The sequence below is a fragment of the Sorangium sp. So ce887 genome (genome assembly GCF_051521455.1).
GTDB lineage: Bacteria > Myxococcota_A > Polyangia > Polyangiales > Polyangiaceae > Sorangium.
Genome location: NZ_CP150354.1, coordinates 4,726,092 through 4,783,762 on the forward strand (window position 1 = coordinate 4,726,092; position 57,671 = coordinate 4,783,762).

Sequence of the window (57,671 nt, forward strand, 5' to 3'; positions counted from 1 at the left end):
TCAGGTGCGGGTTGAATGGGTCGCGCCGCCACGCATCGATCTGCCGCGCGAGCTCCTCGGATTGCGGGTTGCCCCCCTCGATCTCGAGGAGCAGCGTCTCGATCGAGTTCGCCTGCATGGCCTCGTAGAACGGGCGGAGCTTCCAGAACCGCGCTGGCACCGGATCCGTCGACCCGGTGGTCGGGTCGAAGATGGTGTGGAACCAGCGCTGCGCCTCCTCGAAGCGCTGATTCTCGCTCAGGCGATCGGCGATGAGCAGCGGCGCGTGGAAGAAGAGCTCCCAGTTGTATGCCGAGTAAGCGCCGTCCGAAGAGAAGTCGAAACGGTCAGTGGGTATGGGGCCAACGACCGCATCGGTCGGGCTGTACGTGGCGTTGAAGAAATTACGACTCTTGAGCTGCAGCGGCGGCGAGCTCCGCGACCAGTTGAGCAGGCCATCCAGGACCCCGTGGCGGCGCACCTCGCTGATCATCTCGCAGACGTAAGGGTGCTGGAACGTCTCGAAGCGCAGGGTGTAGCGCGGAGCGATCTGGGGGATCAGCGTGCGTTCGTAGTTGCTATTCGCCCAGCCCTCGGCCTCGATGCGCTCGGCTGAGGCGATGTCCGAGGTGTCGGACCACATCATCGCGCTCATGCCGATGTAGGTGGCATGGGTCTGCTGCAGTGGCGGCGAGCTCCTGGGCCCGGGCGTGACGAAGAAGCTGCGGGTGCCGTCCTCGTAGAAGAACGGGGCGTTGGCGAGGAAGTCCTCGTAGGCGTGCGGCACGACGAGCCGGAAGGTGCCCGGGGTCTTCCGGAGCACCGTGAGCACCTCGCTGTCCGCGGTGAGCGTCTTGGTCGTCCCCGACGCGATCCTCCCGGCGGGCACGTACAGCCGGCCGTCGTTCCCGACCCTGGGCGACTCGACGAGCGCCATGCGATTCTGCATCGCCTGGCCGGGCCGCCGCCGGTGGACCGTGAGGTACCGGGAGGAGAAGTCGCCCAGCCGCCACGTGCCGTTGCAGCCGGTGGTCACGAACTCGCCGAGCCGGAAGCTCTCGGTCCAGGTGGGCTCCATCTCGACCATATCGCCCAGCGAGTCGAAGCACTCCACGACGATGTAGCTGGACTGCTGGCTCAGGCTCTGCTCGGAGGAGGCCCGGAAGTAGATCGACGCGCCGAAGCCCAGCGGCGACTTCAAGTTGTCCACGCGGAGCGGGGGCGCGTCCACGACGCGTCGCGCGGTCCACCTCCCGTCCTCGTACTCGCTGTACGCGAGCGTGATCTGGACATCGGTGCTGGGCGGAGCGCCGTTCTTGCTGATGCCCTGATTGTCCCTAGGGACCTCCTCGAGCATGGCCCAGAAGAGAAGCAGTCGGTTCTCGTGGACCACCGGGAACAGGTGCTCGCTCTGGATGTCGAGCTCGATCTTCTCCCACGGCGTCCAGGTCGTGCCGCGGATGCGGCGTCGATAGAAATGGATGTGCGGCGTGCCGCGGGTGCGGGCGAAGACGTGCACGGTGGCGGTGGAGGAGGCCCCCAGGATCTCCGGCTTCTTCTGCTCGGGCAAGAGCGCCATCACCTCGAGCCGCGCGACCTGATCGAGCTTCTCCAGGTAGCCCCGGAACGCGCGCTCGGCGCTGCGCTCGTCGAGGTCGCTCTGCAAGAGCTCGTTCTCGAGCGCCTTGAAGAACGGCGTCTTGTCGTCGCGCAGCTCGGGCTCGATCCAGTTCTCTGGATACAGGAAGACCTTCCGGTTGGCCTCCCACACCCGGTAGCTCTTGAGCCACTTCCACTCATGGGCCGCCTCGTCGTCGAGGACGACGTCGCGCTCCAGGCGGAGGAAGGCGCGCTGAATGAAGAGCTGGACCGAGCCGATCGCCTGCTTGATGCGCGAGGTGAGCTGGCACGGGCTCATCTCGACGTCGACGAGGAGCTCGGCGAAGAGCTCGTTCGAGCTCGCGTAGCCCTGCTCGGAAACCAGGGCATCGACGAGCGCGCCGCGCTGGCGCTCGCGCAGCACGTCCCGCAGCGGCCGCGCGACGGCGGACCACGCCTCCTCGCTGTACTTGGCCTTGACCGCATTGCGGATGCGGGCGGCCGTCGCCCGCGCGTCGGCGGGCGTGGCGTCGGCCACGGCCCAGGGCAGCACCTCCGCGGCGGACATGCCGAGGCGCTTGAGGAGGGCGCTCGCGTCGGCGAGCCGCACCAGCCGCTGATCGAGGCCGAGCACCGCGAACGAGGCGGTGAACCACCCTCCCGTCCCCGCGAGCGAGGACAGGTCCTCCAGCGGCCAGCCTGTCCGCCCGGCGATCTCGGCCAGCAGGGCCAGCGAATCGACCGGCTGTCCCTCCGCGTTCACGCCCGTCGCGTGCATGCGGAAGAGCTCGGCCAGGGCAGCTTTGCCGGCGGGCAGCGCGTCGCGCACACGCAGGAGGTCGGTGAGCCGCAGCCAGCCATCCAGCAGCGACGGCGGCGCCAGAGCGGGCTCGACAGGCACGTCGTTCAGGTCGAACCACGATGGGTCGAGCACCCACTGGATCTCGTCCGCGGTGAGCTTCAGCCGATGGATGAGGTCGGCGATCTTCCCGAGGCGCACGAAGGCGCGGCGCCGCTGCGCGTCGGACGCGGCGGCGCCGCCGTCTAGCCCGCCGAGGAAGTCGGCGATCGCCTTGCGATTCGTCGGATCGACCTCGGCGCGGAGCGTCTCCGTGACGAGCCGCTCGATCGTCGGCGCGTCCAGGTCGAGCTCCTCTCCGAGCCACTGCCGCACGAAGGGCTGCGCCGAGAGCGGCTCGCCGGCGCCCTCGGGCGGCTCCGCCCCGCTCGCGATCCGGGTGAGGCCGGCGGTGAGATCCGCGAGCGCGGCGTCGATGCGGGCCGGCTCGGGGGCCAGACCGCTCGCGGGCTGCGCCACGTGGCGCAGGAGGTAATTGAGCCGGGCCACGTCGAAGCGCGTCGCGCGCACCGCGAGCGCCGCCTCGACAAACCGCCGGGTCACGTCCGGATCGGTCGTAGTGAATACGGTGCTCCCCGACAACGCGTGCAGGGCGAGGAGATCCCGCAGGGGCAGCTTGAGCGCGCGGGCGAGGGAGGCGGCGCGGAAGAGCTTCGACAGGTTGGCGAGGTTCAGCGCGCCGTCGCCCACGAGCGGCGGAGCGCCGAGCGCCGCCTGGCTCGCGACCTCGTCGGTGAGCAGCGCCAGCTCGGCCGCGCTCAGGCGGAGCGCGGCGAGGATGGCGGGCGCGTGGGCCGCGATCGTCGAGCTCGTGTCCGCGAGCTCCGAGCCGCTGCTGCTCAGCTGGAACGCTGGATCGATCGGGTTGACCACGGCCCTGTTCAGGAAGAGCCGCTCGTACAGCGAGCGATCCTTCGGTGTGGGTCCCGTGTGCGTCTGGATCCGCCCCCACCAGGCGAGCGCCTCGATGACGGGCACGCGCAGCTCGGTGTGCAGCCAGACGGCGCCCGAGAGCCTGATCAGCAGCTGGTCGAGCGTGATGGCGGCCGGCAAGAGCGCCCGATCCAGCTCGGCCGCGGACCAGCCGAGCGCGCGGCGCAGCCGGGTGAAGCGGTTCATCCGGTGCAGCGCCTGCTCTTCCAGCGCCGGAATGCGCAGCTCCGACGTCTTGCTGGTCAGCGGGTCGGCCCCCGCCGCCGCGCTGATCTGGAGCACCCCGGTCAGGTTGACGAAGCGCGTGTGGAGCATCTCCGTGAGCTCGTCGTAGGTGATCCCGAGGCGGTGCATGAGCACCGCGACGTGGCGCAGCACCTGCTCCCAGCTGCCCTGGATCGGGCTCTGCGACGCGCCGGTGGGATCAGGGATGGAGTTGCCGTTCTCCGAGAGCCCCCAGTGCGTCCACGGGAAGAAGACGGGGAGGCGTCCCGCGGGCGGCTCGCCGGCGAGGAGCCTTCGATCCTCCTCGGAGAGGCGGAGCCGCTCGAGCGCGAGCTGGACGCGGTAATTGGCGGGGTCGAAGCTGGAGCCCCGGCGGAACACCTCCATGAGGTGGGCGCGGGGCACGCCCAGATGATCGAGGTAGATGCGCGCCTCCTCCTGCCCCAAGCTGAAGGGGAGCCGCCACGGGTAGCGCGTCGCGGCGAGGAGCTCGTACGCCTTGTCATAGACGACCTGCTGCGACGGCGGGGGCGGCTGGGGGTGGGCGGCTAGCTCGGACGCCACGCCGGTCGTCGCGATGTGATCGGGGAAGGCGACGTCGGGTGAGAGCGCGGTGTTCGCGACGGCGTACTCCAGGATCTCGTTCACGAGGTCCACGTACGGGACGGTCGTGTCCGTGTTCTCGCACGAGAGCTCCAGACGGGCGATGTCCGGCCGCCGGTCGAGCAGCACGTCACGGACCGACTTGTGGCCGCCCGGGATCGTGGTGTCCTGCTGCTCGAAGAGGTTGTACCTCGTCTTCGGCGTGGTGGACTCCACCGTGGAGAGCTGGCGCTCGAGGAACTGCAGAAGATCCACGAGGTACGCGGCAGGGCTGTAAACCGAGCGGCAGTGGTCGCAGGTAGCGAAATCCAGCGAACCGAAGAGGGTTTGCCAGTCCGGGATGAGCTCGGCGTCGTCCTGTGAGAGCGGTCGATGTTCCTGCAGCGCATAGGCCGTCGGCCCGCTGAACGAGGCGTGGTTGCGCGCGAGGAGGGCGTGGGACGCGGCCGTGACCTTGCGCGCGCTCGCGTAGACGGCGCTCGCCCGCTCCGACCCGAGCGCGGGCCCGGCGAGCTGGGTGAAGCGGACGCGCCCCATGCGGACGATGCTCTGGGCGGAGTCGAGCCCGTAGCCCATCAGGGTCTTGATCTCGGAGGCAGCGGGGGTGATCTTGTGCAGCCTCTCCATGCCGGCGAGCTGCGCGGCCACGACAGCGGGTTGCGCGGCGAAGGCGAGGGCCGTCGAATGGCCGGTGAGGTAAGCCCGGAGCCGGGTCTTCCCGAGCTCGAAGCCCTGTTGCTCATTGAGAAAGCGAACGGCGTCGGTGAGCACCGGAACGGCTGTGGCGAGGCGACCGGCGAGGGCGGCGCTGGGGAAGGCGTTCTCGAGGGTCGAGGTGAGGACCGAGGCATAGTTCTGCTTCTTCTCCTGCGCCGTGGCCCCTGGCACGCTGGCGGGAACGCCGATGGGCGAGCCGTCGACCGTCTGGTCGAACACGGCGAGCCAATCGCTCTCGTCGCGTCGCGCCAGATCGCTCAGCGATTGCACCGCGCCGGACGCAAACTGCTCGTTCAGCTTCTTGATCAGCGGCAGGTGGTCGCGCGTCACCGCCCCGAGCTGAAGAGTTCGCTGGGTGTTGCTGATGACGCTCGGCGTGAAGAGCGGCACCGGAGACTGGAGCCCGCTCCAGAAGGTGGCCATGTTCCCCTCGAACCCCACGTAATGGTCGAGCAGCAGCTGCCGGTCGCTCGACGCGGGCATCGCGCTCGCGAGCAGCTGGTCCAGCGATCCCGCGCCGGGGGTCCGCGCCTCGGACGCGCTCGCCACCACGAGGGGCTTGAGCTGCGTCAGCGCCGCGTCGATCGCGGCCGCGGACATCCGCGGAATGACGCTCTCCTCGACCGCCCAGGTGATGGCTTCACGCAGCGTCGGGAGGCCGCGCGAGAGCAGCTCCGCGCGGGCGGTGGGAAGGCCCCACCGGAGCAGGCCATAGAAGATCTCGGGGGCGATGGCGGTCCCGTTGGCCATCCTGGACGCGTCAGCGACCTTGGCGAGCTTCTCTCGATTCACGCCGGAGCTGCAGGCCACCAGGGCGAGGCTGTCCTCGTCGAGGTTCGCGAGGCCGAGCGAGCCGAGGGCGGGCAAGGCAGCGGCCGTGGCGCGCTCGTACTCGGACGGCGCGCGGACCTGCCCATCCTCGATCACCACGTCGATGACGGCGGTCGCCGGCGCGCGGCAGAGGTGGCCGGCGGCCTGCTGTATCTCGCTGTCATAGACGTGCACCTCGAGGTCCGCGAGCTGCTTTCCGGCGCGTCCGAGCTCGCTCCGGGTGTAGCCGACCTGGTAGAAGCCGCCGGCGTCCGTATGGGCCTCTCCGAGCTGTGTCAACGTTATTCCCGAAGCGGTGACATTCCGATCGAACACGTAGATGATCATCCACTCGCGCGGCGCGCCGTTCGGGTCGGTGACCCGCCCGCGCACGGTAAAGTGCGCTGGAGACCCTGTGCCCTCCGGCTTCGCCGGGTTGACCGGGATGCGCAGCGCCACGTCGGTCGAGCGCTCGCCCCACGGCAGGGAGTCTCTCGTATCGACGAGCATCTGGCTACCCTGATAGACACGGAAGAACCCCGACACAGGGCGGGTGCCGAGGAGCGGGCGGAGCGCCGCCACGTCGAGCTCGAAGGTGAACGCACCGACGTGATCGGTCGTGGCAGCGGCGACGATCTGAGGCGGCGTGGAGCTCACCCATGCCTCGATCGTCGCGTTGTTCAGGCCGGCTGTCTCCTCGCTCCCGGTGAGATTGTTGATATCGACGACGCGACCCATGATGGTGAGCTTCTGCTCGAGCTGCTTCATTGCCATGCCATGACCTCTGCAGGTGGATTGCTGGATTGAACCGACAAGCTCACCGTCCGCTCGTGCGGGTATTGAGCAATTCGAGGTAGCATATACGGCCGGTGACCGTTTGCCATGTTGAATGGTGGGCGCGATACCGGGACGATGGCATCTTCGTCACGTCTATGTTCGTGCGATCCGGTCGCGGCATCTGGACCCCTGAAGCCGGTCGTGCCCGCCGCGTGTCGGTGTGAGGTCGGAATAAGGATGCCCGCTGCTGTCGTTGGCTATCGCAAGGAGCCGTCCTGTCTGCTCGCGTCGGCGGCCGGCGCCGGCAAGACCCACCGTGTCAGAGAAGCGCCGGAACCACGCGCATCAGCCGCCCTCTGGGCGAGCCCGAGAGGGGGGCGCGCGCTGACGCGGAGCGCGATCACGGCAGTCCGCCGCCACGCACCCCGCGGCCGCCCAGCGATGCGTGGCATTTCGACTCCGCCGCGTACCAGCTCCTCGGCCAGCGCTTCGCCGAGGCGTACCTCGCGCTGGCCCGCGCGGAGGGCTCGCCGAGCGTGTCGTCGGCGAGCAGCGCCGGGAGCGCGGGGGCAGGGGGGGCGTGGGAGGGGGGGACGCCACGGCCGGATCGAGCGGGAGCACGGCGGCCACGGACAGCGCCGGGAGCGCGGCTGGATCGAGCGGGGCCGCGCCCGGGGGCGCCGGCGGGAGCAGCGGCTGCAGCTGCGGGACGGCGGGGGGCCCGGGTCATGGGCCGACGGCGGCAGCGCTCGCGCTGATCGCGCTCGCGGGCCTGCGCCGCCGCCAGGACGGGCGCGAGCTCAGCTGAAGAGGCTCATCGCCTCAGGGAGAGGGCCGCAGAGGCCCGTCGTCCTATCGGACGGGCCGTCTGCGGGGCGCTCACCGTCGCTGGGTCACTCCAACGGAAAGCACATGCCCGTCCAGCACTCATAGCCCTCGCGGCAGTCGCTGTCCGCCCCGCACCCAGTGTAGCAGAAGCCGTCCTCGGCGCAGACGTCGCCATCGTCGCAGGGAGTGCCGGTCTCCGGGTAGCAATCGCTGACGCAGTAGCCGCCCGGCCAGTCGTAATCGGCCTCGTCGATGCAGTAGAGGCCGGCGCAGTCGGCGTTGGCGGTGCAAGCGTCACCGTCGGCGGTCTCGCCCGCCGGCGGCGCGCAGCGACCCGAGTCAGTGCAGGTGTAGCCCGCCAGCGTGCAGTCAGCGTCGCTGGTGCAGGCCGGCCAGCAGGTGCCGTCCGTGCCGCACGCATAGCCCGCGCGGCAGTCCTCCGAGGTATCGCACAGCATGTCGCAGTAGCCGCCGCCGCCCGACGGGATGCAGGCGCCGCCGCCGGCGCATTCGCCGATCTCCGGATCGCAGATGCCCAGGCAGTAGCCGCCAGGAAAGCCGCTGATGGCCTCGGAACGGCACCGGCCGCCGGCGCAGTCGCTGTCGACCGTGCAAGGGGCGGCGTCCGGGCTCCCCGGCTCGCCGCAGTAGCCCGAGCTCTCGTCGCACGCGCCCACCTCCGAGCACTGCGCGTCGCTTGTGCAGTCCGGCTGACAGAACCCGTTGAAGCACCCATAGCTGTCGCGGCACTCGCTCGACTCCGTGCACGCGGCCAGGCAGAAGCCGCCCGCCGAGTTGAACCCGCAGGCGCCGCCGCCGGGACAGTCGCTGTCCGCCTCGCAGATGCCTGAACAGGCGCCGCCAGGATAGCCGTAGGTCTCGGGCAGGCAGAGGTCGCCCGCGCACATGGCATCCGCCGAGCAGGGAGCGCCGTCGGCGCCGAGCTCGCCGCCGCCGGTGGTGGCGGAGGTCGTCGAGGTGACGCTGCCGCCGCCGGCGCCGCCGGTGCCGGTGGTGGCGGAGGTCGTCGAGGTGACGCTGCCGCCGCCGGCGCCGCCGGTGCCGGTGGTGGCGGAGGTCGTCGAGGAGACGCTGCCGCCGCCCTCGCCGCCGGTGCCGGTGGTGACGGAGGTCGTCGAGGAGACGCTGCCGCCGCCCTCGCCGCCGGTGCCGGTGGTGGTGGAGCTCGTCGAGGAGACGCTGCCGCCGCCCTCGCCGCCGGTGCCGGTGGTGGCGGAGCTCGTCGAGGAGACGCTGCCGCCGCCCTCGCCGCCGGTGCCGGTGGTGGCGGAGCTCGTCGAGGTGACGCTGCCTCCGCCCTCGCCGCCGGTGCCCGTGCTCGCCGAGCTCGACGTGGCGCCGCCACCGTCGCCGCCGCCGCCCTCGCCACCGCCGGTGCCACCGGTGCCGCCGCCGGTGCCGCCGCCAGTGCCGCCGGTGCCGCCGTCGCCGCCGCCGGTGCCGCCGCCGCCGCCGGTGTTGCCGTCGCCGCCGGTGCCGCCGCCCTCGCCGCCGGTGCCGCTGGTCGCCGAGGTGCCGCCGTCGCCTCCGCTGCCGCCGCTCCCGGGGGTCGATGGGTCGTCATCGCCGCACGCTGCGGTCATCAAACCAAGTGCAAATAGACACACCAAAGATCGCATCTTCATCCGCTGCTCTCCAGCCGGTAGGGGTCCAGTGACGCGGTGCCGGCCGTCGGAGGCGAGGCGCCGCAGCGCGATGGGCGCACGCGCATCTTCTGTCGAAACGGCACGGATGCCAACGGCTCTTTTCACTCCGTCTCCACTCTTCCGCGCCGAGTGCACCCGGGGACTCCGCCTCCACCTCCGCGGCGCCGAGCCTGGTTCCGCGGCGGCACCACCAAGAGCAGCTTTTCGACGGGCGACCGCGCGGGATTGTCGCGTCCGCTCCAGGGCTCACGGAGCACGCATTGCCGGCAGCAGGATCGTTTTCTTCCTCTGCCGCGCGAGCCTCCCTCACGGCCTGCGCGCCTCTCCTCTTCTGCTTCTGCGCCTTCGCGCACGTCCTTATCCTCTCCTGCGCCCGCGCGCATCGCCTTGCTTCCTCAGGGGTTCTCCCGCTCCGAGCCGCTCGCCTCGATCCCCGCCGCCGCCGCGCCCGTCTCCCGACCGCGCCCTCCTCCAGCCGACCTCGCCCCGCCTCGAGCGCACCGCGCGCCTCCCATGCCACACGTCGCCGCGCGATCGCTGGGCTGCGCGCTCCCGTTGCGCCTCTCCCCGGCCCGAGCTCAGCGCGGGCGCGCGCACTCGCGCACTCGCGCACTTGGCCGCTGCCCCGCGCGTCGCCTCGGTGATTGACCGGTCGCCTTCTGAGCTGGTATAGGTAGCCGTTTTCCTTTGGCAGAATTTTACAGTCACATTCGAAGCGAGAGGCGGATCGAGCGCGGTGTGCGCAGGTGAAGGTGACCTGGAGCTTCCAGCGCCAGCCGTGTCGTATGCCCTCGCCGGCTTTGCGGCGGCGCTCTGTGCCCCGGCGGGACGACCCCTCGCTTCAGAAGATGATGAGGAGACCCCATGCGTGTCAGACACGTGATGATCACAGCAGCTCTCGTCAGCAGTTTCGCCGCCTGCGCCATCTCGGATCGCGGCGAAGGCGAGCGGCCAGCCTACGCGACGGTCTGCGAGGCGCGCTGCGCCTGCGAGGACTGCTCCGGGGACAGCGAAGGGCTGTGCGAGGCCGAGCAGGAGGCCGTCGAGGAGCGGGCCAAGAAGCGCTGCCAGGACGAGCACACGGCGTACGTCGATTGTGTCCGCCTGGAGGGCCGGTGTGTGGATGGTCATCACCTGGCCGAGGTCTGCAACGCCCATGCGGCGGCCCTCCTCGGCTGTCTCAAGCCGAGCAATCGCGATCACTGTCCCAGCGCGGGCGACGGTATCTGCGACGAGCCCCAGGGCACCGACACATGTCCGGTCGGGACCGACCCCGCCGACTGCCTCTCCTTCTGTCCATACACCGGCAACGGCATCTGCGATGAGCCCGAGAACACCGGGCGGTGCCCGGCGGGCACGGACGTCGACGACTGCAAGCTCGTGCCGTGCAAGTCGGTGCAGGACGGGACCTGCGACGAGCCCGAGGGCACCGGGCGCTGCGACGAGGGCATGGACGTCATCGACTGCACGGTCATGACCTGCGCCGAGGCGAGCAACGGCGTCTGCGACGAGCCGGAGGGCACCGGGCTCTGCGACGAGGGCACCGATCGCGCCGACTGTCCGGTAGGCGAGCCGTGCCTCACCACGAACAACGACGTGTGCGACGAGCCCGAGGGCACCGGCTCCTGCGATGAGGGCACCGACCTCGTCGACTGCACGATCCCCTCCGTCGCCTGCGACGACCTCGCCGTCTGTGGCAACGACACGAGCGGGTGCATCGCGTGCGCGAACCAGGAGAGCTGCGCCGACGAGCTCGAGGCGTGCACCATCAGCGACGACTGCTTCTACCTCGCCCAGTGCATGGTGACCTGCGCGGACGACTCCTGCGTCAGTGAATGCCTGGACGCGTACCCGGACGGGCGGGATTCTTACTACAACTACGACACCTGCTTGCACTGCGAACAGTGTTACTACTCGTGCGGCGCGAGCAGCGCATTCGAGTGCTGAACCGTGGCTTACCCTCAGCGCTGCGGAGGAGATGAACATGCTTGATCGACGAGACGTCCTTGCGCTTTCGGCCCGCGCCGCCCTCCTGGCTTCTCTGGCCGGCGTCGCCTCCTGCGGCGGCCTCTCGGCGGGCGACTACGCGGTGTACCGCGTCGCCCTCGAGGCGTCCGAGGAGTCGCCTGGCTGCTTCCCCGACGACAGGCCGCTCCTCGCGGAGAAGTACGACGCCACGACGTTCCGGGACGGCCAGACCTTGCTCCTCTACCTCCCGAGCGACGAGGAGGCGGTGCTCGACATCGGCGGGCTCGCGCTGAAGGGCTCCACGGACGACGATCCCTACCTCTTCGAGGGCCGCTCCGAAGACGTCGAGTTTCCCTTCCGCAAGAAGGTCACCGACGCCGACCAGGACGGCATCGCGGATGACATCGACCCGTTCGTCGACGCCGACAAGGACGGCGACGACGACTTGGACGCGACGAGCGACGGCGAGGTCGACACCGACGGCGACAAGCACGACGATCGCGACGAGCCGGAGGATCCGTTCGTCGACGCCGACAACGACGGGGAGGACGACCGGTTCCGGGAGATCGTGGGCGACACGAGGAGGATCTCCAGCCTCCGGGTGCAGATCTCCCTGAAGGTCGACGGGTCGACGGTCAGCGGCGTCGTGACGCGGACGACCGAGGAGACGTGCGACGGCGACCTGTGCCCGCCCCACGTCGACGTGCCGTGCGTCGACGTGCAGCGGTTCCGCGGCGTCGAGGTCGACGAGGCGGATCTGACCTTCGGCGTCAGCGCGCAGCCGACCCCCTGAGCCGCGCTTTCCGGCGGCGCGCCGCGCGGCGCGTGCCGGGCTGCCCGTTCTGGTAGCATCGCCCCGCTTGCCGGAGCTGCCTCTCTCCCCCGCCGATCTCCACGCGGTGCTCGCGCCGCTCCCCGCCGCTCGCCCGCTGCCCGCGCGCGCCTACTGGGACGAGGGCGTGCTCGCCTTCGAGCAGGCCGAGATCTTCGGGCGCTCCTGGGTCTGCGTCGGGCGCGAGGACGAGATCGCCCGCCCCGGAGAGTGGTTGCTCGCGCCGCTCACGCCGGCGGGGGTCGTCGTCCTCCGCGGCGCGGATCTGGAGATCCGCGCGTTCCACAACGTCTGCCGCCACCGCGCGGCGACGCTGCTCGACGGCGCGTGCGGCCGGCTCTCTCAGCTCGCGTGCCCGTACCACGGCTGGACCTACGAGCTCTCCGGCGCCCTGCGCGCGGCGCCCCACGCGCCCCCCGGCTTCGACCGCGGCGCGCACGGGCTCCTGCCCGCGCGGGCGGGCGTCCTCTTCGGCTTCCTCTTCGTGACGCTCGACCCCGGGGCGCCCTCGCTCGAGAGCGCGCTCGGCGACGCGCCGCCGTGGCTCACGCGCCCCGAGCTGCGCTCGCTCCGGCGAGGCAGGCGGGTGGAGCACGAGGTCGCCGCGAACTGGAAGCTCTGCGTGGAGAACTTCCAGGAGTCGCACCACTTTCCGCGCGTTCACCCCGCGCTGGAGCGGCTCACCCCGTGCGGCGACGCCGTGTCCTGGGGCCGGGGCGGCCCGTGGCTCGGCGGGATCATGGACCTCGCCCCCGGCGCCGAGACGGTCTCGACGAGCGCGGGGCGCGGGACGCGGCCGCTCATCGTCCCCGAGGCGGAGCGGTGGCGCGTGCGCGACGCCATGCTCTTCCCGGGCCTGCTCACGAGCCTGCAGCCCGACTACCTGCTCACGTACCGGCTCACCCCGCGCGCGCCGGACCGGACCCTCGTGGTCGCCGACACCTACTTCCATCCGGCGGCGTTCACCCCCGGCTTCGATCCGGCCGACGTGTTCGCCTTCTGGGACGCCGTGAACCGCGAGGACCGCGCCATCTGCGAGCGCCAGCAGCGCGGGCTCCGCGCGCCGGGCTACGCGCCGTCGACCTACGCCATGGTGGAGGACGGCGTCCACGCCTTCGATCGCATGGTCGCGCGGAGGTACCTGTCGGCGCTCGGCGCGAGGACGGCATGAGCAAGCTCTGCGGCCTGTGGGGTCGCCCGTACATCGACCTGTCGCCGCTGCTCGACACGTCCTGCTTCCCGGAGCTCGATCGCGAGATCGTGCTCGGGCTCTGCCGCGTCGAGCCCTCGTACACCGGCGGGAGCCTGAAGTGGATGGGCGTGGTCGCGCCGTGGGTGCACGAGGACCCTTATGTGGACTACGGGCAGGTCATCGCCGGCTTCTCGCGCGAGGAGCTCCGCGACTTCGTGGCGCTCGCCGACGACCCGTCCGCGTTCGATCTCGACCGGCGCGGCGAGTACACGTTCGGAGACGAGACCGATCACCCGCTCACGCGGGCGCAGATGCTGTATCTGAAGTACCGCTACGGCGTCTATTTCCCCTGGAAGGTCTGCTATCACCTGCTCGAGAACGACCGCTGGGAGGACAAGCACTCCGGCGCCGGCAAGGACTTCTCGGCGGAGGCGAGGGCGGTGTTCCCGCGCACGGTCGATTTCATCCGGAGCCTGCCGTTCGCCGAGATCGGGCGGTGCGTGATCTTCGGCCTCGAGGCGAACGATCACGCGCCCGCGCACCGCGACACCGAGCCGGGGAGCGCGCTCGGGCCGGCGCAGTCGATCTCGTTCGATCCGCGCGGCGACAAGCGGTTCTATGTCTGCGACAGGGAAGGGGAGGAGCGCACGATCGTGCGCGCGCCCGTCTACTGGTTCAACGACATGGATTACCACGGGGTCGAGCCGGACCCGGTCTTCCGGTACTCGATCCGGGTGGACGGCGTGTTCACGCCGGATTTCGTGAAGCGGCTCCAGCGGCTCTACCGGCGGTAGGCGCGGGCAACCGCTCGGTCGGCGGCGAGGCACGCTCGGACAGGCCGGGTGGTCCGCTCCCCCCGATTCCGGCGCCCATGCCGGGCCGGCGCGATGGTACAAGACGAGGTCACACGCGCCATGAGCACCGTCCTCCCCGCCTCCATCACCGAGCTCCCGCTCCTTCAGGGCCGCAACCCGCTCGCCCGCCGCATCCAGACCCGGCATGGCTTCCCCATCCTCCCCGGCCGCTTCCCGGTCGTGGGCCACATGCCGGCGATCGCCGTCGACGAGCTCGGCCTGCTCCGCGAGGGCCAGCGCCGCTTCGGCTCCCTCTTCTTCTGGAGCCATGGCTTCGAGGCCTGGCAGCTCATCTACGCATCGAACGAGTCCTTCTCGCTCTTCAAGAGCAAGGCCCTCGACTCCTCGTATCTGACCGAGGGCGGCGTCGGCCACCTCTTCGGTCAGACGCTGATGGCCCACGACGGCGCCTCGCACCGCCGCCTCCGCACCGCGATGAACGGGCCCTTCTCGCCCAAGGGCCTCGACGCCGCGGAGGTCGGCGCGATCGTCGCGATCAGCGTCGAGCGCAAGGTCCGCTCCTGGGTCGGCCGGCGCGACGTCCAGTTGCTGCGCGAGACCCGCGAGCTCGCCCTGGAGGTGATGTTCAAGATCACCGGCGTCGAGGACGACGAGCTCTCCGAGTGGCGCCACCACTACGAGGATCTGATGCTCGTGATCCTCAACCTGCCCTTCGACGTGCCGGGCTCGCCGCGACGCCGCGGCCTCCGCGCCCGCGCCTGGCTCGACGCGCGCATCGGCCGGATCCTCGCCGACGTGCGCGCCCGCGGCGAGGCGAAGGGCCTCCTGCCCGCGCTGCTCCAGGCCCGCGACGAGGACGGCGAGCCGCTCTCCGAGCAGGATCTGGTGGGCAACCTCCGCCTGCTCCTCCTCGCCGGCCATGAGACCTCGGCCTCGACCATGGCCTGGTGCGTCGCCCACCTCGCCGAGAGCCCCGCGATCTGGCGTGCGCTCCGCGAGGAGGCGTCGAGCGCGCCGGATCTCCCGCGCTCGCCCGCGGATCTCCGCCGCTTCCCCTTCGCCGAGGCCGTGTTCCGCGAGGCGCTCCGCCTCCACCCGCCGGTGCCTCACGACGCCCGCCGCGCCGTCGCCGACTTCGAGCTCGAAGGCCGCACCGTCCCCGCCGGGACCATCGTGGGCATCCCGCTGGTCCTGCTCTCGCGCGATCCCGAGCTCTACCCGGATCCGGACAGCTACCGCCCCGAGCGCTGGCTCGGCCGCAAGGAGGCGATCTCGCCGCTCGAGATCGCCCAGTTCGGCGGCGGCGCGCACTTCTGCCTCGGCTATCACCTCGCCTGGATGGAGATCGTCCAGTTCCTCGTCGCGCTCGGGCGGATCCTCCCGGCCTCGGGCCCCAGGCTCCAGAACGGATTCCCCGCCTCGCGCTACCTCCCGGTGCTCCGCCCCGCGGCGGGCACGCGCGTCCGCTTCGACGGCTGACTCGAGCACCGGTTCGCGGAGGGGCTGAGGGACGCCCTGTAGTCCCGGGGCCCAGGATAGGTGATGCGGAGCCCGGCGAGATCGGGCGAGAGGGTCTTCGTCTCGCCCGACGCCAGCGTGCCGCCGGCCGGCACCCAGTACTGCGTGCACGAATCCGTCTGCCCGGCGGTGTGCGTCTGGGCGAGCGCGCAGGCGTCTCCGCCATTCACGGAGAGCACGGTGGCATCAAGGCAGAGGCCGGCATCAGCACACGCAAGCTCGGACGAATTCTTGGTCCATGATGCTCGCCGTCAGCATGCGCAGCCCACGCTCGTCACTGCGCGACGCAGCTCGTCTTCATCGCTTCCCAAACTGCATCTCCGGTGGCGATGCTACCGGCAGAGGTGGGGTGGATTCCGTCCTGCGTATAGTCGTTGTGTCCGTCCCATACCGGACGAAGGTCCAACCAGTAACACTTCGGCGACGTGAGCCCGTCGCACAGTTCCTTCATCTTCGGTCGGAGCGTATCGAGACAGGACTTGAGCGATGAGAACTGGCTTCCGATGGGGTCTGGATAGAAGAAATAGACCACCTTTTCGACGTTGTCCTCCGCCATGGTCTCGAACAACGACTCCGCCGCCGCGAGGGCTCCGTCGCCGTCCCCTCTCAACAAGCAGTCGTTCCCGCCCCCATCCATCAGCACGTACTTGATCATGCCGTTCTCCGCAGCTTTGCGGTACTGGCTGGGAATTTGGTCGTTGGCCAGCGTCGTGCCGCTGACCGAGTTGTCGATATAGCGCTCGCCCTCGGCGAGGGAGCCGTTGGCCTTGGCCTGCTTCTCGATCTGTTGCGTGATGCCGTGAGTCGCGGCGATGAACGATTCACCGATGACCGCGACTTGATTTCCCTTGGTTTGGCCCTTGACGCACTCGCCCGTCGCTCCGCCTGTGCCGCCCGTCTCTCCGCCTGTGCCGCCCGTCTCTCCGCCGCCGGCCGTGCTGCTGGCCTGCCCGGTGCTTGCGCCACCGCTGCCCGAGGTGCTCCCGGTTGCTGAGCCTCCGGTGCCGCCAGGGCCCATACCGCCCGTGCCGACCGTAGCCGTCGTCCCCGCGCCGCTGGTGGCCCCGTCAGGGGAGCCTCCGCCGGTCGAGGGCGTACCCTCGTCATTCGCCTCACCACAGGCCCAAAGGCCGATGCTCAAGAGACCGAGAACGCTCAGATTTTTGGCAAAGTAGCAACGAATTGACCGCATTTTATTTCTCCAGTGTCCGCTCGGCGCCGAGGTTTCAAGGTGCGAAAGAATCTCATCCGCCTTATGTCAACAATTTATCCATGCATCGAAGGGACCGCGTTCACTCCATAGCCTGCGGGGCATCGAAGGGACCGCGTTCGCTCCACCCCCGACGAGCCACCCGTCGCCGACGAGCCGCCCGTGGCACCGGAGCCGCCGGTGCCGGTCCCGGCGAGCCCTCCGGCGCTGCCGCTGCCGGGCGGTGCCTCGGTCGTCACGTCTCCCTGGCTGGAGCAGGCCAGCGCCGCGAGCGCAGCTACCCCTGGAGCGGTCGTGTAGAAATTGCGAAGCGTCTCCATTCGCCCTCGCCCCTCTGTTCCAAGATCTCCGTCCGTCCTCGCATCGCCCGATGCAGGTGACTGCCACGACGTCGTACCCGAGCCACCTGGCTCCAGGTATAGGCATACTCGCCTATGCCTCGATGCGAGACGTCACGCCCACGTTGGTGGACTGAATAATTCGGGTGAGAGTCGAATTCGGCGTTTTTTCCGAAAAATTTGAGGGGATTCCTCAGGTCGTGGATGGCTCGTAGCGCGTCACCCACACATCGAAGTGCAGCTCGCCGAAGATCAAACGAGGCGCGATGAAGCAGCCCCGAGATCGCGCACGACGTGAAGGCGCTCGACGTGTTTCACATGCTGCCGGGGTATGCCGCGCCCACGGTCGCGCGCAGCGAGACGAGGGGAGGCCGGATGCGGCTCGCCCCTTCCTCGCTCTACGTCGGCTGCGCCCTGGCGAAGCTCGCCGTCCTCGAGGACATCGACACCGTGAACAGCCTCACGGCACGGGACGACTACAACATCGGCGTCAGCAGCGCGTTCTCGACCCGGTTCACGTCGCTCGGGGGCACGCTCCTCCCGTCGGTGACGTTCGCGTCGGGCGAGCAGACGTACACGAACCAGATCAAGGCTGCGTTCTCGTCACACGCCGAACGCACGCTCCTGGCCGCCTACCCCGCCACCGCCTCGACCATCGTGACCGAATGGGCCGTCTCCGGACGCCCGGGCACCTGGTTCCTCGGTCCTGCGCTGCGCACCGAGGTGCTCATCGCCAACATCCCCAAGGGCTCTCTCGATGGATTCTTGGGGGTATCGCCGTCGCTCAGCCTGCGCAGCGAGTGCCATGTCGCGGGCGAAGCCGAGGAGACGGTCGACTGCACGACCGGGAACGCCGCCGCCTTCATCGGGCACTTCTCGCGCCGGTGGGACGGCGAGGCGCCGCTGCCCGCGGCTCACTTCTACTACGACGGCGTCGTCCTCCTCGCGATGGGCCTCGTGTACGCCCAGGCGACGACCGGGGCGATCCCGTCCTCCGGATACGAGCTGCAGAAGATCATCCGCGAGCTCAACAGCCCCGACCACGACGCGGCCTCCTGGCGGGACATGAAGGCGGCGATGGCCAAGCTCCGCGCGGGGATCCCGCTGCGGTACGCCGGGGCAGCGGCCGAATACGAATTCGACGACTACGGGGCGAGCAAGCATGATTTCATGCAGCGGTGGACCATTGACGGTGACGCCTTCGTCGACCTCACCCCCGTTCCCGTGGAATGCGCCTTCCGCCAATGATCTCGCTGCGAGCTTGATCATCACTGAGGCGAGGCGCTCACGCAGGGGCTCCGCGAGCGATTGAAGCCATGAAGGAAGAGGAGGGATCGATGACGAGGACCGGACGATGCTGGATGACGGCGCTGGGGCTCATGCTGACGACGGCGGCGTGCGGATCGAGCGACACACCCGGAGATGACGAGAAGGCCGAGCCCATCAAGCGGGCGCCGACGGTCGAGAACGAATTCACCCCGGTGGAGCTCGAGGCGACGATCGACGACCTCGTCGCCAAGATCAACGAGAGCTCGCTCGAGCCGATGCAGATGACGGTCCTGGTGAAGTCCATCGACGGCTTCTTCGCGCCGGTCGCCACCGGCGCGGGCCGAGCCATGGGCGAGCTCGGGGCCACGGGGAACGTGGTCGCGGGCCTCGGCCGGATGGGCGAGCTGGAAGAGAGGGTGGAGCACCAGAACGAACAGATCCGACAGGCGGTGGCGGGCCGCACCGAGGGGATCGGCATCGCGCCGTTCGGCGACGGCAACGCCGCCGTCATCGATGAGGCCGTCGAGAAGGGGATCCACGTGGTGACGCTCGACACCGACCTGAAGGACTCGAGGCGCTCGATCTACGTTGGGACCAGCAACACCTCTGCCGGAGCCACGGCAGGGAAAACCTTGATCGAGCAGCTGCCCGAGGGGCCGGGGACGGTGATCATCCACGGCAGCACCGATCAGACCTGGGTCGACGGGGTGGCTCGAACGCAGCACGCCAAGGACGTGCTCGAGGAAGCCGGTTACACCGTGGTGGTGAGCTCGATCATCTGGTCCAACGAGAAAGAGCTCGAGGACGTCGAGTCGATGAAGACCGCGATCGAGGCCGCGGACCCGCCCGTCGTGGGAATGCTCGGCCTGTTCAGCGTCTCGTATCGCTGCGCGATGGCCGCGGAGGCCGCGGCCAAGCCGGACCTCCCCATCGTGGCCTTCGACTTCGATCCGAAGACCGTCGGCTACCTGCGCGAGGGGCGCATCAAGGCCACGCACGTCCAGCGGCAGTACTACGAGGGGTACATCGTGCCGTACATCCTCTACGGCATGAAGAGCATCGGCCTCGAGGCGACCAAGGACATCCTCGCTTCGCACATGGTCGACGAGAGCCGGTTCAACCTCGGCCTCGACGTGGTGCCGGGCAACAAGGTCGACGACTACAACGCCTTCCTCGACTCGATCGGCGCGAATCAATAGCGGCGTCGTGGCTGGAGCATCCAGAACGGATACGGCCGCCTCGGCGCGGACGGCGTGTTCACGCCGGATTTCATGAAGCGGCTCCAGCGGCTCTACCGCCGGTAGGCGAGGGCGGGCGGGCGGCCGGCCGGCGAGGTGCGCTCGGACAGGCCGGGTGGGCGCTGCCGGCGACCCCGGTGTCGCGCCGCGTCACGACGGAGCGACGACGCCGGAGTCACCGTGACTCACGACGTGTGAGCTGTGTCACGTCTGGCAGCGTGTCTGTTGGCGAGCGCTCATCGGACACGTGTGCAGAGCGGCGTCACCTTCGCACAAGAGAGCTCGTTTCGTCTTGACACGCCGTGTCCGCGCGGCGTGAGCCCCGGTGGAACCAGCATGCATGTCGGGACAAACCTGGCTAGCTGCCGAGCTGGAGAACGCGTTATCATGAAGGTCTCGATCTTTTGTCGCCGGGCAGCTCTGGCGAGGAGACATCATCCATGAGAACGACGTTATTTCTCGTGTCCTGCGTGGCGGTCCTGGCGTGTCTCGGCGCGCCGGACGTCGCTCACGGCCTTGTCTCTCAGCCCTCGAGCGGCGCGTGGCCGCGTCGCCTTCAGCCTGCGGAGCCGGAGTCCGTGAGCATGAGCCGCGCCGGGCTGCGCGGCGCGACGCTGGCGCTGGAGGAGGCCATCGCGGGCGGCGACATCAAGGGCGCAGTCCTCCTCGTCGCCCGCCGCGGGCGGATCGTGCTCCACGAGGCGCTGGGCGTGCGGGACGGCTTCAACGCGAGCTGGCCGGACATGCCCTCTCCGCCGATGCCGCGCGACGGGATCTTCGATCTCGAGTCGATGACGAAGCCGTTCACCGTCTTCCTGGCGATGAGGATGCAGGAGTCCGGCCGGTTCCCCGGCTTCAAGATCGACAACCCGGTCGTCTCGTACTTCCCCGAGTTCGCCGACGCCTCGAACCCGGACAAGCGCCTCGTGACGATCAGGGACCTGATGCGCTACGTATCGGGCGAGGACATGGACGCGAGCGGCGTCCTGGGCGCCAGCGATCGCTGGCACACGATGCTCACGGCGCCCTTGCTCTACACGCCGAGCCGGAAGGTCCTCTACAGCGATCTCGGGTTTCGCCTTCTCGGTCACGTCCTGGAGAAGGCCGGCGGCAGCTCGCTGCAGAGCCTGATGAAGGCGTACATCTTCGATCCGCTCGAGATGTCGAGCACCTCGTACCGGCCGAAGCTCTACATGCCGGCGAAGAGCGATCGTTTCGTCGGGACGGCCTGGTCGAGCGTGCGCGGGCGTTACCTGCGGGGCGAGGTCCAGGACGAGACCGACTACGACGTCGAGGAGAACACGGGCACCTCGCAGCACGGCCACCTCACCGGGTGCGACGGCCTGTTCTCGACGGCGCTCGATCTCGCGAAGTTCGCGCAGATGCTCCTGAACCGGGGCGTCCACGTCCGGGGCCTCGACGCGCTCTGCAACCCGATGCTCCTCGTCTGTCCGGGGGAGCGGGTGACGTCGCGGTCCTCGGTGGAGCGCATGACGACGCTGCAGACGGGCGACCTCGGGCTCCCCACGCCGGCGGTCACGTTCGCCCAGAACCTGTTCTATTCGGGCAAGGGGCTCGGATGGGAAATGGTCGATCCGGGCGCGTGGCCCGGCGGCGATCACACCTCGACCGTCGCCTACAGCAAGACAGGCGGCGCCGGGACGCTCCTGGTGATTGACCCGGATCCGGCGCGGGACCTCATGATCGTCCTGCTCACGAACCACGGGCTCCCGGGCTACGATCACCTCGGGGTCGACGCGGACCAGATGTGGTACTGGGACGAATTCGACGCGATGATCGAGCACATCCGCGCGGAGGAGGTCAGCGACGCGGTCAGCCTGTCGATGATCGATGTCCCGTAGGGGTCTGAATCCATCGTTCGCCCTGGCAGAAGCGACGTTGTGCCCTCGCAGCGCTCGCGCCCATCCAGCACATCACACCGCCGCTGCCGGAGGCGCCTTTCGCCTCCGGTGATCGACAGCGAGGAGGGTGTCCCCAGGGCGCGCGCCCGCGATCGCCCGGGTGGCCACGCGCGGCGCGGCGGACACGGCCGTACGTCTGGGCGTGCGCCGGATGCTGCGGCGGACCGCATGACGCTTGCCGTCGTGGGCGCGCGCGCTCAAAGGAAGGTGTCCCCGCCGCGAGATCCCTCCCGAATGAACGACGACCTCCGCATCACCCCATCCCACGCCGCGACCCGCACCGAGAAGGCGAGCGCCGAGGCGGAGCTCGGTCCGCTCGCCCCGCTCGCCGCCGAGCAGCGCCTCGCCTCGTTCTACGCCGGGTGCCCGGTCGCGCTCTTCACGACCACGCCCGAGGGGCGCTTCATCGACGCGAACCGCGCGTTCGCGCTCCTCCTCGGCTACGCGGACCCCACGCACTTCCTCGACCTGCCCGTCCCGACCTTCTACAGCGATCCGAGGAAGCGGCAGGAGATCATGGGCATCCTCGACCGCGAGGGCGCCGTCCACGGCCACGAGATCGAGTTCGTCCGCCTCGACGGCACGCGCGTGTGGGTCAGCATCACCGCGCGCGCCATCCGCGACACGACCGGGCGCGTCGTGCGCTACGAGGGCGCGCTCGAGGACGTGACGCCGCGCCGGAGGGCGCAGGACCTGCTGAGCCTCAGCGATCAGCGCTTCCACCTCCTCGCCAGGGCCACGAACGACACCCTCTGGGACTGGGACTTCGCCGCCGAGACGGTCTGGTGGAGCGAGAACTTCGAGCGCACCTTCGGCTACCGGCTCGACGAGCTCGAGCCGGGACCCGAGAGCTGGATGGGCCGCATCCACCCGGACGACCTCGATCGCGTCTACCGCAGCATTCACGATGCGATCGAGGGCACCGCGACGACGTGGAGCGAGGAGTACCGCTTCCGCCGCGCCGACGGCGAGCACGCGATCATCTACGACCGCGGCCTCGTGCTGCGCGACGGGGCAGGGAAGGCCATCCGCATGATCGGCTCGATGATGGACGCCACCCTGCAGCGCCGGCAGCAGATCCTCCTCGCGTGGCAGCGCAAGGTGCTCGAGATGATCGCCCTCCACCACGGCCTGGAGGAGACGCTCGAGGCGCTGTGCCGCGACGCCGAGGAGCTCGCGGCCGGCCGCCGCTTCACCGTCCTGCTCGCGAGCGACGACGGCCTCCGCCTCCTCCACGGCGCGGCGCCGAGCCTGCCGGCGTCCTACAACACGGCGGTGCACGGGCTCCTCATCGGCCCGCGCGCGGGCTCGTGCGGCACCGCCGCCCACCGCCGCGCGCCGGTCGTCGTGGAGGACATCGCGACCGATCCGCTCTGGGCCGACTTCCGCCACCTCGCCCTCCCGCTCGGGCTGTGCGCCTGCTGGTCCACGCCTATCCTCTCCTCGAAGGGCGAGGTGCTGGGCACCTGGGCCGTGTACAGGCCTTCGCCCGGCGCGCCGACCGCCGCCGACGAGGAGGTCGTCCGCGTCGCGACGCGCCTCGCCGCCATCGCCATCGAGCGCGCCCGCGCGGACCTCGCGCTGCGCCAGCGCGCGGAAGAGCTGGCGAGGCTCACCGAGGCGCTGCAGCGCTCGAACCGCGAGCTCGACCAGTTCGCCTACGTCACGTCGCACGATCTCAAGGCGCCGCTCCGGGGCATCGCGAACCTCTCGCAGTGGATCGAGGACGACGAGCACGAGCACCTGAGCGAGGTATCGAAGCGGAACCTGGAGCTCCTGCGCAACCGCGTGCAGCGCATGGACGCGCTCATCGACGCCATCCTCGAGTACTCGCGCGTCGGGCGCATCCGGGTGCCCACCGAGGTGGTCGCGGTGGGCCCGCTCATCGAGGAGGTCGTGGATCTCCTGTCGCCGCCGGGCGGCTTCCGCGTCGAGGTCGCCGGCCTCCTGCCCAGCGTCGTGGCGGAGCGCACGCTGCTCCAGCAGGTCTTCATGAACCTCATCGGCAATGCCATCAAGCACCACCGCGACAGGGCGAGCGGCCGCGCCGTCGTCTCCTGCGCGGACGCCGGCTCGCACTGGCGCTTCACGGTGGCGGACAACGGCCCTGGCATCTCGCCGCGCTTCCACGACAAGGTGTTCGTCATCTTCCAGACGCTGGAGGCGCGGGACACGTCGGAGGGCACGGGCGTCGGGCTCGCGCTCGTGAAGAAGATCGTCGAGGGCAGCGGCGGCGCCGTCGTGCTCGACTCGGACGTCGGGCGCGGCGCCGCTTTCTCGTTCACCTGGCCTAAGGGGCTGGGGTAGCGGCGGGCTGGATAGCGGCGGGCGCCGGGGCGGGGGCTCCGTTCACCACGAGGTGGATGAACTGCAGCTTCGCCACGGCGGGGCGCGGCAGCACGAACGGGTAGAAGTCGTGCTGGCCCATGCTGCGCGACATCTCGTTGAGGACGCCCGTCAGCTCCACCCAGGCGTTCAGGAAGCCGAGGAAGCCTTCGGCCCCTGGCGCGTCCGGTCGCCACAGCGCGTCGGTGCCCCAGGGCTCGGCGTCGAGCTCCACGTCGTCGGCGTCGATGCCGAAGCTGAGGGCCGTGTCCACGGTGTCGACCATGTGGAGATAGTGGGCCCAGGTCTCGGCCCAGTCTTCCCACGGGTGCATGCTGGCGTAGGCGCTGACGAAGCGCTGCGGCCAGTCGGCCGGCGGGCCTTGCTCGTAGTTGGTCTTCAGCGCTGCGGCGTAGTCCTGCCGCTCGTCGCCGAACAGCTCCCGGAACGTCGCCAGCCATGCGGTGTCGCGCACCAGGCGGTCCCAGTAGTAATGGCCGACCTCGTGCCGGAAGTGCCCGAGCAGCGTGCGGTAGGGCTCGCGCATCGCGGCGCGGATGCGTTCGCGCGTGGCGTCGTCCGCCTCCTCGACGTTCAGGGTGATCACGCCGTCGGCGTGGCCGGTCATCACCCTGGGCCCGTCGGGCGGCGACGCGAGGAAATCGAAGCAGAGGCCGCGCTCCGGGTCGTCGCCGATCTTGGACTTCACCGGCAGGTTCAGCGCGAGGAGCTGCGACACGAGCCGTCGCTTGGCCGTCTCGATGCGGCGCCATCGCGCCTCGTGATCGGCGATGGAGAGGTCCGGAATGGTGCGGTTGAGCCGGCAGGCGTCGCAGAGCGCGGGCGTCTCGGCGGCCGCCGGGACGAGCCAGTTACAGCCCGACGCCGAGTCGAAGTTGCCGCAGCGTCGATAGAGGCGGGGCGGGTCCGCCGTATCGTGCCAGAGCTGCAAGTCGCCCTCGGTCGGGCCGGGCTTCAGCGGCAGCACCTGGGCGCGCTCGGGCTCATAGCCGAGCGGCGTCTTGCAGGCGAGGCACTCGCTGTTGCGGAAGAACACCGGCCTTTTGCACTGGCAACGGTAGGCGCGCGGGGCGGTGGGTTGCTTGGTCGGCTTCCATACGCTGCGCAGGCGCGCGATCAGACTGTCAAAACGGGTGGGCATGATGGCGGATGGGTCTCTAGGGTGAGCGATCGCCTTCTTGCTGGCAAGCTATGTGCCAGGCACGGGGCGCGATGTTCCCGTCGTGCGCCTGACGCCGCTCGACGCTCCATCGCGCGCGCGGACGTCGCGGAGTGTCTCAGTGTGGCAAAAGAGATGCTCCCGGAAGCCAGCAGCGACACCGAGCAACTCGCGGTGTCCGGTGGTTCGTTCCAGGGCAAGCGAGCCGGAGCTCGGCACGGGGATCCCGTGCCGCTCCGCGCTCGCGCCTCGCTACGGCTTCGCGCGGTAGCTCTCCGGCGGCCCGAGGTAGCTCGGCTTGAGCCCACCCGTGTCCACCACGAGCTTCTGCACCACCACGGTCGGGTCGACCATCCAGAACTTCAGCACGTGCTCGCCAGGCTGAGCGATGGTGTGCGTGGTCGACGTGAGATTCACGTTGTCCGACGTGTTCCTCTCCCACGACTTGTTCATCGGGATGCCGTTGAGCGCGGTGGTGACGTTGACGACCTGCGGCTGCCCGTCGTCGATGGACACGGCGTACTTCAGCCCATCGGAGTGCAGCACGTTGTTCCTCGGCGACAGGTATGCCCAGACCGTCACCTTCCCGGACGTGAAGGTGTTGATCTTGTACTCGAGGTGCGGGCTCTCTCCGCCGGGCGTCTGCCTGGCCGCGGTGACCGGGAAGGGCGTCATGCCCCCTGCCGTCCGGCCGATGTCCGGGATGAGCTGCCACGAGAGCGGGGCCGCGCTCACGGCACGCGTGAAGTGCTCGGCCTCGATCGAGACGTACCCGTTGCTCTCCACGAACCCCTCGAGCGCGTCGCGGTTCACGTCCGGGTTCTTGACGATGGCCTGGACGACCACCGAGCTGCCGTTCGGCCCCGTCACCGTGATCGGCACCTCCGTGGTCCCCTTGGGCGCAGCCTCCCAGTCGACGGTCACCGTGGCGCGCACTTCCTTCTCGATCGCGCCGTTGTTCGGCCAGACCTTCACCCAGGGCACGGACGGCTCGATCTTGTAATCGAACGGCGCCTGACCGCGGTTGAAGACCTCGATGTACTGGGCCGGCTGGGTCTGGAACGGGGTGAGCTCGGGCAGCACCGCGGCCGTGCCCTGTGCGGGCCAGACCCTGTCGGACCCGTCGATGGCCACGCCCATTTCGGCCCCGCTCGGCAGGCTGATCTGCCGGAGCTCCGGCCAGATGAAGTCCTCGATGGCGACGTTGTTCCTCTCGGGCTGTTGCCAGCCCGAGTTCGGATAGTTCCCGCCGTAGCCGATCTTGGGCTGCGTCTGGAAGCCCTTCCACTTCCCGCCGGCCAGCGTGTTGTTGTAATAGCTCGACATCGCCTTGTCGTCGGCGAGCCGGGCCTCGGCGGTCGTGGCCATGTCCTTCGTGGCGGCGCGCTTCTGGGCGGCGTAGAGGATGTTCTTGAACCCGGCCAGGCGGAGCTCGTACAGGTTGGCGCTCGCCTTCACCTGGTAGAGCACCAGCTGGTAGTAGGCGTCCCGGTACTCTGCCGGCAGCGCCTCGTTGAGCCGCTCCGCCTCGGCCGCGAGCGCCTGCCACTCCGCGACGACCCGCTCCGCCTCCCCGTAATGGATCAGGCTGAAGGGGCTGCCGTCGGCGTAGACCACGGCGCTGTCGGGGTTCGTGGCGATGTTGGCGTTCGCGTTCAGGGTGATGACCCGGTTGAGCAGCTCCGGCTTCCGGCGCGACTGGAGCCTGGAGTACATGGTCAGGACCTCGGCGATCTCGGGCGCGTGCTCCGGCCCGAACTGCTGCGCCGCCCACTGCCGCTCCCATACCGGGATGCGCTCGATCGGCCACCGATCGGGGTTCCACGCGTAGTCCAGGAAGAACTCGAGCGGGTGCTCCTCGTTCTTCATGTCGCCCACGTTCACCACCCACAGCCGATCGACGCCGTATCGATAGGACAGGTGGAGCTGCTCCCAGACGCTGGGGAGGAGGGTCGTGTCGACCCACTTGTAGTTCCGGCCGCCGCCCACGTAGTCGAAGTGGTAGTAGAGCCCGTAGCCGCCCGACCGCTCCGGCGCCGACAGATCGGGCAGCTCGCGCATGTTGCCCCAGTTGTCGTCGCACCAGTTGATGATCACGTCGTCCGGCGCCCGCATGCCGTCGTCCCAGAAGGCCTGGACCTCCTTGTAGAGCGTCCAGACCTGCGGGATGGTGGTGACGTCCTTGCCCGTGACCTCGCCCAGGATCTCCCGCTGCGCCGCCACGATCCGCTGCATCAGATCGATGTTGCCGCCGTTGTCGATGGGCAGGTCGCCGTTGCCGCGCATCCCGACGGTCACCACGCTCTCGTAGTCCTTCATCCGCGTGATGCTGTCGGTCCAGTACTTCTTCAGCGCCTCCGTGTTCCTGTCGAAGTTCCACTGCCCGTTGCCGCCGTACCGACCTCCGGATTGCCCGAAGCGATCCCACTCGTCCTGCGCCCGCATCATCGGCGCCTCGTGCGAGGTCCCCATCACGATGCCGTACTCGGCGGCCAGCGCCTGGCTCTCGGGGTCGTCGTCGAAGAGCGACCTGCCCCACACGGCCGGCCACAGATAATTGGCCTTGAGGCGGAGCATGACCTCGTACACGTGGGCGTAGAGCTCGTGGTTGAAGCCGTCCGGGCGGCTCGAGTTGGGCGCGGGGCCGAAGGTGTTGCGCGCCCAGGTGCCCAGCGCCGGGTTCTCGTCGTTGATGAAGAAGCCGCGGTATTTCACCTTCGGCTCCCCCTGCGAGTAGCGCCCGGGCAGGATGTACAGCTCGCCGTGCTTGTGCGCCGGGACGTCGTCCCAGTAGTGCCAGGGCGACACGCCGATGTTCCTCGAGACGTCGTACGCGCCGAAGATCGTCCCGCGCTGGTCGCTGCCGGCGATCACGAACGCGCGGCGAACGCCCGGCGCCGGATTGTCCACCACCTGCAGGAGGGACGTCTCCCACCGGCCTGCGATGTCGGTGACGTCGAGCTTGTTCTCGCTCACCAGCTGGTCCACGAGCGGGCTCTTGCCCAGGGTCCCGATGATCACCACGTCGTCCGCCGCCGGGATCTCGTCGAGCGAGATCTCGGGCTCGACCTGGGTGACCCGGCCGATGTCGGTCTTGAGGTCGCTCACGACCCGGACAACGCCCGCGTAGTCGCTCGAGCTCACGACGAGCGGCGCGGCCTTGCCGGCGGCGACCATGGGGAAGCGCTCGGGCCCGGGCTCGAACGCGACGTACTTCTCCGGATCCTCGGGGTGCGGCGGGTCCGGATCTCCCGTCGGTTCGCCCGCGCCTCCTCCTGTCGGCGAGCCTGCGCCACCTCCTCCCGTCGGCGAGCCTGCGCCACCTCCTCCCGTCGGCGCGCCTGCACCTCCTCCCGTCGGCGTGTCCGGATCGCCGGGCTTCGGCGATGCGCCGTCCGATCCCGAACAACCGCCCCCCAGCACCGACAAGGAGAGGGGCAGCACCCCGCAGAGGATCCCCATCCGCACCATCGGCCTCCAGGTGGTCCACAGCGCGCCGAGCGCTCGCCTGCCTGGGCCGGCACACGGACGACCGGCGCGCCGCGCGCGGGCCGTCTCCAGGCTGGATTGCGTCAACTCGTCGGCTCTGCAATCTTCTTCCATGGTGGTCATGTGCGGCCTTCCCGGCTGTTCACTCGAATGGACGCCCCCGGCGCACGCGCGAGGTGCGCTTGCGCAACCAGAGACACAAAGAGACACAAAGAGACCCAAAGAGATACAAGCACGCAGCTCCCCCGCGGCTCATGGCCGTCAAACCGGCCGGGCGCGCCGCTCGAGGCGCCGCCGGAGCAGGCAGGGCGAGGTAGCGCAAACGCCTATGCCCACAGGCTGGCGCGGTCACGCGATGAGGCGCGCGGGCTCGTCGAGCGCGCGGGTGAGCCTAGTCCAGAGTGGGAATGTCCCCATACTGCCACTTGCCGGCGTCGAATGTGAAGCTCTCCGTGAACAGGTCCTCCGTGCTCACGGATTCTCCTTTGAGGAACCGGTTGACGAATTCGCTGAAGTACTCCGTCGCGAAGGTCCCCGCCTGCGCGCAGTGACCATGGTTCGGGTGGGGGAAGCCCAGGTGGTCCTTCGAGCCGAGCGCCTCGTAGATCAGCTGGGTGTACTTCATCGTCGTGTAGACGCACTTCGGGCAGTTCCACCCGTCGTTCGTGCCCTCCATGATGATGAGGGGCCTCGGCCAGGCCAGCGCGAGCACCTCGTGCTGGTCGATGGGCAACCTGGTGACGTTGGTGTTCCCGAACGCCTCGAAGGCGTCTCCCATCCAGTTCTCTTCACCGTAGATCTGGGAGGCGGTCTGGACGTTCGCCCCGGCGCTCTTCTCCGCCTCTGCGGGGCGCCAGCCGCTCGCCAACCCGGAGCCGGGCGACTGCGCGGCGACGAGGGCGATCCGCTCGTCGAACAGGCCGATGACGCCGGCTTCCTTGCCGTTCCGAGAGCAGCCGAGCGCCGAGAGCTTCGTCGTATCGATGTTGTGCCCCGTCGTCATTTCCAGCGCATCGATGACGCGGCTGGCTCCCCAGGCCCATGCCATGAGCGAGCCGGTCGACTTGTAATCGGGGTAGAGATCGTAGAACAACCCCGAAGGCGCGCGGCGTCCCTGGCTCCCGGTCGACTTTGCGAGCCTCTCACCGACGCTCCCATAGTCGATGGTCGCCACCCCGGCGGGCGCCGACGCGCCGATGCTGAAGATCGCCGGCGTGGGCCCGCCGCCTCCACCGCTGGCCGCTCGGATGGTCACCGAGAACTCGATCGTTTTCCCGCCGTTCGTGACGGTGATATCCAGTTTTCCACCGCTGTAGGTGGCCTCGACGGACTCCGGTTTCCCAGGGTTCTTGCCATAGATGAACTCCTGGGCGAGCAGGCTGATCTCCTTCCTGCGGCAAGCCCAGTCGGCTTTCGAGGTCACCTTCGAGCCGTCCAGGAAGGTGAACGGATCCGGCATTTTTGGATTCGACTTCAGCTCGGCCAGGGTCGGGATCTCGATGCTCGTCGAGCAGCCCTCCCCGGGCGAACCGCCGGTTCCCGCGGAGCCGCCGCCGCTGCCCGTCGCACCGGCGCCTCCGCCCGAGCCACTGTTGCTCGAAGGGCCGCTACCGGCGGTCGTGGAAACACCGCTCGCCGTGGAGCCAGCAGACGAGGCGCTGGCTCCGCTCCAGCCCCCTCCCTGCCCGGAGGCGCCAGCGCCGTCGGTGTCGTCCGGCCCCCCGGAGGCCGAGCTCGAACACGCGGCGAGGGGGACGAGGAGCAGACAAACGACGAGCGCGGGGAGGGTCATGGTTCAATCATCTCTCCGGGAAAGAGCCGGGACGTTTGACCCGATGAATTCCCGCGAGCGGCGAGGCTGATCTCACGGGAAGACAAAACTCTCCAGGCGGCGAGATCCTCGGCCGAGGGGACTTCCGGTGGCGCGCGCGAATTTGTCAACCTCACGGCCCTTCACGCTCGAGACGGCAGGCCCACGGATGTCAGCGCAGAGCTCGTCCGAGCGGTTCGAGTCGTCATGGCTTCACATCACCTCGCATCCGTGAGCACTCCGAGGCTGTACTCGTGCAAATTGTACTCGGCCCCGGCCCTGGTCCGGCCCTGAAAGAGATACCGCATGTTGCAGGTGTCGATCGTCATGGTCTCGTCGGGGTTATCGCGGAGCATCTCACCGTGGCTGATCCCGTCGTTCGACCAGCCGGCGCCCGTGACGTTGCTCTTCCCCGCGAAGGGGTTTGCCTGCGTGTCCGCCAGCGGCGTCCAGGCACCGTCGAGCTTGTCCGCGGTCCAGGAGCGGAAATACCGACCGTCGCCGATGCTCTCGTGGATCAGAAGATACTTGTCCGTGCCCTTGATCTTGTAGACGTTGGCTGCCTCGAACAGGTCGAACCTCTCGTCGCTCATGACGATGACCGGCGTGCCGAAGCCAGCCGGGAAGCTGGCCTTGCTGGTCTGGCTTCGATAGAGGTGCCCGTTGTCATCGGAGAAGAACAGGTGGCAATTTGCGTCGTCGCAGATCACCCAGAAGTCGATCCACGTCCCTGAACCCTTGTTCTGGGTGACGATCGCGGGCTCGTTCTCGATGAATTTTCGAGGCGCTGACCAGGATCTGACGTCGCTCGGATCCCTGGTGGTCGAGTAGGTGGGCGGCTGGCTCTGATAGACGAGGTACCACAGGTCCTGCGGCGAGAAGTAGAAGAGCTGCGGGGCGCACTTGTACCCGGTCAGGTTGGGGTTCGTGCTCAGGAGCGTCTTCGGCGCCGCCCCGGCCTTATCCCAGTCGGTGAAGCTCAGATACGTCATGTTGTAGCTGTTGGAATAGTGCGTCGCATACACGTGCCACTTGCCGTCATGGAACAGGACGGTCGGGTCCTTGATGGACACAGAGCCGCTCGGCGGGGTGATCAGCGCGGGAGACGACTCCCATTTGAAGCTCGTGGGCACGCCGCAGCCAGGGCTCATGCTGCCGCCCGTGGACGAGGCATCGCCGCCCGCCGCGCCGCCGGCGCCGCCGGCGCCGCCACCGCCGGCATTCGGAGAACCGCCCTCGTTTTGCGTCCCGCCCCCGCTCGCGGAGCCGCTTCCGCTCGTGGAGCCGCCCCCGCTACCGGTTCCGGTTCCGGTTCCGGTTCCGGTTCCAGCTCCAGAGCCACCCTGCCCCACGGAGCTCCCCGCGGTCGCCCCGGACGAGGTGCTCGACGCCTCCGGGGTGGGCTCTGTGTCGGACGAGGCGCAACCCACCATGATCAATCCAACGAAGGTGACAAATCCTGCTGCCCATGAACGCATGGTGACCTCCAAGCTACTTGTCGTGAAACTATGAATTCCCGCGGGACTCCAGAACGATCATCGCACAAGCACAAAGGCCTGTTGGCGCAACACGTGCTCGAACGGCGCTCTCTTCATCCCGATCGAGTCATGCCGGCCGGGCGCGCCGCTCGAAGAGCCGCTGGAGCAGGCAGGAGACGAGGAGGAGCAGACCGATGACGATCTTGGTCCACCAGGAGCTGAGCGTGCCCTCGAACATGATGAGGGTCTGGATGGTGCCGTGGATGAGCACGCCGAACAGGGTCCCGACGACCGTGCCGAAGCCGCCGGTCAGCAGCGTGCCGCCGATGACGACGGCGGCGATGGCATCCAGCTCCATGCCGCCGGCGTGCAGCGCGTAGCCGGACACCATGTAAAAGGTGAAGGCGACGCCCGCCAGCGCCGAGCAGAACCCGCTCAAGGTGTAGATGAGCACCTTGGTCCTCGGCACCGGGAGGCCCATGAGCAGGGCGGACTGCTCGCTCCCGCCGATCGCGTAGACCGTGCGGCCGAAGCGCGTGTAGTGCGCGAGGTAGACGGCCGCGGCGAACAACACAAGCGCGATGACCACGTTCCAGGTGATCGACGTGTCGAACAGGAAAGGGATGCGGCGCGACGAGACGTCGACGTAGAAGCCGTGGGTGATGGTGATGGATTCGATGCTGATGAGGTAACAGAGCCCGCGAGCCAGGAACATGCCCGCCAGGGTGACGATGAAGGCCTGGACCTCGAAGTACTGGATGATCAACCCCATCACGAGGCCGATGCCCGCGCCCATGGCCAGGACGAGCGGGATGACCACGGCCGGGCTGAGGCCGTGGTGCTCGACGAGCGACGCCGAGACCATCGTGGTCAGCGCGATGACCGAGCCGACCGAGAGATCGATCCCGCCGGAGAGGATGACGAAGGTCATCCCGATGGCGGCGATCGCCAGGAACGCGTTGTCGATGAAGAAGTTGAGGAACACCTGCAGCGAGAAGAACCCCTCGAACAGGCACGACCCGGCCCCGAACAGGAGCGCGAAGAGGCCGATGGTGACGACGAGCGGCAGGTGCCTCGTGGGGATCCGGACGGACGGCCTGGCCGCGGCTGCGGTGTTGCTCATGGAACGGCCACTCTCCCTGCGCGCTGCTTTCCGATGAGATCCCTGACCTTCTGCGATTGCAGGATGCTGACCAGGAAGACGACGAGGGCCTTCACCACCAGGTTGACCTCGGGCGGCACGCCGACGGAGTAGATCGTGGTGGTGAGCGTCTGGAGGATGAGCGCGCCGATGACGCTCCCCGCCAGCGTGAACCTGCCCCCGGAGAGCGACGTCCCGCCCAGGACCACGGCCAGGATGGCGTCCAGCTCGAAGAGCAGCCCCGCGTTGTTGCCGTCGGCGCTCTTGACGTTCGAGCTCACGATGAGCCCGGCGATGCCGGCGCACAGCCCGCACATCGCATAGCAGGCGAAGGTGATCGAGCGCGCGCGGATCCCGGCCAGCCGCGAGGCGACCGGGTTCACGCCGATCGCCTCGACGAACATGCCGAGCGCGGTCTTGCGGGTCAGCAGCCAGAGGGCGGCGCCCACGCCCGCCACGATGAACAGCGAGACAGGGATGCCCAGCAGGAAGCCGTTCCCGATGACATGGTAAGGACTGTAATAGATCGTGAGGATCTGGCCGTTCGTGATGAGCTGGGCGACGCCCCGGCCCATGACGAGCAGGATCAGGGTCGCGATGATCGGCTGCAGGCCGAGCAGCGACACAAGCGCTCCGTTCCACATGCCGAAGACCAGCGCCACGCCGAGCGCGCCGCCGATGACGATCGGCAGCGGGAACTGCGTCACGTCCTCCATGCCGGTCCCGCCGCGCAGGGCCAGCTCGCCGCCGATCAGCGCCGCCGCGACCGCGCCCGAGATGGCGACGACCGCGCCCACCGAGATGTCGATGCCGTGGGTGGCGATCACCAGGGTGAGACCCATGGCGATGATCATGAGCGGCGCCGCGCGGTTCAGGATGTCGATGACGCTGCCGTACAGGTGGCCATCCTTGACCGTGATCGCGAAGAGCTGCGGGTTGGTGACGAGGTTGAAGAGGAGCAGCAGGCCGAGCATCGCCATCGGCCAGAAGGCGCTCCTCCGGGTGAGCCGGCGCAGGGAGGCGGCCGCCGCGCTCACGCCGGACCTCCCGCGATGATCTGGTACACCGCCTGCTCGTCGGTCTCGCCGGTGGCCAGGTCGGCCACCTTGCGCCTGTCGCGCAGGACGACGACCCGGTCCGAGTAGCGCAGCGCCTCGGCCATCTCGGACGAGACGAACACCACCGCCATGCCCCGGTCGCAGAGATCCATGACCTGGCCCATGATCTCGCCCTTGGCCGCCACGTCGATGCCGCGGGTCGGCTCGTCGAGGATGAGCATGCGCGGGTCGGTCGCCAGCCAGCGGGCCAGGAGCGCCTTCTGCTGGTTGCCGCCGCTCAGCTTGGAGATGGGCACCTCCGCGTCGGCCGCCACGATGCCGAGCCGCTGGATGTACGTGCGGGCGATCTCGTCCTGTCGTGCGCGGGACAGGTTGCGGAAGATGCCGCGCTTGGCCTGGAGGGCCACGACGATGTTCTCGCGCAGCGAGAGGTCGCCGAGGATGCCCTCGAGCTTCCGGTCCTCGGGGCAGAAGCCGAGCCCGCGCGCGATCGCGTCGAGCGGCGAGCCGATGCGCGCCTCTGCGCCGTCGATCTCGATGGTGCCCTGGTCCGCCCTGTCGATCCCGAACAGGAGCCGCACCGTCTCGGACTTTCCGGCGCCCAGGAGACCGGCGATGCCGAGCTCTTCCCCCGGCCACACCTCGAGGTCGATGTCCCTGACCGAGCCTTTCTTGCCGAGTCCGCGTGCCCGCAGGAAGGGCGCCTCCCCGCCCGCCGGCATCGCCGTCCGGGCGCGCTCGGCCCGGGTCGGGCCCTCGTCCGCGACGTCGCGCCCGACCATCTGCGTGACGAGCTTCATGCGCGAGAGCTCCGCGGCCAGGTACTCGCCGACCAGCTGGCCGTTCCTCAGCACCGTGATCCGGTCGGAGATCTCGAACACCTGGTCGAGGAAGTGCGTGATGAACAGGACCGCCATCCCTTGCCCCGTGAGGCGCCGGATGACCGAGAACAGCGTCTTGACCTCGTCCTCGGCCAGGCTCGATGTCGGCTCGTCGAGGATGAGGATCTTGGCCCTGGCGCTGAGCGCGCGCGCGATCGCGACGATCTGCTGGACGGCCAGGGAGAAGGTCGAGAGCGGCGCGGCGACGTCGATGTGGACGTTGAGGTCCGACAGCAGGGCGGCGGCCTTCCGGCGCATCTCCCCCCACCGGATGGCGAAGGGGCTCTCGCCTTCACGCCCGAGGTAGATGTTCTCGGCGACCGACAGGTTGGTGCACAGATTCACCTCCTGGAACACGGCGCTGATGCCCGCCCGCTGTGCGCCCTGCGGGCTTGACGGCCTGATCTCCCGGCCATCGAGGAGGATCTGCCCGCCGTCCGGGGGGTGGACGCCGGTGATGACCTTGACGAGGGTCGACTTGCCGGCGCCGTTCTGCCCCATGAGCGTGTGCACTTCCCCCGGCAGCAGGCGGAAGTCGACGGACAGGAGCGCCTGCACGCCCGGGAACCTCTTGGAGATCCGCTTCATCTCGAGCACGGGCACGACGTCGCTCCCCATGGCCCCCATCCTCCCGGCGCGGAGATCGCCGCCGCGCGCGCCCGGACAGCGCTGTCAACCGAACTGAGGCCAAGGAGGGAAGAAGCTCCCCCCCGGTCCCCCGATCTTCCTGTGAAATCTCGATGGGCAGATGAGCGCGTGCCCGGCGCTCAGTACTTGCGCTTCGGGAGCTCCTGGGCGGCGGTCTCCATCGGGAAGACGCCCTCCTCGGTCACGATGCGCTTGGGCAGCGTCTTGCCTGCCACGACGTCGTTGACCGCGCTCATGAGCTGCGGCCCGAGCAGGGGGCTGCACTCGACGGTCACGTTGAGCTTGCCGGCCATCATCGCCTCGAACGCGCCCTTCACCGCGTCGATGGAGATGACGAGGATGTCCTTGCCCGGGCGGAGGCCGGCCTCCTCGATCGCCTGGATCGCGCCGATCGCCATGTCGTCGTTGTGGGCGTAGAGGACGTGGATGTTCTTGCCCTCCGCCTTGAGGAACGCCTCCATGACCTCCTTGCCCTTGGCGCGGGTGAAGTCGCCCGTCTGCGAGCGGATGATCTTGAGCTCGGGCCTGTCCTTGATGATCTCCTCGAACCCCTTCTTGCGGTCGATCGCGGGGGCCGACCCGACGGTGCCCTGCAGCTCGACGATGTTGACGGGGTCCTTCTGATCCTTCGTCTTCTCGACCAGCCACTTGGCCGCGCGGCGGCCTTCCTCGACGAAGTCCGAGCCGATGAAGGTGACCCAGAGGCTGTCGTCCTTCACGTCCACGGCGCGATCGGTCAGGATGACCGGGATCTTGGCCGCCTTGGCCTCGCGCAGGACGGGCTCCCAGCCGGTCTCGACCACGGGCGAGAAGGCGATGACGTCGACCTTCTGGGCGATGAACGACCGGATGGCCTTGATCTGGTTCTCCTGCTTCTGCTGCGCGTCGGAGAGCTTGAGGTCGAACCCGGCCGTCTTGGCGGCCTCCTCGATCGATTTTGTGTTCGCGGTCCGCCACTCGCTCTCCGCGCCGATCTGGGAGAACCCGAGCGTGATCTGCTTCTTTTCCTTTTGACAGCCCAGCCCGGCCAGGATCAGCGCCAGCCCGGCCAGCGCCACCATCGTCGCGGCGACAAAATTGCTCCTCTTCAAGGCGCAGCTCCTTTCATCGTGTCCATCGCCCCGTCCCGCGGGGCATCTTGGTCGTCCTCGCCGTCGTCCCGCGACGTCCGGCGTCACTTCTGGCCGTAGTACGCGCCCTTCCCGTGTTTCCGGTCGAAGTGCTTGCGTACGAGCGCGTCGGGCAGGCGCGCGGCGCCCGGGTGGATCGTGCGGGTGATGAACGCCATCCTCGCGATCTCCTCGAGCACCACCGCATTGTACACGGCCTTGTCGGCGTCCTCTCCCCACGCGAAGGGGCCGTGGCCCGCCACGAGCACCATCGGTGTGTGGGCCGGGCTACGCGCCGTGAAGCACTCGACGATCTGCTTCCCGGTCTCCGTCTCGTAGTCGCCCTGCACGGCGTCCGCGCGCATCATCTCGGTGCACGGCACGTCCTCGGCCAGGTGATCCGCGTGCGTCGTCCCGTAGATCGGGATCGGCGTGCCCGTCTGCGCCCAGCTTGTCGCGTAGGTCGAGTGCGTGTGCACGACGCCGCCCACCCCGCGGAAGCTCTTGTACAACAGGATGTGCGTCCGGGTATCCGAGGAAGGGCGGAGCTTGCCCTCCACCACGTTCCCCTCCAGGTCGACCACCACCATGTCGTCGACCGATAGCCGATCGTACGCGACGCCGCTCGGCTTGATGGCCAGGACGCCCCGGTCGCGATCGAACGCCGAGACGTTGCCGAAGGTGTAGATGGCGAGCCCCCGGCGCGGGATCTCCAGGTTCGCCTCCCAGGCGCGCTCGCGCAGCTCTCGATAGGTCGTGCTCACATCCCGGCCCTCAGTGCGACATCCGGTAGGCGAGGTCGTTCCAGCGGAGCTCGTTCTTGAGCGCGCGGATCTCGGTCCCTTCGCCGATGCAAACCACCTCCACGCCGGCGATGGCGGCGAAGTCCTCCACGTGCGCCATCGTCAGGGCGCGGCTGTGCGCGCAGTGATGGGCGCCCCCGGCCAGGATCCACGCCTCGCACGCGAGCTTGAAATCCGGCCTGGGGATCCACACCGCGCGCGCCACCGGCAGCTTCGGCATCGCCCTGTCGGGCGCCACCGCCTCGAGATCGTTGGCGACGATCCGCATGCGGCCGCGCATGTCGATCATGGCAACGTTCACGGCGGGCCCGGTTCCGGCGTCGAAGACGAGCCGGCAAGGGTCCGCCTTGCTGCCGATGGAGAGCGGGTGGATCTCCAGCGACGGCTTCCCCGCGGCGATCGAGGGGCAGATCTCGAGCATGTGGGCGCCGAGGACGCGCTCCTTCCCCTGGACGAGGTGATAGGTGTAGTCCTCCATGAAGGAGACGCCCCCGCGCAGGCCGGCCGACATGACCTTCAGGGCGCGGACCAGGCCGCAGGACTTCCAGTCGCCCTCCGCCCCGAAGCCGTAGCCCTCGGCCATGAGGCGCTGCACCGCGAGGCCGGGGAGCTGCTTGAGCCCGTGCAGGTCCTCGAAGGTCGTGGTGAACCCGCCGAAGCCGCCCTCCTCGAGGAAGGAGCGCATCGCCGCCTCCTGCCTCGCCGCGTACCGCAGCTCGCCGCGGCGATCTCCGCCCTTCCTCAGGGCGGGGACGACGGAGTACGCCTCGTCGTACTCCGCCACGAGGCGATCGACCTCGCGCTCGTCGACGTCGGCGATCCGCCCCACGAGATCGCCTATGCCGTAGCCGTTCACCGACCAACCGAGCTTGACCTGCGCCTCGACGCGATCGCCGCCGGTGACGGCCACCTCTCTCATGTTCATGCCGCCGAAGCGGGCGATCTTGAGCCGCCGCGCGTCCAGGATGGCGCAGGCGGCGCGCGCCCAGACGTCGAGCTTGGCGAGGACGTCGTCGTCCATCCAGTGGCCGACGACGACCTTCCGGTCGATGCGCAGGCGAGCGCCGATGTACCCGAACTCGCGGTCCCCGTGGGCCGACTGGTTCAGGTTCATGAAATCCATGTCGATGCTGTCCCAGGGGAGCTCGCGGTTGTACTGCGTGTGCAGGTGCGCGAGCGGCTTCTCCAGGCGCAGGAGCCCCGCGATCCACATCTTCGCGGGCGAGAACGTGTGCATCCACGTGATCACGCCGGCGCACCGCGGCGTCGCGTTGGCCTCGCGGCAGACGGCGAGGATCGCCTCGGGGCTCTTGAGCGTCGGCTTCCAGACGACCTTGACCGGGAGCTTGCCGGAGGCGTCGAGATGCGCGGCGATCTCCCGCGCGTGCTCGGCGACCTGCTTCAGCGTCTCCTCGCCGTAGAGGTCCTGACTGCCGGTCAAGAACCACACCTCGAAGTTTTCCCGAAGTTCTTTCATCGCGACCCTGCTCATTGCGTCAGCTTCCTCTCCACAAACGACCCGAGCGCGACATAGTCCCGGTAGAGCGCATCATAGTGCCTGGCGCGCTCAGGATCCGGCCGATACCGGGCCTCGGTCCCGGGCGACATCGCGCGCTGTGCGTCCTCGACCGAAGCGTGCAGGCCGGCGGCCGTGGCGGCGAACATCGCCGCGCCCAGGGCCACCGGCTGCTCGCCGGCGCGGACCTCGACGGTCATGTCGAGCACGTCCGCCAGCACCTGCATGGTGAACGGGCTCTTCCGCGCGACCCCGCCGACACCGATGACGCCGTCGATGCGGAGCCCCTCGGACCGGAAGCGCTCGACGATGGAGCGCGAACCGAACGCGATCCCCTCGGCGAGCGCGCGGTAGATGCGCGGAGCGTCGGTGGCGAGGTCGAGGCGGACGAGGGCGCCCTTGAGCCGCTGGTCCGCGTCCGGGGTCCTCCGCCCGTTCAGCCAGTCGAGCGCCATCACCGAGCTCTGATCCGGCGGGATCTCCGCGGCCGCCCTCTCCAGCTCGGGGATGATCCGGTCGATGACCTCTTCGGCGATCGCCGCGCGCGGCGCCGCCTCGGCCAGCGCCTCCCCGGGCGAGCCCCCGGCGCCGGGGAGGGCAGGGGGGATGGCGAGCAGCGGCCAGCTGAGGAGCCGCTTGAACCAGGCAAAGACGTCACCGAAGGCGGACTGCCCCGCTTCGTAGCCGATCGCGCCGGGGAGGATCGAGCCGTCGACCTGGCCGCAGATCCCGGCGACGAGGACCTCCGGCGCGCCCGTCTTCGGGACGACGAGCATATCGCACGTGCTCGTGCCCATGACCTTGAGCAGGTGGTGCGGCTGGATGTCGCCGCCGACCGCGCCCATGTGCGCGTCGAACGCGCCGACGGCGACGATGACGTCGCCCGGGATACCGAGCATTGCGGCCCACCCGGGCGAGATCGTCCCGAAGGGCGCGTCCGCGGTCCAGGTCTGCGCGCCGAGCGTGGCCCTGAGCGCGGGCAGGCGCGGATTCAGCCTCGCCAGGAACTCGTTCGACGGATAGCCGTCGAACGCCGCGTGCCACATCGCCTTGTGGCCGGCGGCGCAGCGGCTCCGCTTGATCCGCCCGAGGTCGTCTGTGCCGGTCAGGACGGCGGGGATCCAGTCGCAGTGCTCGAGGACGGTGACCGCCGCGCGCGCGACCGCCGGATTGGCCTCGATGACGTGGAGCACCTTGGCCCAGAACCACTCGGCGGAGTACACGCCGCCCGCGAATTTCGTGTAATCCACGCCGCCCCAGGTCCGGGCGACCTCGTTGATCCGCGCCGCCTCGGCCACGGCGGTGTGGTCCTTCCAGAGGAGGAACATCGCGTCCGGGTCCTCCTCGAAGCCGGGGCAGAGCGCGAGGGGCCGGCCCTTCGCGTCGGCCAGGACCGGCGTGGATCCGGTCGTATCGACCGCGATCCCGCGCACGCGCGCGGCGACGTCGCTGCCCGCCTGCCTCAGGGCCGAGCGAACGGACGCCTCCATGGCATGGAGGTAGTCGAGCGGATGCTGGCGGAACCGGTGCGCGTGCGGGTCGCAGTAGAGCCCTTGCGCCCAGCGCGGGTACGGCGCGACCGCAGCCCCCGCGACCCCGCCGTCGCTCGCGTCCGCGACGACCGCGCGAACGGAGTCGGTGCCGAAATCGATCCCGATGACGAAGGTCCCGATGCGCATGACGACCCGCTGCAAGGTGAAGCCGAAGCCAAAGCCAAAAAAGGATGGCTCGAAACACAATGTGAACGTTCACACGACGGATGTCAATTCCAATCCGTCCGCCAGCGGCTATTCTCCCGCCCCGATGACGGACAAGGCTGACAGTTCGCTTCCGGAGCGCCGCGTCAAGAAGGGCGGGCGCCGGGCCGCGGTCATGGTGGATGTGGCCAAGCTCGCCGGCGTCTCCTATCAGACGGTGTCGCGGGTCCTGCACGACAGCCCGCACGTGCATCGCGACACGCGGGAGCGGGTGCTCGACGCGATCCGCCAGCTCGACTACCGGCCCAGCTCGGTGGCGCAGGCGCTCGTCACCGGGCGGTCGCGGACGCTGGGCGTGGTCAGCTTCGACACGGCGCTCTACGGTCCGGCGTCGACGCTGCTCGGGATCGAGGAGGCGGCGCACGACGCCGGCTACGGCATCAGCATCGCGAGCTTGAAGTCGCTCAGCCGCGCGCCGGTGGTGGAGGCCGTGCAGCGGCTGTGCGATCAGGGGGCCGACGGCATCGTCGTCATCGCCCCGCAGCGGTCGGCGGTGGACGCGCTCCGCCATCTCACGTCCGACGTCCCGGTGGTCGCCGTCGAGGGCGGGCCGGACGATTCGTTCCCGGTGGTCGCCGTCGACCAGCTCGGGGGCGCGGTGGCCGCGACGCGGCATCTCCTCGACCTGGGGCACAGGACGGTGTGGCAAATCGCCGGCCCGCCCGACTGGCTCGAGGCCGACCAGCGCATCGACGGCTGGCGCTCGGCGCTGATGGCGGCCGGCGCCGAGATCCCGCCTCTGCTGCGCGGCGACTGGAGCGCGCGCTCCGGCTACGCGCTCGCCCCGCAGCTCGTACGCACGCCGGGCGTCACCGCCGTGTTCGTGGCGAACGACCAGATGGCGCTCGGCCTGCTGCGCTTCCTCCACGAGAGCGGGCGCGAGACGCCGCAGGACATCAGCATCGTCGGCTTCGACGACATCCCGGAGGCGGCCTACTTCACGCCCCCGCTCACCACCGTCCGCCAGGACTTCTCCGAGGTGGGACGCCGGTGCCTCCACCTCCTGCTCGACCAGATCGAGAGCGGCCAGCGCTCCTCGTCGCGCGTCGTGGTCGAGACCGAGCTCGTCCTGCGCAAGAGCACCGCGGTCCTCAGGCACCCGTGAGCCCGCGGGGCAGGGACCTACGAGCGTTCACGTTTCAACGCGCTTCGAGGCAGAGCGTGCGGACGAAGCGCCTCACGGTCGAGGCGCGGTGCTCGGCGTAGTAGCCCGCCGCCGCCGCTCTCGACGCCTCGCCGGGCGCCTCGAGGCAGCCCGCGATGATCTCGTAGCCGTCCTGGAGCGGGTCCGAGTCCCTGGGGTGCGTGCGACGAACCTCGTGCACGAGCTCACGCATGCGCGCGCCGTTCCGCGCGCTCATCGCGTCGTTCAGCAGCGCGATCAGGCCGTTCTCATGCTGGATCTCGAGGTGACGCGGCGTGATCGGGTGAGGGTGAGCGGGGCCGTCGTGTCGGTCGTCGGGGCTCGGCCCGATGACGGGCAGGTCGAGGACCGCCGCGGCGAGCGCGGTGCTGCCGAGCACCGCGGGCGGTCCGGCCGACGCGCGGCGCGACGCTCCCTCGCGCGGCGCCTCCTCCCGCGACGTTTCCTGCCGAGATGAAGGCAGCCGTCGTCCATCGGGCTCTCGCGAGCGATGGACGACGTAGAGCGCCGCGCCGAGGACTATCAGCGCGGCCACGAACCAGCGCCCGCGCGTCGACCTCACGGGATCGTCACCGTCCACGTCACCGTCTCTTGCGAGCGGGGCCAGCTGTCGCGACCCCAGCAGGGATCGATGTGACGGGGGTTCGTCGAGGGCGGCGGGTCGAGGCACTCCCCGCTGCGGTAGCGCACCCACTCTTCACCGGCATTGTCGTAGGCCCTGGCGACGATGGTGTGAGTGCCCGGGGCGAGGCCTGCCGCGGCGACGTTGTAGACGGGGCCGCCGTCGGTCGCGATCACGTCGCCGTCGAGCGTCCAATCGACGCTGATGACCTCGGGATCGATCACGTTGACCGCGAGCGTGGCCGGATCCGTGACGTTGCCAGCGGGTGGATCGGTCGAGTCGATCGGCGTGACGCGCATCCAGATGTCCATGATGATCTTCTCGCGCGAGACCGGGTTGAAGCTCGTGTCCTTGTTGTCTCCAAACAGGCTGTTCATCATCGAGTTCGAAGAAGGGCGGTACTGTCCGCTGTCGACGTAGCGGCTGCCGACGAAGGTGCCCTGGATGCCCGTGGCGTCGGCGGCGTCATGACCCAGCCACTTGTCCCATTTGCCCGCCGTCGTCGTGCAATCGCTCGTCGAGTTCACCTCGACGTACTCGGTGCCGCTGCCGCTGCACGTGTTCGCGCCGCAGCTCGAGCCCGTCGCCTTGGCGCAATACTCGTCGGCCAGCTGATGGAAGCCGTGGCCACCTTCATGCAGGGCCGCTCCGGCGGCGTCCGAGTGCCCGCCGGACCAGAGCATCCACGATGCGCCCGTGTTCCACCAGCGACTGTTGTTCAACACGATGGCGTGCCAGTCGACCTCGAGATCCTCGGGGAGGTTCGCCTTGAGCGCGTCATCCGCCGCACGGGTATCGCAGTCTGCGAGGCGGCTCTCATCGTCGCCCGAGCAACCGAGCGCTCCTGGGATGCCGTTCGAGGGGCTGACCAGCTTGATGGCGCAGATGTTGACGAACTTGCGATATCTGCCGTACGGCTCGCCGATCGGGCTGCTGAAGCGCAGGTCCATCGCCGCCTCGACGTGCTCGATGTACGTGGTGTTCACGGTCGTGGCGTCGTAGCCGTCGCCCAGGATGACGTAGTTGACGCGGTTTTCCGGTGGGCCCGCGCTCTCGATGGCCACGCCGTTCGTGCCGCAATCGAGGACGTAAGCGGAGCCGCCTCCTCCATCGCCGCCGGGAACGAAGGCTCCCCCGGCGCCCGTGCCGGCAGAGCTGCCCTGGGCCGCGCCGCCCGAGCCGCCCGAGCCGCCCGAGCCGGGACTGCCGCTGCCTGCTGCTCCGCCGCCGGCTGAGCCGCCCTCCGACGTACCGCCGCTGTCCGTCGTCGCCGTGTCGCTGCCGGGTGCCTCGCCGCAAGCGCAGAGCGCCACAAGACTCACGACGCGCAGCATGCAGCTCGATTTCATCGCTCTCGCCTCACGATTTCTCGCCGGTCGCAACGCCAAACGGGAACCGGGAGCCTGCGCCGCAGGCGCGTGTGAGCCCTGCGGCCTCCGCTCACCCGAACAGCCCCTCGATCGCCGTGGTCCGCTGGTCGCTGTCCCCCATCACGAGATCCGGGGCACCGAAGGCGGCCGCGCACGCCATCCACACGTCGTTGGTGGAGCGGAGGCCGCGATTGCTGTTGGTCCACACCTGCCCGCCGCGCAGCTTTGTTCCCTCGCCGCCGAACAGCAACCACGGCATGTTGTCCCAGTTGTGCGTTCGCGTGCCGACCTCCGTGATGTACGGGACCAGCGTGCTGTCGAGCAGCCTCCCGCCGGCGACGTCCTCCGTCTCCGCGAGCTCCTGCAGAAAGCCGGCGACGTGGCCGGCGTAGAACTCTTCTACCCGCGTGAGGAACTCGAGCGTGTCGCGCGTATCGGGATCGTGGCTCGTTGTGTGGTGCACCTTGAAGATGGCGGAGTCGGGGGGCCACAGCTCGCCGAAGCTCACGTGGTTCGTGCCAGGGGCCCACTGGAACGTGACCACGCGCGTCAGGTCGCAGCGGAAAGCGGCCTTGATCACGGCGAAATGCAGGGCGCCGATGCGCGCGTGCTTCACGTCGTCGCGCTCCGAGACGACGTGCGAGCTCTCGTAGGGATCGATGTGCCCGCTCACGTCGACGGTCTCTGGCTCCTGCGGGACGCCGCAGGACGCGGGATCCCTCGGGTCCGCGTCAAACTCCTTCTCCACCTCGCGGATGGCGGCGGCGTGCCCCTCCAGCGCCTCTCGCTGCGAGCTCGGCGCGAGGCTCTGAAGGCGCTTCAGGTCCTTCATCGCGAAGTCGAGCACGCTCTTCTTCTCCAGGCGCGCCCGCGCCAGGGCATCCAGGTTGTCGTCCGTCGGGCCGCCCGGCATCAGCGTGCCGAACACCCGGCGGTACGCCTCGAGCGGCTGGTAGTAGGGCTTCATCGGCGCGCGCGGGCCCGAATAGGACATGTGGCGGGTCGACACCTCGGGCGTGTCGGCGCGGTTGTCGCAAGAGACCTGGAGCGATGCGATGGGGGGGCCCTGGAGCTCGAGCGACTGCTTCACGAGCAGCTGGTCGATGCTCGCCCCCTCGGCCATCGGATCGTCGCCGCCGTTGCCCGGATACAGCTGCTTGGTCCGCTGCCCCGTGGCCATCAGCACCGTTCCGCGCTCGTGGCCGCCGCCGACGGACCCATCGAAGGGCAGCTTCAGGTCGCGCATCACGACCATGCGAGCCTTCATGGCCGCGAACGGGTCGAGGATGCGGGAGAGCGTGAAGTCGGTCCCGTCTCCTTGCGGCCAGAAGTTCTGATACACGGTGCCCACCGGGCGCTGCACGATCAGCAGGCGCTTCGGTGGCGTCGCGCCCTCCGCGGCCGACTCGAGGCCCTTGAGCACCGTGACGAGGCCCGCGGCGGCGCCGATGCCTTGCAGGAAGCGGCGGCGAGACCATGCATAGGATAGGTTGTAGCGCACAGTCAATTCCCCTTGGCGCGCTCGGTCAGCGCCGGCGATGTCACGATGGCTCTCACGACGTTGGGTAGTGTCCGCTGGCCCTCCGGCAGCGCCGCGATCACGCGCTCGACCTGACAGGCGCGGGGCGTGAGCGTCTCGTCGTCCGTGCCGTAGGTCATGAGGTGCCGCGTGATGCAGGTGGCGAACCCATCGGTCTCCGCGACGGCGTCGACGAACTCGACGGCGCTCGCGTAGATCCCCCCGATGTCGCCCCTGCCGGTCAGGTCGACGCGCGCGTCGATCGGCTCCCCATCGAGGGTGTCGCGGTACCGGCCGACCGGATCGTACTGCTCGAGCAGCAGGCCGAACGCGTCGAACTGGTTGTGACACCCCGCGCAGGTGCCGTTCGCGGCGCGCGCGTCGGCGCGCTCGCGCTCGGTCAGGTCGGCATCGAGCAACTCCTGGATCGCGTCCGCGACCGACTCCGGGGGCGCGGCGATCTTCCCCATGCAGAGCAGCGCGCCGTGCACGAAGAGCCCTCGCGCGACGACGCTCGTGTTGTCGGTCCGGGACAGCGCCGCGAGCAGACCGGGCTGCGTGAGGATCCCGGCGCGCTCGTCGGCCGGCAGCGCGACCCTCACGAACTCTTCCGGGTTCGCGCCCGTGTGCTCCACGCCGTAGACCTGCGCGAGCGGACCGTTCACGAACGTCTCCCTCGAGGTGAGCAGGGCCGACACGTCCGCTCCGCGGTTCCACAGGAGCTCCTCCAGGAGCAGCTCGGTCTCGTGGAACATGCTTGCCTGGAGCGCGGGGGTGTACTCGGGGAAGAGCCCTGGATCCTTCACCGTGCCGAACAGGTTGCTGAGCCCCCACGCCGCGATCAGCGTGGTGCTCAGGCTGCGGCGCGTCTCGGGCTTCTCGAGCAGGCGCTCGGTCTGGCGCATCAGCTCCGCCGGGTCGTTCAGGGCGCCGGAGTCGGCGGCGGCGGCGAGATCGGCGTCCGGCAGGCTGTCCGTCAAGAAGAACGAGAGCTCGCTCGCGGTCTCGTGCGCCGAGAGCTTCACCACGTCGCCGTCCGCGCCGTCGCCGAGCTCGGTGCGGTAGGAGAAAGAGGGGGACGCGAGGATCGCCTCGACAGCGAGCGAGACGCCGCGTTCGTAGCTCGTCTCGTTCCCGAGGCGAACCACGGACCACAGGTTGTCGAGCTCCGTCGCGTCCAGCGGCCGGCGGAACGCCCGCTGCGCGAACGGCGTCAGGAACGCCTTGGCGCAGGCATCGTCTCCGTCAGGGGCGCAGCCGGTCACCTGCTCGAAGCGCCCCGCGAGGCTCTCGGCCGCATAGGCGGCCCTCGCGAGCCGCGTATGCACAAGGGAGGTCCCGGCCACGACGCCCTTCTTGGCAAACGGCTTCGTCCGCGCGTCCGGCGCCTGGTCCAGCTCGATGGCCTCCTCTCCCAGGAGATCCCGGATGGCGTTCGAGAACTGCAGGTCGGCGAGCAGCACGACCCGTCGCTCCAGCCGCGGGTTGCACAGGGCGTCTCCGCTCCCTGAGGGAATCGGGTCGCCGCCCGGGGGGAGCGCGCCCTCGCCGAGCTCGCCCACGCACCCTGTAACGAGGAGCGAAGCGCATGCGACCATTCCCCGCAGTCGAGAGGCGAGCTTGCTGCGAGTGAATGTTTCCACCTCCGGGCGATCGCACGCGACGCTCGGAACAGGATCGCGAGTGGAAGAATTCAGGGCTTCGGCTGCGCGACATCGGTCCTCGATGCGCCTCGGAGCTTTGCCGCGGGCGTGCTCCAAGGCGGCGCGAGCACCGCCTTCAGCGGCGGCCAATAACGAAGATCGATTCACACGATACCTCCCGGTGAGTCCGCCGTGCTGCGTGGATAATCCCATGACCATCCTGGCTGCGGCAAGTGAGCTGGGACCGCGCCGCGCGGCCGCCCCGGATCGGAGCCGCTGCGCCGCCGCGCGGCCGAACCTGGTGTCACCGGGGACGGCGGCGTTCGCGACCTCGGTCACCGTGCCGGTGGTGAACCAATTGTTGTTCATGGTCAGACCGACGACCATGGCAACCTTCGCGGGCAACCGCCGTGATGCCGTTCGCCTTCTTGAGCTCGAGGCAGGCTGACGCATCGTGCAGCGGGGTCAGGCCCGCCATCACGCCGTCTCTCATCGCGCTGTAGCCGATGATGAAGGTGCCGGTGCGCATGACGCCCCGCCGCAAGGTGGAGCCGAAAGAAAGACGAGCCTCAAGCCAAATGTGACCGTTCACATGTTCGAGGTCGACTCCCATCGGTCCGTCCGCGGCTCTTCTCCGGCGCTGACGACCGACAAGGCTGACGACCGGCCCAGCTCGGTGCCTCCCACCGGGAGGAGCCGCTGCCGCGATCGTCGCATTGACACACCGTTTCCCGGGGTTGACACGGAGCATCATCGTGTCGTGAAGACTTGACACAAGGCATCATGACATCGTGCTGGGAGGCCGAGAAATTCGTCCGCGATCCGAAAGTCAAGCTCGTCGTGATGGCGGCCGCATCGTTCAACCCTGCTGCACGCGACGGTTGGTGAGATAGCTCGTGTAGCGATCCACCCTCGCGGGAAAGCGACACTCTATCAGTAATTATCCAACCATCCCGACATTGAGGGGCACGTCCCATCTTGACCCCTTGTTTTATGGCGGGTAGTGTACACGGCCGGTTGGCAACCGGTCGTGTGTTGCCTGTCTGCGAATTCTGCGCAGGGTCGACTATCGAGCGCGATCAAGCGTTGATCTTGGATTGGCTAGCGGTCGAACCACGGGGGGCGTGAACGCTCGAACCCGTGTTCCGTGCGCTGAATTTGTGCTTAACGAAAAGAGCTAAGTTATGAGAATCCGAGGAAGCCATATCTTCTTGTGTTCCTTCTCCCTCGCCGGTCTGCTGGCCATCGGCTGCGGCGGGGACAGCGCGAACGGGGGCAATACGGGATCCGGCGGCGCTGGCGCGGGCGCGGGCGCGGGCGCTGGCACCCCCTCCGGCAGCGGCGCTGGCAGCCCCGTCGGCAGCGGCGCTGGCAGCCCCGTCGGCAGCGGCGCTGGCAGCCCCGTCGGTAGCGGCGCTGGCAGCCCCGTCGGCAGCGGCGCTGGTACCCCGACGGGCTCGGGCGCCGGCGGCGGCACCACCAACCCGAACGGGGACCCCACGCCGGCCACCGATGACTCGCCGGCCGGTAAATTCCGGGTCAACCCCGATAACGGCCGCCTGACGGCCGACGGCACGGAGATCCAGGTTCGCGGCGGCAACTGGTTCGGGCTCGAGGGGCAGGACGATCTCGAGCGTCCCGGCGCCATGGAGCTCTTCATCGGGTCGATGTGGTGGGCGAATAGCTCCGCCCCGCGCACCATCGAGAAGACGATGCAGGAGCTCACGAGCTCCAATCTCAAGTTCAACACGATCCGGCTTCCCATCGCGCCGCAGACCCTGATCGCCGGCCACCCGGACGGCGACTACAGCGTCGAGACGCCCCGGATCAGGAACAACGACGAGACGGTCTACCCGTACGCCAACGCCCTCGAGGCGCTCGAGGACTTCCTCAAGCAGGCCTCCGCGAACAACCTGAACGTCATCGTGGGCATCCACTCCTGCTCGAACCACATCGGGTGGCGCAAGGGCAGGCTCGACGATAAGCCGCCGTACGTGGACAGCAGCCGCGAGAACTACGACTACAAGGCGGACGACTACAACTGCGCCACGGGCGAAGACGCCTACAACATGGACAAGTGGCTCGCGGACATCCGTACGATCGCGAAGCTGCCCGCGAAGCTCGGGATCAAGAACATCATCGGCATCGATTGCTTCAACGAGCCGTGGAAGTACAGCTGGCGCGAGTGGGCGGATATGGCCAAGGCCTGCTACGACGTCATCAAAGAAGAGAATGACGACATGGTCGCCATTGTCCAGGGCGTGTCGGGCAGCCACCAGATTCCGGGCACAACGGGCCTGGAGCTGGAGCCGGAGCCCCACGGCGATGAGAACCTCAACCCGAACTGGGGTGAGAACTTCTACGGGCAGACGGCCTACCCGATCCAGATCCCCAAGAATCGGCTCTGCTTCTCGCCCCACACCTACGGGCCTGCAGTGTTCGTTCAGAAGCAGCACGTCGATCCGTCGAAGGCCGGGTGCGAAGGGCTCGAGGACGAGGCGGCCGCCGCGGCCGGGTGCGGGCTGATCGTGGAGCGGAGCAACGCACAGGCTGTCGCGACCCTGGAAAAGCAGTGGGACGAGCACTTCGGGTTCCTGCACGACGAGAAGTTCTGCGTGATCACCGGCGAGTTCGGCGGCGTGAAGGACTGGCCGAAGAACGAGATGGACCCGGTGCTGGCCGAGCAGTGGGCGCACTTGCCTGCCGGCAAGCGCTACGACTGGGAGTGGCAGAACATGTACGTGGACTACCTGATCAAGAAGGGGATGACGGACTTCACCTACTGGTCCATCAACCCCGAGTCGGGTGATACGGGTGGCATCTACGAGCACGCGTACACCGATGCCGACAAGACGGGTTGGGGCACCTGGACGGGGCTCGACGCGGAGAAGGTCGCGATGCTGGCCCGCCTCAAGTAGACAGGGTCGCGGATCATGAAGACCGCCCGCAGGCCTGGACCTGCGGGCGGTTTTTCTTTGTGGCCAGCGACTGCGACGACGGGGTGGCCGGCGCTTCACGCCACGGCATCTCCGAGCGGCGCGAGCGCGGCCAGACGTCGCTCATTCATGAGGGCATACAAGCGCTTCCGGCGCGCTCGTGTCGTGCGTGCCCACGCCCGCGATGCGGTTGTCCTGCGGGTAGAAGAGCGCCTCGCCGTCTGTCGGACCCGACAGCCAGCATAGCTGCTGCACGGATCTCGACTGCCTCCCGCGCGAGGCGCTGCACCGCGCGACCTCGCCCCCGTAGATCGTGACGTTGCTGGCCTGGATCATGATACCAGGGTAGGCGCCCGACGCCGGACGCAAGGCGTTGTTGAAGACGAGCGGATTCGCCAGGATCACGGTCCCGATCCGGAGCGCGTTCGTGGGCAGCGACGTCCGCGACTGCAGGTGAACGCCGTAATACCCGTTGCCCCAGGACCAGAGATCGTGGAGCTCCACGTCGTTGCCCGCCTGGAGATGCACGCCATGGTACCCATTGTAAGCGGACTTGACCCTCTGGAGCACGATCCGCTCTGGGCGTTGCCTCAAGAGGGGGCTCGCCATGACGACGCCAGCGCCGCCGTTGTGATGAAAGTAGCTGTCCTGGACCACGACATTCGTGGGCACCGAGCCCGGGAGAGCAATCCTGCTGGGGACCTGGGCGGCGATCCACAAGCCGTGCCCACCGTAGACGGTCGTGGAGCCATCGCCAGGGTGAATCAGGCTATGGTGGACCTCGCAGTTCCGCACGGTCACATTCGCGGTGACGATCTTGATCCCGCCGGCTCCGATCGGGCCGTTGATGTTCTTGATCTCGCAGTTTTCCACGAGGATCGGGGGTGTGGCATGGTATCTGACGACCGATGCCAGGTAGATGCCACCCTTCGGTACGCCGTCCACGATCACGTTCCGGATCACGCCCCCGGACCCCATGGCAAAGCTGATTCCATCCAGGTTGGATGGCTTGCAGGAAGGCAGCTGAGGTGAGAGCGGCGCGTACCGCATGATGACGTTCTCCACCTCGCAGAACGAGCAGTTGTTGAGTTGAATCCCGCTGTTGGCCGTCTTTCTTGGCCCCTCCGTGAGCTCGATCTGCAGATTGCGGATCCGGAGCCCAGCGACTGCGTCGACCACGTGCCCGTTCGGCCTGACGGCCCTGCTGACCTGGATTGCCCCGGGGAACTGCTCCGGATTGCAGGGGATCGCCACCAGCGTCGCGGTCTCCGGATCGCCAGGGGCGGCGTCGGGAGACAGCTCAGGCCCCGCCAGGGTCAACGCGTTGTAATGAGGTCGCAGCGGAGTGCGCAGCACGTACCGCCCGGCGGGGAAGGCCACGGTGCGCCTGACGTTCCTCAGCGACGCTGCGCACTCGATGGCCCGCGCGATGCCCGGGCTGTCGTCGACGTTGCGGCTTCGGTCCACGGAGGGGTCGGCGGAGAAGGGCCATTCCGCCGGCCTTGTCAGGTAAGGCAGGACATCCACCACGCCGTCCGGGTCGACGGACCCCGCGAGGCAGCAGGTCGGCCCCTGGCACGCGTTCAGATCCTCGTGCAGTACGCGGGTGCCAGCGCATAGCTTGCTCTCGGGACAAAAATCTCCCGTGCAGAGCGGCGACTCGGTAGCGTAAGTGGGGCACGGCTCGAGGGTATCTTCGTCTGCCGTGAACGGCGGTTCGGTGTAGGGCGCATCGAGGCTGCAGAGATCGGGGTACGCGGCGCTCTCCTCCGCGGGAGGGTGGTAGCCCCAAGCAGCGCTGGAGCCGCCGGAGCTGGCCGGGGACACCACCGCCCCGGCTGGGGCGGAGATGAGCGCGAACAGGCCACACGTCCAGGTCCTTATGATCCAGCGCGTGAACGGCATGCGTTTTCCTGATATTTGATGAGGGTCACGTGGTTAAACTAAGATGTGACGAACGAGAGGCGGCCTGGCAAATCATTGTTGGATCGATGACAGAGGGATTTTCTGGTGCATCCCGACAGCGCTCGTGTTGGAGCTCTACGGCCTGTGTCCGGCATGAGCGGTGTTCCCGGGTGGGCACAACGAGGGCGGCGCGACGCAGCAGGCCAGTTGATACCGGAGAGCGCGTCATCGTGGAGATGAGTGGAGAACGGGCACCGGACGACGGTGGACCGCTCCTTCGTCGGGGATACTCTCGGCTTCGCGCGACGCCGGGGAGCAAGGGACGCACCACCAGCTCGGCCTGATGCACCGGACGGCCGACAACGCGGGCGCGTGGGCGTGTGAGCCCCGCCGGCCTTGCTCGGACGGTCCGCCTCGCCGGCGGGAACCCCGTCGTGGCGATCGCATGGAGTGCGTCCTCGCCTGCAAGTGCGCAGTCCGGCGCGCTCGGTCCGCAGTGCAGAGGGCCTATATCGGGCTGTGAGTCGATCGGGGTCGATGAGAAAGAATCGGTCATCGGCTCGATTCGCTGGGCGGGGGCGGGGAGACCCCGCTGGACACCCTGCCAGTTCCGTGAGAGAGTCGCGCGCTCGCCCCTTCTGGCCGCGTGCCGGCGCCGTCCTGACCCCAGAGGGACATGGGTGATGTCGCTTGAGTCTGCAAGGATCCAGCTGGAGGTCGTTCATGAAGCGGTTCATTTCATCTGCTCTGGCGCCGAGAGGTGCGTTCTGGCTCTCGACCGCGGCGCTCGCGTGCGCCCTCACGGCTGCGTGCGGCGACTCGGGCTCGAGCTCCCAGGAGGGCGGAGGCGGGGAGGGCGGGGGAGGTGGCGGCGCAAGCGCCTCCAGCGCAAGCAGCAGCTCGGGTTCTGACAGCACGAGCAGCGCCAGCGCCAGCACGAACGGCGCCAGCGCCAGCACGAGCGGCGCCAGCGCCAGCACGAGCGGCGCCAGCGCCAGCACGAGCGGCGCCAGCGCCAGCACGAGCGGCGCCAGCGCCAGCACGAGCGGCGCCAGCTCGGGCTCCAGCAGCGCGAGCTCCAGCGCCTCGGGCGGCGAGACGGGCGAGCTCCGGATTCTCCCGCTCGGCGACTCGATCACCGCGTCGAGCTGCTACCGAGCCTTGCTCTGGCAAAAGCTCACCGAGAACGGTCACGCGCAGTTCGACTTCGTGGGAAGTCAAACCAGCGATTCTGGCTGCAGCCCACCCGGCTATGATCGCGATAGCGAGGGGCACGGCGGCTATCTCGTGACGGATCTCGCCGGTGGCAAGTACAACGAGCTCAGGGCCTGGTGCGCTGCGAATCCGGCGGACATCGTGCTCCTGCACTTCGGCACGAACGACGCGTGGAACAACAAGCCTGTTCGGACCATCCTCGATGCTTTCTCCACCGTGGTCGACGAGCTCCGGAAGAACAACCCGAGCGTCGTGGTGCTCGTTGCCCAGATCATCCCGATGAACCCCATCAACACGTCGAGCTGCTCGACGTGCGCGTGCCCGGATTGCGGCGCTCGGGTCGAGGCGCTCAACGCGGAGATCCCGAGCTGGGCCTCGAGCAAGAGCACGTCGGCCTCCCCGGTCGTCGTCGTGGATCAGTGGACCGGCTTCAACGCCAACGCGGGTCAGGACACGAGCGATGGCGTTCACCCGAACGCGACCGGGGCCGCGAAGATGGCGAACGCGTGGTACGACGCCCTCGTCCCGTACTTCTGAGCGTTCCGACGCCTGTGAGCGTGCGAGCCGCTTCCCACCTGACGGCGCGGCGGGTTACCCTTCGCTCGTGCGCGTCCTGGAGGTGTCCTGCGCCCTGCCGCTCCTCGTGATTCTGGCGAGGTACGTGCAGGAGAAGCTCGGCACCGGCAGGATGGGCGAGATGCTCTTCGCCTGCCACGTCGCGGGCCTCGCCGTGGCGCTCGGCCTCCTCGCCGGGTCTGCGTGGCTCCTCGGGCCGGCGTTCGTCTTTTCTGTGGGCGTGGGCGTCCCCGCGTGGCTCATCGAGGTCATCGCCACCCGGAAGACCCCGCCCATCGCGGTCGCCGCGCACCTCTCGCCGCCCGCGGCAGCCGCGCTCCACCTCGCGCAGCACGGCCTGCCCGCGGGCAGCGCGCTCTCGGCCTGGGGCGCGTTCGTCGCGCTGCTGCTGCTGAGCTTCTTCGCGACCGACCCGGCGCTCAACGTGAACCTCGCCCACCGTCCGTCCAGAGAAATGGCGTACTTCGCGCCCACGCCCTGGTCGGCGCGCCTGCTGATGGCAGGCGCGTCGCTCGGCGCGCTGCTTGTGGCGGAGTGGGGCTCGGCGCGTGTCTTCGGCCGGGGTGTGGCGCCCCAGGCCTGGGGGTGATCATGCGCTTTCGTGATCGAGGGGTTTACCATTTCGCAGGGCGCGTCCGCTGCCCCTTTGCCGGGCTGGGTACGCGCGGCGATCACGAGGGCAACCGCCTGGCCCTCGACGATGATCGCTCCCAGGTCGATCTGGATACCGGGGCGCGGCGCATCGTTCTTTACAACGATCACCCCTACCCGCAGAAGACCGTCATCGGCGATGTCCTCTTCCTGGCCGAGGGCACCACGGCGAGCGGACGCAGATCCCCGTTCGGCGTGCACCTCAAGGTGTTCAAGAAGGGGCGCGTGTTCTCGTTCGATCTGCACCGGCACATGCGCGCGGGCGAGCCCCTGGTGACGGCCGATTTCGAGCCCTTCGAGGTGATCGTGAAGGACGCGGTCACCCGCGTCGTCGCGCTCACGCCCGACGAGGTGCGTGAGCTCTGCCTGCGCCCATCTCTCGCTCTGCGCGCGGTCAAGGCGATCATGGCCACGCGGGATCTACGCCCGGGCGCGCCGCAGGATCCGGCGCAGGCTGGCTATCGCGTCGCGGATCTGTCGGTGGGGTTCGGGGCGCTCGGGGTTCATCACGGCATCGTGCGGGCGCAGCTCGTGTCGCTCGACGGGGCGAACGCGCCGCTCATCCGCCGCGGATCGGTGCCGGAGATGCTGCGCGAGGGGGCGTGGGAGCTGTCGCTCACGGCGCTGTCGAAGCGGTGGCTCGACGCGGTGATCGCCCGCGATCTGTTCCTGTTCGGGCTGGAGGGCGTGTCGATCTTGCGGCGGGTGCGGGAGCGCGGGCTCACCGAGGGGGAGACGCTCTCGTTCCGGTTCGAGCAGGGCGGCGGCTGGGTGGTGCTGGGGGAGTCGAGGGAGGCGCTGCCCGAGGCGACCGACGTGGCGCGGGCCTATCTGGAGTTCCATCTGCTGGGCGGGCTCCTGGCGGAGCACGCGGAGGGGCGGCGGCAGGAATGACCGTCGCGACGGAGCGAGTGGGCCGGAATGGGCTTGTCGGTGGTGTGGCCTACCTGGGCGTGTCGGTCCAACCTGGGTTAGGTCGCGCCTCGCGGGGTCGCGCCTCGCGGCCACTTGACCCACGATGTTCGGCTTCGGGTGGAAATTTTATTCACGGCTGCAAGTAATGTGGCGCAACGCGGGATTCTCAACCCGCGGGATTCTCAACCCGGGTCGGGTCGCCCGGGTCGGGATTCTCAACCCGGGTCGGGTCGCCCCCCGACTTCGAGCGCGTATCGTGATCACTTCCAGGCTTGGCGGGAATTGTGGGTGCCGAGCTGCTGGCGTGCGTATCGCTGAGCGTGTGCGCTCCGGCTCGTGCCGCTGCCCATCGGCTCTGCCGCTTCAAGAAGCACCAACTCCAATCGCTCAACTTGCAAAAGTCCAATATGAACAAGAACCGTTCTTCTCGATGGCTGTGCGGCACGACGTGGATCGCGCTCGGGCTCGCGACTCTCTCTGGATGCTCCGATGGGGGTGATGGAGGCGACGGTGGCGCCGGCGGTACGGGGGGAGCGAGCAGCACCAGCACCAGCACCAGCATCAGCGGCAGCGGCAGCACTGGGACGGCGGCTACCAGCGGATCGACCACCAGCGGCACCGGAGGTCCGGGGACGACCAGCTCCTCGACGACCGGCGGTTCGGGCGAAGGCGGCGCCGGGTCGGGCGGTTCGGCCAGCGGAACCGGCGGAGGCGACGAGCCCCCCACCGGGAAGTTCGTCGGCAACATCACGACGAACCGCGCTGTGCGCGAAGGCTTCGCGAAGCACTGGAACCAGATCACGCCCGAGAACGAGGGCAAGTGGGGAGAGGTCGAGTCGTCCCGCGGCAACCGAGACTGGAGCAAGCTCGACGCGATCTACAAGTACGCGAAGGACAACAACATCATCTTCAAGCACCACGTCTTCGTGTGGGGCAGCCAGCAACCCGGCTGGATCGCGAACCTGTCGGCGACGGATCAGCAGGCGGCCGTGAAAGACTGGATGCGGACGTTCTGCGAGCGTTACCCCGACACGAAGTACATCGACGTCGTCAACGAGCCGCCGCCCCACACCACGCCCTCTTACAAGAACGGTATCGGCGGCGACGGGGCCAGCGGCTGGGACTGGATCGTCAACTCGTTCAAGTGGGCTCGCGAGTACTGCCCGAAGGCGGTCTTGATCCTCAACGACTACAACAACATCGAGTACCCGAACGATCACAACAACTTCATGAAGATCGCGAAGGCGGTGATCGACGCGGGCGCCCCGGTCGACGCTCTCGGCGCGCAGGCCCACGACGCGTTCAAGATCAACACCAACACCGTCAAGGGCTACATCGACGCGATGGCCAAGCTGGGCAAGCCCGTGTACATCACCGAGTACGACATCGGCATCGCGGACGACAACCAGCAGAAGAAGGTGATGGAGGAACAGTTCACGATGTTCTGGAATCACCCCTCAGTCCCCGGGATCACCTTGTGGGGTTACATCGTCGGCGCCACGTGGAGGGACAACACCGGCATCCAGCATTCGGACGGCAGGATGCGGCCGGCCATGAGCTGGCTGATGGAGTTCCTGGAGCGTGAGTGAGCTCACGCTGACGCGGTGAACCCGAGCGAGATCCCTCCGCGGAGGGATCTCGCTCGCGTCGGCACTTCGATGGTCACAGCGGGACTTCGATCACGTCCTCGCAGGTGAAGTCAACGCCCAGAGACACCTCGACCTCGGACTGGACCACGGCGCACGTGTCATCACAGAGCACGATCGCGGTCGGGTTCGCGGGGTCGTCGTAGCGCCATGTGCCCGCGGCCGCGCATGCCTGGTCATAGACGAGCGTCGTCGGGGTGCTGCTCACGGCGCTCGTGTATTTCACGTCGACCTTCTGCTTGTCGAACGACCTCCCATCGGGGGGCGGCGGGATCGGGATCGTGCACGAGACGGCAGCGCCGCGGATCTCGTTGATGGCCTCCTTGAACGCGGCTGAGGTCTGCGCAGCGTTGCCGGTGTCGATGATGAACGCCTCTCCTGTATTGCCCGCCGCCGCGATGTCGCGCAGGTTCTCGAGGCTCGCCGGCGCGTCCTCCACCGGCGGATTCTCGACCCCGATCACGAAGGTCGAGATGCCGCTGGCGCGCGCCGCCGCGACGCGCTCGACGACGGCCTCGACCGAGTTCGCCGGGCCGGTGCACAGCTCCGGATAGCCGTCGGTCACGAGCACGATCGCGTATTCCCCGGGGCTCTGCCGACGCTGCTCCTCGACGAACGCGGTCGTGCCCTCGATCACGAAGGCCGTCGGCGTGCCGATGCGCCAGGCGGCGATCGGAGGCACGACGGAATCCATCGCCTCGCCGAACGCCGGAGAGGGCAGCGGCGTCATCGCGACGTCCGGCGTCAAGTAGGTGTCGCCATTGCACATCCGCGCCGGGCCGGGGAACAACGTCATCGAGGCCCTGAGCCCGGTGGACCCGGGATCCTCGAAGAACTGCTTCGTCGCGGCGGAGATGGGATCCCACTTGAGCGACCGATCGCGCCAGGCCACGTCGTTCGACCCCATGCTGGCCGACACGTCGAACGCAAACGCAAGGTACACTTGCTGGAATCCCGCTTGGGACGTCTCGGTGGCGCACGCCTGCCCCGCGGCCGTCGAGCCGCCACTGCTGGCGCCGGTCGCACCTGAATCAG

At 68.8% G+C, this 57,671-nt stretch carries 39 protein-coding genes (2 of these 39 cut by a window edge); 18 read left to right on the top strand and 21 right to left on the bottom strand.

Features of this window, described 5'->3' with window-relative positions; translation table 11 throughout:
• Positions 1-6,499: the 5' portion of a neuraminidase-like domain-containing protein gene (locus WMF36_RS17540; protein ID WP_437580755.1), read on the bottom strand. The gene continues 2,489 nt to the left of window position 1, outside the view; the window shows 6,499 of its 8,988 coding nt (coding positions 1-6,499); its start codon is at positions 6,497-6,499; its stop codon lies off the left edge, out of view.
• 583 nt (positions 6,500-7,082) lie between these two features.
• Between WMF36_RS17540 and WMF36_RS17545 the strand changes: the two genes are divergently transcribed.
• The gene (locus tag WMF36_RS17545) at positions 7,083-7,310 is read left to right on the top strand and encodes an MYXO-CTERM sorting domain-containing protein (RefSeq protein ID WP_437580756.1); all 228 of its coding nucleotides are present in this window, start codon (positions 7,083-7,085) and stop codon (positions 7,308-7,310) included.
• 85 nt (positions 7,311-7,395) lie between these two features.
• On the opposite strand, the gene WMF36_RS17550 is transcribed toward WMF36_RS17545, so the two are convergent.
• On the bottom strand, positions 7,396-8,934 hold the full coding sequence (locus tag WMF36_RS17550; RefSeq protein ID WP_437580757.1) for a hypothetical protein: 1,539 nt from the start codon (positions 8,932-8,934) through the stop codon (positions 7,396-7,398).
• Between the two features lie 927 nt (positions 8,935-9,861).
• Here WMF36_RS17550 and WMF36_RS17555 point away from each other — a divergent pair.
• From WMF36_RS17555 to WMF36_RS17575, 5 genes are all read left to right on the top strand, one after another.
• Positions 9,862-10,944: a latent transforming growth factor beta-binding protein gene (locus WMF36_RS17555; protein ID WP_437580758.1), complete on the top strand. Its 1,083-nt coding sequence runs from the start codon at positions 9,862-9,864 to the stop codon at positions 10,942-10,944.
• Between the two features lie 37 nt (positions 10,945-10,981).
• Positions 10,982-11,758 carry a hypothetical protein gene (locus WMF36_RS17560; protein WP_437580759.1) on the top strand — a complete coding sequence of 259 codons (777 nt, stop codon included), beginning with the start codon at positions 10,982-10,984 and terminating at the stop codon, positions 11,756-11,758.
• 67 nt (positions 11,759-11,825) lie between these two features.
• Positions 11,826-12,968 carry an aromatic ring-hydroxylating oxygenase subunit alpha gene (locus WMF36_RS17565; RefSeq protein WP_437580760.1) on the top strand — a complete coding sequence of 381 codons (1,143 nt, stop codon included), beginning with the start codon at positions 11,826-11,828 and terminating at the stop codon, positions 12,966-12,968.
• Positions 12,965-13,783: a hypothetical protein gene (locus tag WMF36_RS17570; RefSeq protein WP_437580761.1), complete on the top strand. Its 819-nt coding sequence runs from the start codon at positions 12,965-12,967 to the stop codon at positions 13,781-13,783. The genes WMF36_RS17565 and WMF36_RS17570 overlap by 4 nt, the downstream gene beginning before the upstream one ends.
• A 120-nt stretch (positions 13,784-13,903) precedes the next feature.
• Positions 13,904-15,283, top strand: coding sequence for a cytochrome P450 (locus tag WMF36_RS17575; protein ID WP_437580762.1), 1,380 nt, complete (start codon positions 13,904-13,906; stop codon positions 15,281-15,283).
• Here WMF36_RS17575 and WMF36_RS17580 read toward each other — a convergent pair.
• Together WMF36_RS17580 and WMF36_RS17585 are read right to left on the bottom strand one after the other, a co-directional pair.
• On the bottom strand, positions 15,229-15,501 hold the full coding sequence (locus tag WMF36_RS17580; protein WP_437580763.1) for a hypothetical protein: 273 nt from the start codon (positions 15,499-15,501) through the stop codon (positions 15,229-15,231). The two genes, WMF36_RS17575 and WMF36_RS17580, sit on opposite strands and share 55 nt — an antisense overlap.
• A 95-nt stretch (positions 15,502-15,596) precedes the next feature.
• Positions 15,597-16,463 carry an SGNH/GDSL hydrolase family protein gene (locus tag WMF36_RS17585; protein WP_437580764.1) on the bottom strand — a complete coding sequence of 289 codons (867 nt, stop codon included), beginning with the start codon at positions 16,461-16,463 and terminating at the stop codon, positions 15,597-15,599.
• Between the two features lie 231 nt (positions 16,464-16,694).
• Here WMF36_RS17585 and WMF36_RS17590 point away from each other — a divergent pair, with 231 nt between their 5' ends.
• The 5 genes from WMF36_RS17590 to WMF36_RS17610 all read left to right on the top strand — a co-directional run bounded on the left by WMF36_RS17590 (position 16,695) and on the right by WMF36_RS17610 (position 23,606).
• A complete protein-coding gene (locus WMF36_RS17590) occupies positions 16,695-16,832 on the top strand; it encodes a hypothetical protein (protein ID WP_437580765.1) in 138 nt (45 codons plus the stop codon).
• 332 nt (positions 16,833-17,164) lie between these two features.
• The gene (locus WMF36_RS17595; RefSeq protein ID WP_437580766.1) at positions 17,165-18,118 is read left to right on the top strand and encodes an ABC transporter substrate-binding protein; all 954 of its coding nucleotides are present in this window, start codon (positions 17,165-17,167) and stop codon (positions 18,116-18,118) included.
• 89 nt (positions 18,119-18,207) lie between these two features.
• Positions 18,208-19,338: a substrate-binding domain-containing protein gene (locus WMF36_RS17600; protein WP_437580767.1), complete on the top strand. Its 1,131-nt coding sequence runs from the start codon at positions 18,208-18,210 to the stop codon at positions 19,336-19,338.
• Between the two features lie 479 nt (positions 19,339-19,817).
• Entirely contained in the window at positions 19,818-21,239 is a 1,422-nt protein-coding gene (locus tag WMF36_RS17605) for a serine hydrolase domain-containing protein (protein ID WP_437580768.1), read from the top strand.
• 294 nt (positions 21,240-21,533) lie between these two features.
• Entirely contained in the window at positions 21,534-23,606 is a 2,073-nt protein-coding gene (locus WMF36_RS17610; RefSeq protein WP_437580769.1) for a PAS domain-containing sensor histidine kinase, read from the top strand.
• Here WMF36_RS17610 and WMF36_RS17615 read toward each other — a convergent pair.
• The 11 genes from WMF36_RS17615 to WMF36_RS17665 all read right to left on the bottom strand — a co-directional run bounded on the left by WMF36_RS17615 (position 23,590) and on the right by WMF36_RS17665 (position 40,416).
• A complete protein-coding gene (locus WMF36_RS17615) occupies positions 23,590-24,786 on the bottom strand; it encodes a zinc-binding metallopeptidase family protein (protein ID WP_437580770.1) in 1,197 nt (398 codons plus the stop codon). The two genes, WMF36_RS17610 and WMF36_RS17615, sit on opposite strands and share 17 nt — an antisense overlap.
• A gap of 270 nt (positions 24,787-25,056) precedes the next feature.
• Entirely contained in the window at positions 25,057-28,266 is a 3,210-nt protein-coding gene (locus WMF36_RS17620) for a glycosyl hydrolase 115 family protein (RefSeq protein ID WP_437581928.1), read from the bottom strand.
• Between the two features lie 418 nt (positions 28,267-28,684).
• Entirely contained in the window at positions 28,685-30,085 is a 1,401-nt protein-coding gene (locus WMF36_RS17625; protein ID WP_437580771.1) for a glucuronyl esterase domain-containing protein, read from the bottom strand.
• A 236-nt stretch (positions 30,086-30,321) separates the two neighbouring features.
• The gene (locus WMF36_RS17630; RefSeq protein WP_437580772.1) at positions 30,322-31,254 is read right to left on the bottom strand and encodes a non-reducing end alpha-L-arabinofuranosidase family hydrolase; all 933 of its coding nucleotides are present in this window, start codon (positions 31,252-31,254) and stop codon (positions 30,322-30,324) included.
• A 454-nt stretch (positions 31,255-31,708) separates the two neighbouring features.
• Entirely contained in the window at positions 31,709-32,704 is a 996-nt protein-coding gene (gene yjfF / locus WMF36_RS17635; protein ID WP_437580773.1) for a galactofuranose ABC transporter, permease protein YjfF, read from the bottom strand.
• A complete protein-coding gene (locus tag WMF36_RS17640; RefSeq protein WP_437581929.1) occupies positions 32,701-33,702 on the bottom strand; it encodes an ABC transporter permease in 1,002 nt (333 codons plus the stop codon). The genes yjfF and WMF36_RS17640 overlap by 4 nt, the downstream gene beginning before the upstream one ends.
• A gap of 53 nt (positions 33,703-33,755) precedes the next feature.
• Entirely contained in the window at positions 33,756-35,279 is a 1,524-nt protein-coding gene (locus tag WMF36_RS17645) for a sugar ABC transporter ATP-binding protein (RefSeq protein ID WP_437580774.1), read from the bottom strand.
• Between the two features lie 149 nt (positions 35,280-35,428).
• Positions 35,429-36,370 (bottom strand): ABC transporter substrate-binding protein, encoded by a 942-nt coding sequence (locus tag WMF36_RS17650; protein ID WP_437581930.1) that lies wholly within the window; start codon positions 36,368-36,370, stop codon positions 35,429-35,431.
• A 113-nt stretch (positions 36,371-36,483) separates the two neighbouring features.
• Positions 36,484-37,182 carry an L-ribulose-5-phosphate 4-epimerase gene (locus tag WMF36_RS17655; RefSeq protein ID WP_437580775.1) on the bottom strand — a complete coding sequence of 233 codons (699 nt, stop codon included), beginning with the start codon at positions 37,180-37,182 and terminating at the stop codon, positions 36,484-36,486.
• A 10-nt stretch (positions 37,183-37,192) separates the two neighbouring features.
• Positions 37,193-38,698, bottom strand: a complete 1,506-nt coding sequence (gene araA, locus WMF36_RS17660) for an L-arabinose isomerase (protein WP_437580776.1) — start codon at positions 38,696-38,698, stop codon at positions 37,193-37,195.
• A gap of 11 nt (positions 38,699-38,709) precedes the next feature.
• Positions 38,710-40,416: a ribulokinase gene (locus WMF36_RS17665; RefSeq protein WP_437580777.1), complete on the bottom strand. Its 1,707-nt coding sequence runs from the start codon at positions 40,414-40,416 to the stop codon at positions 38,710-38,712.
• Positions 40,417-40,540: 124 nt separating this feature from the next.
• Between WMF36_RS17665 and WMF36_RS17670 the strand changes: the two genes are divergently transcribed.
• Complete coding sequence (locus tag WMF36_RS17670) at positions 40,541-41,599, top strand: LacI family DNA-binding transcriptional regulator (RefSeq protein ID WP_437580778.1); 1,059 nt, start codon at positions 40,541-40,543, stop codon at positions 41,597-41,599.
• Between the two features lie 34 nt (positions 41,600-41,633).
• Here the strand turns inward: WMF36_RS17670 and WMF36_RS17675 are convergent, their stop codons facing one another.
• From WMF36_RS17675 to WMF36_RS17690, 4 genes are all read right to left on the bottom strand, one after another.
• Positions 41,634-42,218: a hypothetical protein gene (locus tag WMF36_RS17675; RefSeq protein WP_437580779.1), complete on the bottom strand. Its 585-nt coding sequence runs from the start codon at positions 42,216-42,218 to the stop codon at positions 41,634-41,636.
• Positions 42,197-43,609, bottom strand: a complete 1,413-nt coding sequence (locus WMF36_RS17680) for a M64 family metallopeptidase (RefSeq protein ID WP_437580780.1) — start codon at positions 43,607-43,609, stop codon at positions 42,197-42,199. Before WMF36_RS17680 ends, WMF36_RS17675 begins: the two co-directional genes overlap by 22 nt.
• Positions 43,610-43,700: 91 nt before the next feature.
• Positions 43,701-45,131 (bottom strand): DUF1552 domain-containing protein, encoded by a 1,431-nt coding sequence (locus WMF36_RS17685; protein WP_437580781.1) that lies wholly within the window; start codon positions 45,129-45,131, stop codon positions 43,701-43,703.
• A 2-nt stretch (positions 45,132-45,133) separates the two neighbouring features.
• Positions 45,134-46,612 carry a DUF1592 domain-containing protein gene (locus tag WMF36_RS17690; protein WP_437580782.1) on the bottom strand — a complete coding sequence of 493 codons (1,479 nt, stop codon included), beginning with the start codon at positions 46,610-46,612 and terminating at the stop codon, positions 45,134-45,136.
• 391 nt (positions 46,613-47,003) lie between these two features.
• Between WMF36_RS17690 and WMF36_RS17695 the strand changes: the two genes are divergently transcribed.
• Positions 47,004-47,240, top strand: coding sequence for a hypothetical protein (locus WMF36_RS17695; protein ID WP_437580783.1), 237 nt, complete (start codon positions 47,004-47,006; stop codon positions 47,238-47,240).
• Between the two features lie 763 nt (positions 47,241-48,003).
• The gene (locus WMF36_RS17700) at positions 48,004-49,710 is read left to right on the top strand and encodes a glycoside hydrolase family 5 protein (protein WP_437580784.1); all 1,707 of its coding nucleotides are present in this window, start codon (positions 48,004-48,006) and stop codon (positions 49,708-49,710) included.
• Positions 49,711-49,851: 141 nt separating this feature from the next.
• On the opposite strand, the gene WMF36_RS17705 is transcribed toward WMF36_RS17700, so the two are convergent.
• Positions 49,852-51,195: a right-handed parallel beta-helix repeat-containing protein gene (locus WMF36_RS17705; protein WP_437580785.1), complete on the bottom strand. Its 1,344-nt coding sequence runs from the start codon at positions 51,193-51,195 to the stop codon at positions 49,852-49,854.
• A gap of 1,161 nt (positions 51,196-52,356) precedes the next feature.
• Here WMF36_RS17705 and WMF36_RS17710 point away from each other — a divergent pair.
• From WMF36_RS17710 to WMF36_RS17725, 4 genes are all read left to right on the top strand, one after another.
• Positions 52,357-53,385 (top strand): SGNH/GDSL hydrolase family protein, encoded by a 1,029-nt coding sequence (locus tag WMF36_RS17710; protein WP_437580786.1) that lies wholly within the window; start codon positions 52,357-52,359, stop codon positions 53,383-53,385.
• Between the two features lie 67 nt (positions 53,386-53,452).
• Entirely contained in the window at positions 53,453-54,013 is a 561-nt protein-coding gene (locus WMF36_RS17715; protein ID WP_437580787.1) for a hypothetical protein, read from the top strand.
• Between the two features lie 2 nt (positions 54,014-54,015).
• Entirely contained in the window at positions 54,016-54,969 is a 954-nt protein-coding gene (locus WMF36_RS17720) for a hypothetical protein (RefSeq protein WP_437580788.1), read from the top strand.
• A gap of 413 nt (positions 54,970-55,382) precedes the next feature.
• Positions 55,383-56,579, top strand: coding sequence for an endo-1,4-beta-xylanase (locus WMF36_RS17725; RefSeq protein WP_437580789.1), 1,197 nt, complete (start codon positions 55,383-55,385; stop codon positions 56,577-56,579).
• A 73-nt stretch (positions 56,580-56,652) separates the two neighbouring features.
• On the opposite strand, the gene WMF36_RS17730 is transcribed toward WMF36_RS17725, so the two are convergent.
• Positions 56,653-57,671, bottom strand: the 3' portion of a protein-coding gene (locus WMF36_RS17730) for a vWA domain-containing protein (protein ID WP_437580790.1). 154 nt of this gene lie beyond the right edge of the window; 1,019 of the gene's 1,173 nt are visible here — the last part of the coding sequence; the start codon falls outside the window, past its right edge; its stop codon occupies positions 56,653-56,655.

Coding starts and splice junctions, on each gene's coding strand:
- WMF36_RS17555 (WP_437580758.1), top strand. CDS start 9,862: ATGCGTGTCAGACACGTGATGATCACAGCAGCTCTCGTCAGCAGTTTC.
- WMF36_RS17625 (WP_437580771.1), bottom strand. CDS start 30,085: ATGACCCTCCCCGCGCTCGTCGTTTGTCTGCTCCTCGTCCCCCTCGCC.
- WMF36_RS17665 (WP_437580777.1), bottom strand. CDS start 40,416: ATGCGCATCGGGACCTTCGTCATCGGGATCGATTTCGGCACCGACTCC.
- WMF36_RS17680 (WP_437580780.1), bottom strand. CDS start 43,609: ATGAAATCGAGCTGCATGCTGCGCGTCGTGAGTCTTGTGGCGCTCTGC.
- WMF36_RS17605 (WP_437580768.1), top strand. CDS start 19,818: ATGAGAACGACGTTATTTCTCGTGTCCTGCGTGGCGGTCCTGGCGTGT.
- WMF36_RS17620 (WP_437581928.1), bottom strand. CDS start 28,266: ATGGGGATCCTCTGCGGGGTGCTGCCCCTCTCCTTGTCGGTGCTGGGG.
- WMF36_RS17710 (WP_437580786.1), top strand. CDS start 52,357: ATGAAGCGGTTCATTTCATCTGCTCTGGCGCCGAGAGGTGCGTTCTGG.
- WMF36_RS17550 (WP_437580757.1), bottom strand. CDS start 8,934: ATGACCGCAGCGTGCGGCGATGACGACCCATCGACCCCCGGGAGCGGC.
- WMF36_RS17650 (WP_437581930.1), bottom strand. CDS start 36,370: ATGGTGGCGCTGGCCGGGCTGGCGCTGATCCTGGCCGGGCTGGGCTGT.
- WMF36_RS17720 (WP_437580788.1), top strand. CDS start 54,016: ATGCGCTTTCGTGATCGAGGGGTTTACCATTTCGCAGGGCGCGTCCGC.
- WMF36_RS17670 (WP_437580778.1), top strand. CDS start 40,541: ATGACGGACAAGGCTGACAGTTCGCTTCCGGAGCGCCGCGTCAAGAAG.
- WMF36_RS17645 (WP_437580774.1), bottom strand. CDS start 35,279: ATGGGGAGCGACGTCGTGCCCGTGCTCGAGATGAAGCGGATCTCCAAG.
- WMF36_RS17695 (WP_437580783.1), top strand. CDS start 47,004: ATGACCATCCTGGCTGCGGCAAGTGAGCTGGGACCGCGCCGCGCGGCC.
- WMF36_RS17630 (WP_437580772.1), bottom strand. CDS start 31,254: ATGAGCCCTGGCTGCGGCGTGCCCACGAGCTTCAAATGGGAGTCGTCT.
- WMF36_RS17600 (WP_437580767.1), top strand. CDS start 18,208: ATGACGAGGACCGGACGATGCTGGATGACGGCGCTGGGGCTCATGCTG.
- WMF36_RS17610 (WP_437580769.1), top strand. CDS start 21,534: ATGAACGACGACCTCCGCATCACCCCATCCCACGCCGCGACCCGCACC.
- WMF36_RS17575 (WP_437580762.1), top strand. CDS start 13,904: ATGAGCACCGTCCTCCCCGCCTCCATCACCGAGCTCCCGCTCCTTCAG.
- WMF36_RS17615 (WP_437580770.1), bottom strand. CDS start 24,786: ATGCCCACCCGTTTTGACAGTCTGATCGCGCGCCTGCGCAGCGTATGG.
- araA (WP_437580776.1), bottom strand. CDS start 38,698: ATGAAAGAACTTCGGGAAAACTTCGAGGTGTGGTTCTTGACCGGCAGT.
- WMF36_RS17640 (WP_437581929.1), bottom strand. CDS start 33,702: ATGGCGATGCTCGGCCTGCTGCTCCTCTTCAACCTCGTCACCAACCCG.
- WMF36_RS17560 (WP_437580759.1), top strand. CDS start 10,982: ATGCTTGATCGACGAGACGTCCTTGCGCTTTCGGCCCGCGCCGCCCTC.
- WMF36_RS17570 (WP_437580761.1), top strand. CDS start 12,965: ATGAGCAAGCTCTGCGGCCTGTGGGGTCGCCCGTACATCGACCTGTCG.
- yjfF (WP_437580773.1), bottom strand. CDS start 32,704: ATGAGCAACACCGCAGCCGCGGCCAGGCCGTCCGTCCGGATCCCCACG.